Source organism: Flavonifractor sp. An92 (genome assembly GCF_002159175.1).
In the GTDB taxonomy this organism is placed as follows: domain Bacteria; phylum Bacillota; class Clostridia; order Oscillospirales; family Oscillospiraceae; genus Pseudoflavonifractor_A.
On the sequence record NZ_NFGZ01000025.1, the window covers coordinates 1 to 43,038 of the forward strand.

At 64.8% G+C, this 43,038-nt stretch carries 44 protein-coding genes; 13 read left to right on the forward strand and 31 right to left on the reverse strand.

Going from position 1 to position 43,038, the window contains the following annotated elements; translation table 11 throughout:
- Window positions 1-175: 175 nt before the first annotated feature.
- A complete protein-coding gene (locus B5G43_RS13480) occupies window positions 176-667 on the reverse strand; it encodes a deaminase (RefSeq protein WP_087262240.1) in 492 nt (163 codons plus the stop codon).
- A gap of 206 nt (window positions 668-873) precedes the next feature.
- Here B5G43_RS13480 and B5G43_RS13485 point away from each other — a divergent pair, with 206 nt between their 5' ends.
- Complete coding sequence (locus tag B5G43_RS13485; protein ID WP_087262242.1) at window positions 874-1,263, forward strand: hypothetical protein; 390 nt, start codon at window positions 874-876, stop codon at window positions 1,261-1,263.
- A gap of 38 nt (window positions 1,264-1,301) precedes the next feature.
- Here B5G43_RS13485 and B5G43_RS13490 read toward each other — a convergent pair whose 3' ends face one another.
- Window positions 1,302-2,123 carry a DUF4358 domain-containing protein gene (locus B5G43_RS13490; RefSeq protein WP_087262244.1) on the reverse strand — a complete coding sequence of 274 codons (822 nt, stop codon included), beginning with the start codon at window positions 2,121-2,123 and terminating at the stop codon, window positions 1,302-1,304.
- Window positions 2,124-2,300: 177 nt separating this feature from the next.
- On the opposite strand from B5G43_RS13490, the gene B5G43_RS13495 reads away from it, so the two are divergent.
- A complete protein-coding gene (locus tag B5G43_RS13495; protein ID WP_087262246.1) occupies window positions 2,301-3,284 on the forward strand; it encodes a hypothetical protein in 984 nt (327 codons plus the stop codon).
- A gap of 86 nt (window positions 3,285-3,370) precedes the next feature.
- On the opposite strand, the gene B5G43_RS13500 is transcribed toward B5G43_RS13495, so the two are convergent.
- The 18 genes from B5G43_RS13500 to B5G43_RS13585 all read right to left on the reverse strand — a co-directional run bounded on the left by B5G43_RS13500 (window position 3,371) and on the right by B5G43_RS13585 (window position 18,604).
- Window positions 3,371-3,646, reverse strand: a complete 276-nt coding sequence (locus B5G43_RS13500; protein WP_087262248.1) for a DUF6514 family protein — start codon at window positions 3,644-3,646, stop codon at window positions 3,371-3,373.
- A gap of 240 nt (window positions 3,647-3,886) precedes the next feature.
- Window positions 3,887-4,324, reverse strand: coding sequence for a hypothetical protein (locus B5G43_RS13505; protein ID WP_087262250.1), 438 nt, complete (start codon window positions 4,322-4,324; stop codon window positions 3,887-3,889).
- A 13-nt stretch (window positions 4,325-4,337) separates the two neighbouring features.
- On the reverse strand, window positions 4,338-5,405 hold the full coding sequence (locus B5G43_RS13510) for a PilT/PilU family type 4a pilus ATPase (RefSeq protein ID WP_087262252.1): 1,068 nt from the start codon (window positions 5,403-5,405) through the stop codon (window positions 4,338-4,340).
- 36 nt (window positions 5,406-5,441) lie between these two features.
- The gene (locus B5G43_RS13515) at window positions 5,442-5,849 is read right to left on the reverse strand and encodes a hypothetical protein (protein ID WP_087262254.1); all 408 of its coding nucleotides are present in this window, start codon (window positions 5,847-5,849) and stop codon (window positions 5,442-5,444) included.
- Window positions 5,846-6,199, reverse strand: coding sequence for a hypothetical protein (locus B5G43_RS13520; protein ID WP_087262256.1), 354 nt, complete (start codon window positions 6,197-6,199; stop codon window positions 5,846-5,848). Before B5G43_RS13520 ends, B5G43_RS13515 begins: the two co-directional genes overlap by 4 nt.
- Window positions 6,196-6,690, reverse strand: coding sequence for a DUF4860 domain-containing protein (locus tag B5G43_RS13525; protein ID WP_087262258.1), 495 nt, complete (start codon window positions 6,688-6,690; stop codon window positions 6,196-6,198). Before B5G43_RS13525 ends, B5G43_RS13520 begins: the two co-directional genes overlap by 4 nt.
- 21 nt (window positions 6,691-6,711) lie before the next feature.
- Window positions 6,712-7,038: a hypothetical protein gene (locus tag B5G43_RS13530; protein ID WP_087262261.1), complete on the reverse strand. Its 327-nt coding sequence runs from the start codon at window positions 7,036-7,038 to the stop codon at window positions 6,712-6,714.
- A 30-nt stretch (window positions 7,039-7,068) separates the two neighbouring features.
- Window positions 7,069-8,112, reverse strand: coding sequence for a type II secretion system F family protein (locus B5G43_RS13535; protein WP_158097436.1), 1,044 nt, complete (start codon window positions 8,110-8,112; stop codon window positions 7,069-7,071).
- Between the two features lie 20 nt (window positions 8,113-8,132).
- Complete coding sequence (locus B5G43_RS13540) at window positions 8,133-9,047, reverse strand: transglutaminase-like domain-containing protein (protein ID WP_087262264.1); 915 nt, start codon at window positions 9,045-9,047, stop codon at window positions 8,133-8,135.
- The gene (locus tag B5G43_RS13545; protein WP_087262266.1) at window positions 9,044-9,799 is read right to left on the reverse strand and encodes a class E sortase; all 756 of its coding nucleotides are present in this window, start codon (window positions 9,797-9,799) and stop codon (window positions 9,044-9,046) included. Before B5G43_RS13545 ends, B5G43_RS13540 begins: the two co-directional genes overlap by 4 nt.
- A 21-nt stretch (window positions 9,800-9,820) precedes the next feature.
- Complete coding sequence (locus B5G43_RS13550) at window positions 9,821-11,035, reverse strand: BTAD domain-containing putative transcriptional regulator (RefSeq protein ID WP_087262268.1); 1,215 nt, start codon at window positions 11,033-11,035, stop codon at window positions 9,821-9,823.
- 163 nt (window positions 11,036-11,198) lie between these two features.
- Entirely contained in the window at window positions 11,199-11,819 is a 621-nt protein-coding gene (locus tag B5G43_RS13555; protein WP_087262270.1) for a TatD family nuclease-associated radical SAM protein, read from the reverse strand.
- Window positions 11,820-11,834: 15 nt separating this feature from the next.
- Complete coding sequence (locus tag B5G43_RS13560; RefSeq protein WP_087262272.1) at window positions 11,835-12,599, reverse strand: TatD family hydrolase; 765 nt, start codon at window positions 12,597-12,599, stop codon at window positions 11,835-11,837.
- A gap of 92 nt (window positions 12,600-12,691) precedes the next feature.
- Window positions 12,692-13,636, reverse strand: a complete 945-nt coding sequence (locus B5G43_RS13565; RefSeq protein ID WP_087262274.1) for a 2-hydroxyacid dehydrogenase — start codon at window positions 13,634-13,636, stop codon at window positions 12,692-12,694.
- Window positions 13,637-13,869: 233 nt separating this feature from the next.
- A complete protein-coding gene (locus B5G43_RS13570; protein WP_087262276.1) occupies window positions 13,870-14,538 on the reverse strand; it encodes a peptidoglycan recognition family protein in 669 nt (222 codons plus the stop codon).
- A 142-nt stretch (window positions 14,539-14,680) separates the two neighbouring features.
- Window positions 14,681-16,072, reverse strand: coding sequence for a trypsin-like peptidase domain-containing protein (locus B5G43_RS13575; RefSeq protein WP_087262278.1), 1,392 nt, complete (start codon window positions 16,070-16,072; stop codon window positions 14,681-14,683).
- A gap of 80 nt (window positions 16,073-16,152) precedes the next feature.
- Entirely contained in the window at window positions 16,153-17,343 is a 1,191-nt protein-coding gene (ytvI, locus tag B5G43_RS13580; RefSeq protein WP_087262280.1) for a sporulation integral membrane protein YtvI, read from the reverse strand.
- Window positions 17,344-17,431: 88 nt separating this feature from the next.
- Entirely contained in the window at window positions 17,432-18,604 is a 1,173-nt protein-coding gene (locus B5G43_RS13585; protein WP_087262282.1) for a stage II sporulation protein P, read from the reverse strand.
- A 187-nt stretch (window positions 18,605-18,791) separates the two neighbouring features.
- Here B5G43_RS13585 and B5G43_RS13590 point away from each other — a divergent pair, with 187 nt between their 5' ends.
- Together B5G43_RS13590 and B5G43_RS13595 are read left to right on the forward strand one after the other, a co-directional pair.
- Entirely contained in the window at window positions 18,792-19,634 is an 843-nt protein-coding gene (locus B5G43_RS13590) for a DegV family protein (RefSeq protein ID WP_087262284.1), read from the forward strand.
- Between the two features lie 379 nt (window positions 19,635-20,013).
- Window positions 20,014-20,580, forward strand: a complete 567-nt coding sequence (locus tag B5G43_RS13595) for a manganese efflux pump MntP family protein (protein ID WP_087262286.1) — start codon at window positions 20,014-20,016, stop codon at window positions 20,578-20,580.
- Window positions 20,581-20,627: 47 nt separating this feature from the next.
- On the opposite strand, the gene B5G43_RS13600 is transcribed toward B5G43_RS13595, so the two are convergent.
- Window positions 20,628-21,374: an alpha/beta hydrolase-fold protein gene (locus B5G43_RS13600; RefSeq protein ID WP_087262288.1), complete on the reverse strand. Its 747-nt coding sequence runs from the start codon at window positions 21,372-21,374 to the stop codon at window positions 20,628-20,630.
- A gap of 195 nt (window positions 21,375-21,569) precedes the next feature.
- Between B5G43_RS13600 and B5G43_RS13605 the strand changes: the two genes are divergently transcribed.
- Window positions 21,570-22,769 carry a carbamoylphosphate synthase large subunit gene (locus B5G43_RS13605; protein WP_242960593.1) on the forward strand — a complete coding sequence of 400 codons (1,200 nt, stop codon included), beginning with the start codon at window positions 21,570-21,572 and terminating at the stop codon, window positions 22,767-22,769.
- Window positions 22,770-22,886: 117 nt separating this feature from the next.
- Here B5G43_RS13605 and B5G43_RS13610 read toward each other — a convergent pair whose 3' ends face one another.
- The 4 genes from B5G43_RS13610 to B5G43_RS13625 form a co-directional block, all read right to left on the reverse strand.
- Entirely contained in the window at window positions 22,887-23,546 is a 660-nt protein-coding gene (locus tag B5G43_RS13610) for a class I SAM-dependent methyltransferase (RefSeq protein ID WP_087262292.1), read from the reverse strand.
- Between the two features lie 25 nt (window positions 23,547-23,571).
- A complete protein-coding gene (locus B5G43_RS13615; protein WP_087262294.1) occupies window positions 23,572-26,019 on the reverse strand; it encodes a transglutaminase-like domain-containing protein in 2,448 nt (815 codons plus the stop codon).
- Between the two features lie 2 nt (window positions 26,020-26,021).
- On the reverse strand, window positions 26,022-27,383 hold the full coding sequence (locus B5G43_RS13620; RefSeq protein WP_158097437.1) for a leucyl aminopeptidase: 1,362 nt from the start codon (window positions 27,381-27,383) through the stop codon (window positions 26,022-26,024).
- Between the two features lie 621 nt (window positions 27,384-28,004).
- Window positions 28,005-29,096 (reverse strand): S-layer homology domain-containing protein, encoded by a 1,092-nt coding sequence (locus B5G43_RS13625; RefSeq protein WP_087262298.1) that lies wholly within the window; start codon window positions 29,094-29,096, stop codon window positions 28,005-28,007.
- Between the two features lie 167 nt (window positions 29,097-29,263).
- Between B5G43_RS13625 and B5G43_RS13630 the strand changes: the two genes are divergently transcribed.
- Window positions 29,264-29,557, forward strand: a complete 294-nt coding sequence (locus B5G43_RS13630) for a DUF1294 domain-containing protein (protein WP_087262300.1) — start codon at window positions 29,264-29,266, stop codon at window positions 29,555-29,557.
- An 87-nt stretch (window positions 29,558-29,644) separates the two neighbouring features.
- On the forward strand, window positions 29,645-30,754 hold the full coding sequence (gene ychF / locus B5G43_RS13635) for a redox-regulated ATPase YchF (protein ID WP_087262302.1): 1,110 nt from the start codon (window positions 29,645-29,647) through the stop codon (window positions 30,752-30,754).
- A gap of 51 nt (window positions 30,755-30,805) precedes the next feature.
- Here ychF and B5G43_RS13640 read toward each other — a convergent pair whose 3' ends face one another.
- Window positions 30,806-31,417 (reverse strand): hypothetical protein, encoded by a 612-nt coding sequence (locus B5G43_RS13640; RefSeq protein ID WP_087262304.1) that lies wholly within the window; start codon window positions 31,415-31,417, stop codon window positions 30,806-30,808.
- Between the two features lie 432 nt (window positions 31,418-31,849).
- Window positions 31,850-32,518, reverse strand: a complete 669-nt coding sequence (locus tag B5G43_RS13645) for a Crp/Fnr family transcriptional regulator (protein ID WP_087262306.1) — start codon at window positions 32,516-32,518, stop codon at window positions 31,850-31,852.
- A gap of 92 nt (window positions 32,519-32,610) precedes the next feature.
- Between B5G43_RS13645 and B5G43_RS13650 the strand changes: the two genes are divergently transcribed.
- From B5G43_RS13650 to B5G43_RS13660, 3 genes are all read left to right on the forward strand, one after another.
- A complete protein-coding gene (locus B5G43_RS13650) occupies window positions 32,611-33,297 on the forward strand; it encodes a 4Fe-4S binding protein (RefSeq protein ID WP_087262308.1) in 687 nt (228 codons plus the stop codon).
- 128 nt (window positions 33,298-33,425) lie between these two features.
- Window positions 33,426-34,349 (forward strand): 1-phosphofructokinase, encoded by a 924-nt coding sequence (gene pfkB, locus B5G43_RS13655; protein WP_087262310.1) that lies wholly within the window; start codon window positions 33,426-33,428, stop codon window positions 34,347-34,349.
- Between the two features lies 1 nt (window position 34,350).
- Window positions 34,351-34,908, forward strand: a complete 558-nt coding sequence (locus tag B5G43_RS13660) for a VanZ family protein (RefSeq protein WP_087262313.1) — start codon at window positions 34,351-34,353, stop codon at window positions 34,906-34,908.
- A 437-nt stretch (window positions 34,909-35,345) separates the two neighbouring features.
- Here the strand turns inward: B5G43_RS13660 and spoIID are convergent, their stop codons facing one another.
- On the reverse strand, window positions 35,346-36,341 hold the full coding sequence (spoIID, locus tag B5G43_RS13665) for a stage II sporulation protein D (RefSeq protein WP_087262315.1): 996 nt from the start codon (window positions 36,339-36,341) through the stop codon (window positions 35,346-35,348).
- 178 nt (window positions 36,342-36,519) lie between these two features.
- Here spoIID and B5G43_RS13670 point away from each other — a divergent pair, with 178 nt between their 5' ends.
- Window positions 36,520-37,884 (forward strand): citrate/2-methylcitrate synthase, encoded by a 1,365-nt coding sequence (locus B5G43_RS13670; protein ID WP_087262317.1) that lies wholly within the window; start codon window positions 36,520-36,522, stop codon window positions 37,882-37,884.
- Between the two features lie 59 nt (window positions 37,885-37,943).
- Here B5G43_RS13670 and B5G43_RS13675 read toward each other — a convergent pair whose 3' ends face one another.
- The gene (locus tag B5G43_RS13675; RefSeq protein WP_087262319.1) at window positions 37,944-39,728 is read right to left on the reverse strand and encodes an ABC-F family ATP-binding cassette domain-containing protein; all 1,785 of its coding nucleotides are present in this window, start codon (window positions 39,726-39,728) and stop codon (window positions 37,944-37,946) included.
- A 77-nt stretch (window positions 39,729-39,805) separates the two neighbouring features.
- Window positions 39,806-40,138, reverse strand: a complete 333-nt coding sequence (locus tag B5G43_RS13680; protein ID WP_087262321.1) for a helix-turn-helix domain-containing protein — start codon at window positions 40,136-40,138, stop codon at window positions 39,806-39,808.
- 129 nt (window positions 40,139-40,267) lie between these two features.
- Between B5G43_RS13680 and B5G43_RS13685 the strand changes: the two genes are divergently transcribed.
- Window positions 40,268-40,813 (forward strand): flavodoxin family protein, encoded by a 546-nt coding sequence (locus tag B5G43_RS13685; RefSeq protein ID WP_087262323.1) that lies wholly within the window; start codon window positions 40,268-40,270, stop codon window positions 40,811-40,813.
- 40 nt (window positions 40,814-40,853) lie between these two features.
- On the opposite strand, the gene B5G43_RS13690 is transcribed toward B5G43_RS13685, so the two are convergent.
- The gene (locus B5G43_RS13690; RefSeq protein WP_087262325.1) at window positions 40,854-41,717 is read right to left on the reverse strand and encodes a LysR family transcriptional regulator; all 864 of its coding nucleotides are present in this window, start codon (window positions 41,715-41,717) and stop codon (window positions 40,854-40,856) included.
- Between the two features lie 112 nt (window positions 41,718-41,829).
- Here B5G43_RS13690 and B5G43_RS13695 point away from each other — a divergent pair, with 112 nt between their 5' ends.
- A complete protein-coding gene (locus B5G43_RS13695; RefSeq protein WP_087262327.1) occupies window positions 41,830-42,861 on the forward strand; it encodes a YeiH family protein in 1,032 nt (343 codons plus the stop codon).
- The last annotated feature ends 177 nt before the right edge of the window (window positions 42,862-43,038 follow it).

A 43,038-nucleotide genomic window follows, 5' to 3' on the forward strand; every position in this document is an offset into this window, starting at 1 on the left:
TGGGGGAGTCCAGAGGGGGGTATCCCCCCTCTGGGCTTTCTTTCCCACCGCTTTCTTTGCAAAGAAAGCGGTGCTCCCGCCGAGCAGGCGGCCCGCGCGGCGAGCGCACAACCCCCGGGCTTCCCGGGCGAAAAAAACCCCTGCCGGGCAGGCAATCTGTCCGGCAGGGACATGTTCAGCAACAGCTGACGGTGGGCGGCAGGGAGTCATCCTCCCGGATCCAGTCCTCCACATGGACCACGCTGTACTCGGTCTTGGTACGCCGGATGACCACCCGGTCGATGCCGGCGTTGATGATGAGCCGGCGGCACATGGAGCAGGAGGTGGCGTCGGAGAGAAGCTCCCCGGTCTTGGCGTCCCGCCCAGCCAGGTAGAGGGTGGCGCCGATGGTGGCGCTGCGGGCGGCGGAAATGATGGCGTTGGCCTCGGCGTGGACGGAGCGGCACAGCTCGTACCGCTCCCCCGAGGGGATGTTCATGGCCTCCCGGGTGCAGTAGCCCAGGTCGGCGCAGTTCTTGCGGCCCCGGGGGGCGCCGTTGTAGCCGGTGGAGAGGATCTCGTCATTCTTGACGATGATGGCCCCATAGGTCCGCCGCAGGCAGGTGGAGCGCTCCAGCACGGTCTCCGCGATGTCCAAATAATAATTCTCCTTGTCGATGCGTCCCACAGGCCCGCCTCCTTGACACTTTTTCATCCAGTATAACCCCGTTTCCGGGGATGCGCAAGGACAATTCACATTTTGTTTACGTTTGCTTTCTTGACGTGTTCATTTGCAGGCGCTATATTATTTACTGTAAGAACAACAATGGGCCGCGGGGCCCATTTTGACCGCTTTCCGGCGTCAGCAATTTCTGAGTAAAGGAAGGGCATTCCATGAATTGGCTGAGAAGAATGATGTACGGGCGCTATGGCGGTGATCAGCTCTCCTGGTTCCTTTTGGCGGTCTATGTGCTGCTGTCCCTGCTGTCGGGTCTCCCCTACCTGGGGATCCTGTCCTGGGCGGCGCTGGCCGTTCTGGTGTGGTCCTTTTATCGCATGTTCTCCCGCCGGTATGACCGCCGGCGTGCGGAGAACGCCCGGTTTTTATCGCTGGCCGGTCCGGCCATCCGCTGGGTCAAGATGCGCCGCACCATCCTGCGGGACCGGGAACACCGCTATTTCCGCTGTCCCAACTGCGGACAGTACCTCCGGGTGCCCCGGGGGAAGGGCCGCATCACCATCAACTGCCGCAGCTGCGGCGTGAGCTTCGAGGAAAAAAGCTAAAAAAAGCGCCGCAGGCACATCCTGCGGCGCTTTTCTGCTTACTCAGCCAGAGCGGCCACGCCGGCCTCAAAGGCCTCCACGGCGGCGTCGGGGTCCTCGCCGATGACGAAGAGGAGGTAGTCGCCGGAGGTGACGGTCTTGGCGTTTTCCACCTTGGGCAGGTTCTGGGACAGGTACCAGGAGAAGGTGTCGTACTGCTGCTGACGGTAGGCTTCCAGCTGCTCGGTGACGGCGTCCAGCTTGCCGTCGGCCACCTTGCCGATGATGACGGTGTCAGGGCTGGTGATCATGGGGAAGAAGCCGGTGACGGTCTCAAAGTTGGAGCCGTCGATGCCGTACATGGACAGGGCCTCCTGGTCGGCCTTCATGCCGTAGGCCACGCCGGCGGCGTCCGCCACGGTGTAGACCAGCTGCACCAGGGGATCGTTGTTGGGGGTGGTGATGGTGAGGGAGCCCTCTGCCTCCTCCACGGTGATGCCCTCCAGGCCCTCCAGGACGGACACGGGCAGGAAGGTGATGCCGTCCACCACCTGGGCGGTAACGCCCTCCACCAGCTCGTCATTGACCTTCACAGAGCCGTCGGTGAAGGAGACCTGGATGCTCTGCTCGCTGAAGTAGAAGGAACCGGAGTTTTCCTCCTGGAACCAGGCGGCGGAGCCGTGGTCGGCCTCAGCCACCAGGCGCATGGGGATGCCCTCCGCGGCGGGCAGGGCGGCGGTATCCAGAGCGGTACCGTTGACGGTGATGGCAGTGGCGTAGGCGTTGGGGGCGGAGACCAGAGTGGGCTCCTCGGCCAGAGCGGTGCCGGTCAGGCTGCCGGCCAGGACCGTGGCCAGGGCGAGAGCGCCGATGCGTTTCATAAATTCATTCTCCTTTTACGCCGCCGTGGGCGGCTTTTGGTATTCCCTGGTTTAGACGGCGGGCGGGGGGAAAAGTTCCCCCTCTCCCGCAAAATTTTCCGCGCCGACCGACACGCCTTTCTTTTTCCGGGGCGCTGTGGTACAATGGCGAAACCGAAACGAACGGAGGAGCGTTGCATGGATCTCTATCTCATCTTATGGTACTTTTTTGTCTACGCCGTGCTGGGCTGGTGCGCCGAGGTGTGCTATGCGGCCCTGCGCACGGGGCATTTCGTCAACCGTGGCTTCCTCAACGGCCCCGTGTGCCCCATCTACGGCGTGGGCGTGGTGGTGGTCATCCTGCTGCTGACGCCGGTGCGGGAGAACGTGTTTCTCCTCTTCGTCTGCTCGGTGCTGCTGACCAGCGCCCTGGAGTGGCTCACCGGCTTTGTCTTGGAGAAGCTCTTTCACCAGAAGTGGTGGGACTACTCCGAGATGCCCTTTAATCTCAACGGGTACATCTGCCCCATGTTCTCGGTGCTGTGGGGCATCGCGTGCCTCCTGGTGATGGACGTGATCCACCCCATGGTGGCGGGTCTGGTGGATAACATCCCCCACATGGTGGGCGTGGTCCTGCTGAGCGTGTTCAGCGTGGTGCTGGTGGCCGACCTGGCGGCCACTGTGGCCACCATGGTGGGCCTGAACCGGCAGCTGCGGCAGCTGGAGGAGCTGGCGGGGAAGATCCGCGCCGCCTCCAACGAGCTGGGTGAGAACCTGTCGGCCGGCGTACTCACCATCTCTGAGAAGGGCGCCGAGGTACGGGAGGACCTGACCGAGCGGGGCGCGGAGCTCACCGAGCGCCTCACCGATCTGCGGGATGACCTGACCGAGCGGGGTGCCGAGCTCACGGAGCGTCTGACCGACCTGAGAGAGGATCTGAGCGACCGAAAGGCCGCCCGGGACCAGGAACAGGCCCAGCGCCGTCAGGCCCGTGAGGCGGCGCTCAAGCGCCGTGAGGCCGCTCTGGCCGAGCTGAAGGCCGCCAACGAGGAGCTGCTGTCCACCTACCGCTTCGGGCAGCGCCGCCTGCTGAAAGCCTTCCCCCACATGACCTCCACCCGCTACGCCGCCGCGCTGGAGGAGCTGCGCGGCCGGCTGGACCGCCGGGGCCGCCGCTCCTGAGAGAAGAAAACCGGGCGCCGTCCTTTCGCTCCCCCTCTGGGGAGGCAAGAGGTCGGCGCCCGGTTTTTGTTTTTGTGCGAGCAGATTCATAGCCAGTCCAAAACGACGTCTCGGGCGGTGGCGGGAGAGACCCCGTTGCGCAGCATCAGCTGGGCCAGCTCGTCGATGCGGCTGACGCTGATGGTGATGTTGGGGATGGCTTCCTCCTCCTGCGTATCAGGGGAGATCACTTTGATGCCGTAGCTCTCACAGAACAGGCCTTCCCGAAACTCCATCTGATCCACCAGGATGTAGTAGTCGAAGCGGTATGACGGTCCCTCCTCCCCCGCTTCTTCTGCACGCCCGATGTACAGTTCCCTCATGTTTGGTACTTCCCTCCTTACTTTTCTCGTCCATGGTCATTATATTGGATTTTGTGCACCGGGGGAAGAAAAATCGGTCGCAGAAAACGCCGCGCTTCGACATGCCCCAAAAGGATTCGACAGCGCGGCGGTACCATAATCAGGCCCTTTTGCCGAAGCAGGCCGACGGGGCGGGAAAAAAGTCGTACGAAAAGCAAACAAAAACGGCCGCCCGAAGGCGGCCGCGGAAGGCGGGTCAGATCAGGTGCGGGCGGAGAGGCGGTGGTCGATGAGGCGCAGCAGCTCCAGGGCGCTGGAGTAGTCGTCCCGGGTGCCGTCCAGCCAGTCCACAAAGCCCTGCCAGGTGGTGTTGCGCCGGGTGATGACGTACAGCAGGAAGGTAGCCGCCTGTCCCTGGGCGGCGTCCACGTCCTCCTTGGACAGCCCGCTGTTCAGGTCCTCCGCCACCGGCAGGCGTCCGGGCGCGGCGGGGGCGAAGCTGCGGGTGCGCTCAAAGGCCTGGGGGAAGCACTGGCGGTTGAGGATCTCCTCGATCTGGAGGACCAGGCTGCCCAGGTCGGTGAAGGGCACGGGGGCGGTGAGGCGGCGGCTGGTGAGGAAACCGCTCACCCGCCCGTCCGTCATCTGGTCCACACAGACCCGGATGGCGGCGTCATAGTGATTCATTTTGGCCGGCATGGCAGCTCCCCCCTTATCCGCGCAGTGTGCTCAGGCGCTTTTGCATCCACTCGCTGTTGAGGCTGTGGCGCAGGGCGATGTCCGGGGTGATGCGCCCGGACTGGACCAGCTTCAGCAGGCTCTGGTCCATGGAGATCATGCCCTCCTGCGCCGACTGGGCGATGACGTTGTCCAGCTGATGGGCCTTGGACTCCCGCACCAGGTTGCGGATGGCGCTGTTGACCCGCATGACCTCAAAGGCGGGGACCAGCCCGCCCTCCCGGGTGGGGACCAGCTGCTGGGAGACCACGCCCTCCAGCACCATGGCCAGCTGGGTGCGGATCTGCTGCTGCTGCTCCGGCGGGAAGGAGTCCAGGATACGGTCGATGGTGTTGGCCGCCCCCACAGTGTGGAGGGTGGAGATGACCAGATGACCGGTCTCGGCGGCGGTGACGGCGGCCTTGATGGTGGCCGCGTCCCGCATCTCGCCCAGCAGGATGATGTCGGGGGCCTCCCGCAGGGCGGCCCGGAGGGCCGCGTCATAGGAGTCGGTGTCGGTGGAGAGCTCCCGCTGGGTGACCACGCTCATCTTGTGGTGGTGGAGGTACTCGATGGGGTCCTCGATGGTGATGATGTGGCTGTTGCGGGTGGAATTCACCGCGTCCACCAGACAGGCCAGCGTGGTGGTCTTGCCGCTGCCGGCGGGGCCGGTGATGAGCACCATGCCCCGGGTGAACTCGGCGAAGGACATGACGTTGTCGGGGATGCCCAGGGCCTCCCGGTCGGGCAGGTGGAAGGACACCACCCGGATGACCAGACCCAGGGAGCCGCGCTGCTTCAGGGCGTTGACCCGGAAGCGGGACAGGCCCGACACGGCGAAGGAGAAGTCGTCGTCGCCGCAGGCCTGCAGGGTGTCCATGCTGCGATTCCCGGCCAGCTGGTAGATCTCCTCCACCAGCTTCTGGGTGTCGTCGGGCAGCAGGCGCTCGCCCTCACGCTGGAGGAGGCCGTGGATCTTATAGGCCGCCGGCATACCGGCGATGATGAGGATATCGGAGGCGGACTGCTGGACCGCCCGTTCCAGGATTTCCCGGATATTCATACGTTGTTTCCCTCTTTCCGGTGGCGGCGGGGGGCCTTATTCCCCCGTTTCGCCGTCCCACAGGTTCCACTGGTTCTGGATCTCGTCCTCGTCGGGCTCGGCGGTGACGACCTCCCAGTGGTCAATGGCCACGCTGCCGGCCTGCTCCCCGCTGGTGATGCGGCGCAGGCTCAGGTAAAGGGACTGGCTCTCGTCGATGGGGATGTACTGCTCCAGCTGGGCCTCGGTCCCGGCGGCAAAGTCCACATAGAGCTGGGCCGCCTGGGCGTCCGCCTCATAGTAGGCGCTCACCGTGTCGGCGTTGATCTGGGACAGGGCCAGGTCGGCCTTGGCGCTGGTGAGGGTCAGGGCGGCGAAAATGGACAGGGTCAGCACCAGGAGCACGGTGATGATGGTGATGATGCCCACGCCGAAGGGAGAGGGAGCGCTGTTTTCCTGCTTCAACGTGTGGTCACCTCCTCAAAGGAGCCGTCGTCCACCCAGGCCACGGACAGCGTGTACACGGACTGTCCCTCGTAGGCCACGGCGATCTCGCCGGAGACCAGCCCGCCGGAGGCGGACAGCGTGGGGACGATCTCATAGCCCTGGGGCACGTCGGGGCCGTGCTGGCCCAGGCGCATGGCCTCGGCGGTGGACTGGGCCAGATAGACGGCCTGGGTCAGGCGGGTGCTCTCCAGGCTCATACGCCGGGCGTGGACCAGCAGGCCCACGCACACTGCGGCGCACAGCGCAAAGATAAAGAGATTGAACAGCAGCTCGATCAGGAACAGATTGGCGCGTTTCGGCCCGTTCATCCTGTCACCTCCCCGCTGGAGACGGCGCCCACCCGGGGCGCCACGCTGGCGGAATAGGACTTCCCGTCCTCCGTCGTCACGGTGAGGGTGATGAGCCCGTTCTCCAGGGCCACCTGGAGGTCCTCCAGGGGCAGGATGGCGGTGCCGTCGGCGGGAGTCAGGCCGGAGTTCCGCTGGGTATAGAGCTCCCGCAGCTGCCCGTCATACACATAGAGCACGGTGTGGTAATCGGCCTCTTCGCCGGAGCCGCCCAGGTCCAGGGCGGGACAGAGCTCAAAGGAGCCCACGCCCACGCTGGGAGAGCGGCGGACCTGGTTGATCAGGTAGGACAGAGCGGTGCGCTGGGTGTAGTTACGGTCCGAGGCGGCCACGACCCCCCGGTACACGCTGCTGCCCAGCAGGGTGATCCCCATGGCCAGCACGAAAAACAGCGCGCAGAGCACCACCACCAGGGCGGTGCGCAGACTGCGGCCCGATTTGGATGGGTTCATAAGCGGTCCTCCTTCACTGGATCAGAATGTGGGCGATTCCCGCCCCTCCAGGGGGAGGACGGTGATGTCCGGCATCAGGTTGGACGCGATGTACTGGTAGTCCACAAAGTAGCGGCTCTCGTCCACGCTCACGCCGTAGACCTCCTTCAGGTGGTCCAGAGAGGTGGGATAGACCCCCTCCAGGGCGTAGCACTGCACGGCGGCCCGGCGGATGGACTGCTCGGCCAGCTCCAGCCCCTCGGCGTCGGCCTTGCCGCCCAGCTCCTGGGCGCTGAACCAGAGGATCAGGGGCAGCAGGATCAGCAGCAGGATGGGCAGAGCGCGGAGGATATTTCTGCGTTGGAACATAACGATCCCTCCCGGAGCAAATGAGGCGGGTTAACCGCCGATGGCGGAGAGCACGCCCAGCAGGGGCAGCATCACCGACAGGAGCACCAGGCCCACGGCGGTGCACAGCACGATGACCAGGGTGTACTCGAACCGGCCCAGCAGGACGGCCAGATGCTCATCGGCCTCGGCCTGGCAGCGACGGGAGAGCTCCTCCATGGCCTGCTCCGACGCGCCGGAGCGGAAACCGGCGGAGAGGAGGCTGGCCTGGAGCCCGGTAAAGATGCCGCACTCCTCCACAGCCTTGGAGAAGGGAGAGCCGGCGTCCATCTGCTCCTGGCAGCGCTGCAGGGCGGGAGACAGGGCGGTCCCCTCCAGCAGCTCCCGGGCGCGGGTGACCGACTCGTCCAGCGGCAGGCCGCTGGAGAGCATGAGGGCCATGGCGGAGGCGAAGCGGCTGCGGTCCACCGACTTGGCGGAGGCGGTGGAGGAGAGCAGGCGGCTCATAGCGGCCTGGCCCTTGGACGTGCGGAACAGCCACAGCAGGTACACCGCCGCCAGCACCAGCACCACGGCAAAGACGCCGGCCACATACTGGCTCACGGTGCCAAAGCGCATCAAGCCCTGGGCCACCGGGGACAGGCTCACGCCCAGCTGGCTGAACACCTGCTGGAACACGGGCAGCACCCGGGACACCAAGGCGAGAAAGACCACCGCGATGAGCACGGCCATGGCGGCGGGGTAGGCGATGGCCCGGCGGAGGCTCTGCCGCAGGGCAGCCTCCCGCCGGTAGAAGGTGGACAGGGCGGTCAGGACCTGATCCAGCCGTCCGGAGATCTGACCGATCTCCACCATGCGCAGCATGTAGGGGGGAAACACTCCGGTCTGCTCCAAGGCGCTGGAGAGGGACTGCCCCTCCACCAGGACGTCGTGGACCTGCCGCAGCAGGGCCTGCTGCCGGGGCGCGCGGGCGTCATCGGCCAGGATGCCGATGCTCTCTTCCGAACCGATGCCCGCCCGGACCATCAGAGAGAGCTGATAACAGAATACCGACAGCTCATCCATGCCCAGGGGGGTGTGTTTGCTTGCCTTCATGGCGTCATCTCCCATTCCCTTTAATAGGCGTATTTCGCGGAGTAATTGCTGGAGGTGGTAACGTATTTCATGATAGAGGAACTGCCCTTACCGGTGGAGACGAAGGTGGGGTCCATCAGGGTCCAGTTCTTGCCGTCGAAGTAAATGGCGTTCTTGACCCAGCCCACACCCTGGATGTACACGTCGATCCAGGCGTGGTAGATCTTGCCGGCGTAGCCGATGACCAGCTTGCAGGGGATACCCTGGGAGCGGAGCATGGCGGCCATGACGGCCGAGTAGTCAAAGCAGATGCCCTTCTTGCTGGCCAGCACCTTGTCCACATCAGGCAGGTAGCCTGTGGGCGGGTTGGCGGCCAGATCGTAGTCGTAGGTGAAGTTGCTGGTCACCCAGTTGAAGATGGCCTCCACCTTGGCCAGATCGGTGGTCTTGCCCTTGGTGATCTCCTTGCCCTTGGCCACGGTGGCGCTGGTGTCGGTGAAGTTCACGTACTGGTTGGAGTACAGGAAGGGCAGGAAGGGGTCCCGCAGCTTCATGGTGACACTGGTGCTGTAAGCGGTGGAGTACTTGGTACCGCTGGTGTTCTCGTAGACCTTGATGGAGTAGGTGCCGTCGCCCTCGGTGAGGGGGAAGGTCTCGTAAGTACCGGTGTTGTTCAGGTTGTAGGTGTAGGTGGTGCCGCCGCTCTTGGTGATCTGCACCTTGATGCGCACATTCTTGCCGCCGGTGTACTTCACCATGACAAAGCCCTCGGACAGGTTGGAGGCATCCACGACGGCCTTGTTGTTGGACAGGACCTTCACGCCGGTCTGGACCGTGGTCACGGTGGGGATGTTGGCAGCCTGGGCGTGGAGATAGGACGTGCCCACGGCGCTGGCGGCCAGCACGCCGGCCAGGGCCAGGACCACGACTCGCTTCTTCACAGAAATCAGTTTCAAGGTGTGACCTCCTCAGTGGGGATGGGGGACGGATCGGCCGTCCCGATGTTCAGATAATCGGGGTAATCGTAATCCTTCGTGTAGGGGAAGGAATCCACCTGCCGGGCGCGGACCACATAGCGGTGGTCGGCCACGCCGATGGGGGTGCAGGTGGTGAGGGTCAGGCAGGAAAAGCCCTGACAGTAGATGACGCTCCAGTCGTCGGGCTCCACGATGCTGGTCTTATCCCAGACATACTGGTAGATGACGTCCTCGTAGACCAGGTACAGGGTGTCGCCCGGCCCCAGCAGGTGCAGGTAGTAGAAGGGCACGTCATCGGTGATCTGTCCGTTGCGGATCCAGTTGCGGTGGCCGGCAATGGACACGTTTCCGCCCACTTCCTGGGGCATCTGGGCATAGTCATAGAGCCCCTCGCCCTGGAGCAGGGTGGACTCGCTGGTGCCGTCCAGAATGGGGATGTCGATCTCCAGCTTGGGGACGATCAGGCGCATGGTACCGCTGACATAGGCCTCCCGGGCCTCGGTAATGAAAACCTTGTCCTGGGGGAAGCCGCCGTCGTCGGCGCTGGGCCAGGGCGTGGGCTCCGGCGAGGGGGTGGCGGAGGGCTCCGCCGTCGGCGTGGGCGACGGGGTAAGGCGCGGTGTGGGCAGGACAGCGGCCTGCCGGCTCTGACCGTACAGCAGGATGGCGGCCGCCAGCGCGGCGGCGGCCACCAGGAAGCACAGCAGGCCCAAAAGCTTACGTTTGTTCATGGTGCGTATGTACCTCGAAAATCAGGCCAGCTCCAGTTCCCGCACCCGGCAGGAGAGCTTGAGGAAATTGCGCCGGTGCTGGCGGTAGAAGGAGGAGACGATCCGCTCCATGACCATGGTGGCGTCCTCGTAGTTGGCCGAGGGGAGCATCACCACATACTGGGCGCCGCTGTACCGGGCGACCACGTCGCCCCGGCGCAGACCGTTGATGAGGATCTCCAGCAGCTGGTCCATGGTGGTGTTGAGCACCCCCAGCTCGGGCATGCCGCCGCCGGGGAGGGACACGGTGATGAGCGCCAGATGGACGCAGGTGCCGTTGCGGGCGGCGCGCCTGGCCTCCAGCCGGTAGGCCTCCCGGAAAAAGCCGTACTCGCACACGAAAGCGCCGGGCCGGGTGGCGGTCTCCTTCAGGCTCTGCTGAATGACGGCCAGGTCGGTCTCCATGCTCTTTTCGGTGTCCATGATGGCGGCGTAGAGGGAGCGCAGCTCCTCCGACGGGCTGACGCCCAGACTCCGGTAGAGGATGTCGGTGGCCCGCTCATAGGCCTCCAGCGCGGCCTGCTCCTTGCCCTGGTGGATCAGGGAGCGCACCAGCAGGATGTGGACCTCCTCGTCCAGGGGGTCCAGCTCGGCGGTGCGGGTACACAGCTGGGTCATATCCTCAAAGCGGCCGTGCTGCTCCAGCAGGGCGGCGTATTTCTTCACATGCTCCAGGAAGGCGGCGTGGTAGTGGGCATTCAGCGGGACCACCCACAGATTTCCGCTCTGCTTGGGGAGAAAATCGCCCCGGTAGAGGCGGGTCATCTCCTGATAGCAGTCCATCAGCTCCTCATCCGACAGGCCGGGGGTCCGGGCCGTGGCCACCAGCGCGTCGAACCGGTCGGTGTCCAGCTGGCACTCAATGGCGGGGTTCCAGGAGTAGGAACCGCGCTTGGAGAGGATGGGCGACTGTTCCTGGGGGAACATGGGCTCCAGCATGGAGCGCACCCGATAGAGCAGCGTTTTCAGGGCGTTGATGGGATTGGAGCTGTTCTCACCGGGCCACAGGAGCTCCACCAGCTCCGACTGGGACACGTCCCGGTCCCGGTGTACGATCAGATAACAAAGCACGTTCCAAAGCTTCTGAGAGCGATTGATCTCATCGGTCAACACGTTTCCACCGACCTGCATGCTGAATCCGCCCAGCATGCTCACTGAAACGGTGACCGGCGCGGCGTTGGCCGTGTTCCGCTTCATGGCGCACTCCCCCTCTGAATATGACCTGAGCCCGCCGGAGCAGACCGGGGGCTGTCAAGACAATTATAACATTATTAGCAAGCATTTGCCAAGAAAAACGCAATTTATTACCAAACAATTTTACCCGGCTTTTTGGGCCGAAACGGGGTAAACTGCCCAAAGATCAGTCCGGGATGTAGGCGCGGACCCGCAGAACGGCCCCCAGGCTCTCCGCCAGGGCCCGGCAGCGCTGGATGTCCTCCGGGGACTTGTCCTTGTCCACCACGGTCATGACCACATGGGGGACCTGCGCGGCGGCCAGGCGGGTGAACTCCAGCATGGCGTCCCAACCCTTGGCCCCGTCCCGGGGCTGGGTGACGGCGCAGTACTCCTCGCAGGTGGAGCCGTTGAGGGAGATGGACACCGTGTCGAACCGGCCGTGGAGCTGAGGCGTCACGTCCCGGCCGTGGATCAGGTTGGCGTGGCCGTTGGTGTTGATGCGCACGGGGGGGAACTTCTCCCCCAGGCGCTCCTTGAGCTGGTCGATGAGCCAGCAGATGTCGTCAATGCGGTAGCTGGGCTCGCCAAAGCCGCAGAACACCAGCTCCTGGTAGGAGCCCAGATCCCGGGCCAGCAGATTGTCCAGGGCCTCCTGACGGCTGGGCTCGTGGTCCAGCCACAGGTCGTCGGCGTAGATGCTGCCCTTGTGGCCGTTGTGGCGCAGGCAGAACACACAGGCACAGTCACACTTGTTGGTGAGGTTGACGTACAGCGCACCCTCATATTCATAAGAGATGGTCATCATGATCCATGCTCCTCCTCAATCGATACAAAACAATTTTTTGCCGTTGGCGGTGGTGATCTCCGCCACCTCCTCGGGCGTGATGCCCTTGGCCTGGGCGATGGTCTCGGCCACCCGGTAGACATAACCGGAATCGTTGCGCCGCCCCCGGAAGGGCTCGGGCGTCAGGTAGGGGGAGTCGGTCTCCACCAGCATCCGCTCCAGCGGCACAGCGGCCAGAACCTCGGGGGCCTTGCGGGCATTTTTATAGGTGATGGGGCCGTCAAAGCCCAGATACCACCCCAGCTCCACCAGCTCCCGGGCCATTTCGGCGCTGCCGGAGTAGCAGTGGAACACGCCGGTCACGTCAGGGTACTCCTTCACCACGGCCAGGCAGTCCCCATGGGCCTCCCGGTCGTGGACGATCACCGGGAGCCGCAGCTCCCGGGCCAGCTCCAGCTGCTGACGGAACACGTTCTGCTGGAACTCCTTGGGGGGGTTCTCCTTCCAGTAGTAGTCCAGGCCGATCTCCCCGATGGCTTTTACCTTGGGGTGGGCGGCCAGGGCGCGCACCTGGGCCAGCATGGCCTCGTCCCACCCGGCGCAGTCGCTGGGGTGGACTCCCACGGCGGCGTAGACGTGGGGGAAGCGCTCGGCCAGCTCCACACAGGCGCGGGAGGAGGGCAGGTCGCAGCCGGGACAGAGCACCAGGCCCACGCCCCGCTGGGGCAGGGCGGCCAGGAGCTCATCCCGGTCGGAATCAAAACGCCCGTCGTAGTAGTGGGCGTGGGTATCAAACAGCATGGGGGCCTCCTGCGAAAAGTAACATAAATTCCTTCTTATCATACGCCCTTTTACCACTATTTGCAAGATGCTGCCTGCGCATGAAACCGAATTTATACCACGTGAATGGGGTGGCCGTCCAGCCAGGCCTTCAGGTTCTCACACACCAGCACCGCCCGCTTCTCCATGGACTGCGCGGTGGCGAAGGCGGCGTGGGGGGTAGCCAGCACGTTTTTGGCGGTGAGGAGGGGGTGGTTGGGGTCGATGGGGGGCTCGGTCTCAAAGACGTCGATGCCCGCCCCGGCGATGCGCCCGGCGTTGAGGGCGTCGGCCAGGGCCGCGCTGTCCACCACGCCGCCCCGGGCGGTGTTGATGAGGAGGGCGGTGGGCTTCATCTTGGCGATGCGCGCGGCGTCAATGAGGTGGTGGGTGTCGGCGGTGGCGGGGACGTGGAGAGAGACGATGTCGCTCTGATCCAGCAGAGTATCCAAATCCACCTGCTCCACCCCGGGCAGGTGCTTCTCCGAGCGGTTGTAGCCCAGCACCTTGCACCCGAAGGCGTTTGCCAGGGCGGCCACCCGGCTGCCGATGGCGCCCAGGCCCACCACACCGAAGGTCTTGCCCTCCAGCTCGAAGCCAACCAGCCCGTTCTTGGTGCCGGAGCGGCGGACGGCCGCGTCACACTGGGGGATGTTCCGGGCCAGGGACAGCACCAGGCCGAACACCAGGTCGGCCACCGCCACGGTGGAGTATCCGGCGCAGTTGGACACGGTGATGCCCTGCTCCCGGCAGCAGTCCAGGTCCACATGGTCCACGCCGGTAAAGGCCACGTCGATGTATTTCAGGTTGGGGCAGTGCTCCAGCACCTCCCGCCGGTAGGGGAAGTTGGACAGCACCACCGCGTCGGCCTCCCGGGAGCGGCGGATGAGTTCCTCCGGGTTCTCGCTGCGGGTATCCCAGGCGGTGACTTCCATCCGCCCGGCCACGGCCTCCTCCACCAGGGAGAGCAGTTTGTCCTGGGGGATGCCCAGGGGTTCCAGAATGACCAGCTTTTTCATCGTACGCTCCTTTTCCTCCGCAATGCGCCGGGGCTCAGGCCGCGTCCGAGAGCTCGGAGAGCGCCTCGCTCTCGCTGTCGGCGGAAAAACAGAACCGCCCGGCGTTGTCGTATACTTCAATATGTCCGCAGACCCATCTCAACTCGTAATTCATAAAAGACGCTCCCTTCTCTCGAGGTTGGGTCCAGTGTACCGCAAGAGAGGTCCCATAAACGGGACTTTAGGGCGCCCGGTCAGTCGGGTACGGGGGTGTTGCTCAGGTCGGTGAGGAACTGCTCCCAGGCCTCCGGGTTGCGCACATAGTAGAGGGGGCACTCCTTGCCGGTGACGTCGTAGTGGCGGATGACCTGGCTGTTGTCCAGGTGGAACTCCTCCTGGAGCCAGCGCACCAGGCGGAGGAGGGACTGATAGGTGGCGTCGGTGAACTTGCCCTCCTCATCGGGGTGGCAGCACTCGATGGCGATGGTGTCCACGTTGCGCTGGCTGCTGGCATAGGCGATCTCGTCCAGGGGGATGCACTGGATGATCTCCCCGTCCAGGCCGATGACAAAGTGGCTGCTGGCGTAGGTCTCACCGCTCTGGGCCAGCCCGGCGAAGTAGCTGCGGTTCTGCTCAGCGGTGGTGCCGGGGTTGCCCACATAGTGGACCACCACGCCGTTGACCTCCTCCAGGGGAGTGCCGGGGCGGGAGTAGGGGTTCACGTCCAGCAGCTCCTGCTGCACCCAGTCGGGCACTTCGGAGGGGGTATCGTGGGACATGAGGAAGAGCTGGATGCCCTTCACGCCCAGTAAAAGGACCACCACCGCCGCCAGGATGAGGGGCAGACGGAAGGGGTGGCGGGCAGGGGCAGACCGGGAGGGCTTGGCCACCCGCTTACCGCCCCGGGAACGAGTCTGTGTCATAGGGGTACCTCCTGACGGCCAGAGGGGCCGCGTGATTTTATCATTATATCATTTTTTCGCCACGCCGTCCCCCTTTTTCGGTGGAAAAACAAAAAAACCGGAGGGGCGGAAGTCCGCCCCTCCGGGGGAAATGGCGCTGGGATCAATAGCCGAAGCCAAAGGGCCAGTTGAAGTAGGAGCCGCCGCTGCTGCCGCTGCCGCTCTGCTGCTCCTGCACGGCCTGCTGGCGCTGCTGGTTGAGCTCATCCTGCAGGTCGCTCAGGGCGTCCTGCCGGTCCTGATTGTCCTCGTCCAGGGTAAGGGTCAGGTCCTGCTTGGACCCGTCCCGGTAGATGGTGAAGGTGACATTGTCACCGGCCTTGCACTCCTTCACGGCGGCCTTCAGCTCGTCAATGGAGGTGATCTCGGTGCCGTCCACGGCGCAGATGATGTCGCCCTGCTGCAGGCCGCCCTTCTGGGCGCAGGACCCGTCCAGGACCGCCTCCACATAGGCACCGGCGGGGACGCCGTACTGGGTGGCGGCGGAGGACACGTCGGTCATCAGGATGCCCACGTTGGGCTTGCCGGTGACGTAGCCGTGCTCGATGATGTCGGTGATCATGCCCTTCACGTCATTGATGGGGATGGCGAAGCCCAGGCCCTCGATGCTGGCCTCGGAGGAGGAGCCGCTGCTGGAGAGCTTGGCGGAGGTGATGCCCACCACCTCGCCGTAGGCGTTGAACAGGGGGCCGCCGGAGTTGCCGGAGTTGATGGCGGTGTTGGTCTGCAGCATGTTCATGGTCTCACCCTCGCTGGTGGTGACGGTGCGGTCCTTGGCGGACACCAGGCCGTCGGTAAGGGACCAGGTCAGCTCGCCCAGGGGGTTGCCGATGGTGTACACGGCCTCGCCCACCACCAGGGAGTCGGAGTCGCCCAGGGTGACGGCGTGGAGGCCGGTGGCGTCGATCTTCAGCACAGCCACGTCGTTGTCGGCCTCGCCGCCCACCAGGGTGGCGTCATAGCTGGTGCCGTCCACAAAGGCCACCTTGATGGAGGTCGCGCCCTTGATGACGTGGTAGTTGGTGACGATGTAGCCGTCGGAGGAGATGACGAAGCCGGAGCCGGCGGCGGCGCCCTGAACGGGGAAACCGTAGGTGTTGGTGTCCACCAGCTCGGTGGTGATGCCCACGCAGGCGTCCACATAGTTGGCGTAGATCTGGGAGGCGGTCATGGCCTCGCCGGACTTGACGCTGGTGGTGTCCACGTTCACCGGCTCGTGGGTGCCCTCATAAATGGTGGTGTTGCTGCCCAGGCGCTCGGTGACGAACCACACGCCGCCGCCGCCCACGATGCCGCCCACCAGGGCACAGCACAGGCTCAGGGCCACGATCCGGGCCGCGCCGGCCTTGCGCTTCTTCTTGGGGGGCTGGGGCACGCCGCCCTCAGAGACCTCCCAGGGATCGGTGTGAACGTGAAAATCCTGACTCTCTATGGGATTGCCGGAGAGGTTGTTCTGATCCTCGTTCCGGTTGGGATCATAATTGCCGTAATACATACAAGTCGCTCCTTTTTCCTGTGTTCCTCTTGATGTGCCTTAAGGATAACCGGAAAATGTGTCTAAAGCGTGAAGAAACTTTACACGTTTTTTGAATTTGTTTCGTCGGCCGGACGATTCCGGAAAAAGGCCCACAGGTCCCCCGCGGCCAGGCGCAGGTCGGCGGCGGTGTTGTGGAAGACCCCCAGGCGGATGATGTTGATGACCACCATGAACACCACGGGGCCCAGCACCATGCCCAGCACGCCCCCCAGGCGCATGCCCACATAGATGCTGATGAGGGAGAGAATGGGGGAAAGACCGGTCTGATCGCCCACCACCTTGGGCTCGCCCACCCGGCGGAAGAGGGCCACCACGCCCCAGATGACCATGAGCTCCACGGCGTGGCGCACATCCCGGGTCACCAGGTCCACCACCGCCCAGGGCACCATAACGGTGCCCGAGCCCAGGATGGGGATGAAGTCCAGCACCGCCAGCAGGAAGGCCAGCAGCAGGGCGTAGGGCTGCCCGATGAGGAGGAATCCGGCCAGCAGGATGAAGAACACCCCCACCGACAGGATGAATTCCGCCTTCACATACCCGCCGAAGGCGCTCACCGCGGCGGCGCGCACCTCCGAGAGGAGATTGCGCACCGGCCCGGGCAGCCGGTGGGTGGCGAGGTACCGCAGCCGGGGATAGTCCGCGGTGATGAAATAGGAGCCCATCAGGAACACCACCGCCGCCACGGCGAAGGAGGGCACCGAAGAGGCCAGCCCCGCCGCGCCGCCGGCCAGAGCGGTCACCAGATCGGGGAGGGTGTCCGAGGCCCAGGTCAGCAGATCCTCCCCCAGACCGTTGAGGGCCTCCTGGGCGGCCAGCCCCACCTGCTCGGGCAGGAGGGTGAACACGCCCTGGGAGAAGGTATTGATGGCGTCCAGGGTGGAGCTGAGCTCCCGCTCCAGGGAACTCCAGTCGGCGGCCAGGGCGGCGGTCTCCTGGGCGATGTTCCACACAAAGACCACGATCAGCCCGCCTGCCACCGCCAGGATCAGCAGGATCAGCAGGATCGAGGTCAGCTTCCGGGACACGCCCAGCCGCTGGTGGAGGGTGCGCACCAGCGGGTTGAGCAGCCACGCTGCGCACAGGGCCAGCACGAAGGGCATCAGCAGGGACAGCAGCGGCAGGCCCACCCGCATCAGCAGCAGCCACGCCAGCGCCACCAGGGCCAGCCGGATGCCCAGGCGTGCCCATAGTCTCCCACGTTCCCGCCAGGATAATTCCTGTGTTTCCATGCAGAGTTCCTCCTTATCATCGGTACAAAAGCCATGTGAGACCAGTATAGCACGGTCGGTGGAAAGAATCGGGAATTTTTTATGAATTTTATTTTAAATTTAGAAATACCTGCCCCGCGGCCCGGGCGAAGCACCGGGCGGCCCGCAGGGCCTCCTGGAGGGTGTTGCCGTGGGTGCCCACCTCCACCAGCAGGGACCCGGGGGACAGGTCCTGGTTGTACACCGACCCGCGCAGGGTGATGGGCCGGGCCAGGGTGGGATAGAGGGTGTCCAGGCTCTTCTGCACCCGAAGGGCCAGGGCCAGGTTCTCCTGCCAGTTGGGGTGGCCGGAGCCGCTGCCCAGCACCAGCATGACCTGGGCGGTCTTTTCCCCGTCCACGGTGGTCACCGCCTTGTACACCGTCCCGTCGCTCCCCACCAGGGCGTCCCGGTGGATGTCCAGCACCAGGCGGATGGAGGGGTACTCCTCCAGATAGGACTGGATGGCCGCCCCCGAGCGGGAATAGGCCCCGTTGTACTCCGGGTAGTCGTAGAGGGTGCGGTCGTGGAGGACGGTGAGGCCCATTTCGGTAAACACCTCGGCCATTTCGTCTCCGACCCGCACCACATTGTACTTCTCGTCCAGGGTGCGGGAGTTGCCGTCGCTGGGGACGTAGACGTCCTCCCCCTCGGGGGCGTAGGCCTCGGAGCCGTGGGTGTGGACCAGCAGGATCTGGGGCCCCGAGTCGTCCAGGGTGATGTCCACCCCGGCGTTCCAGGCGGCTTCCATGTCCACCGAGAGGTCGGTGCGGTTGTAGAGGTAGAGGCCCTCGGCCTCCTCATACCCCTCTCCCCCGCTGACCACCAGGGTGCGCTCCACCGCCTGGACGCTCTCCCCCGCCGGCGCGGGCGTGGGGCTCCCGGTGGGGGCGGGCTCCGGCGTGGCGGCGGCGCTGGCCTGGGGCAGCAGGTCCAGGTTGGTGCCCTCCTCGGGCTCCTCCTCCCCCGCCCCGGACAGACCCCGCCGCAGCAGGGCCGACTGGTCCACCACCAGGCGCTCCCACAGGTCCAGCTCGTCCATCACGCCGCCCTGCCCGGCGGCGGCCCCCAGCTCGGAGCGCAGCAGGGCGGCGGCAAACTCCGGCTCGCCCCCCAGCGCCAGGAGGGCCTGTCCCAGCCCGCCGCCCGCCCCGGCCAGCAGGGCCACCACCGCCAGCGTGCCCAGGAAAAACGCGGCGCACCGCCGCAGGAGTCGTTTCCACAAAATCGGTCTCCGTCCCATATCGGACCCTTCCTTTCTCTTGTACGTCTCAGCGCTATCCTATGCGCGCCGCCGCCGGAACAGAACCCATTCTGCCCGGGCTCGGGGGGTGCTTGACATTTCTGCGGATTCCGATATAATAGCGGCGAGTATAGCGTTTCGTTCGCCATGAACGGCCGTTTCGGCCAAGAAAGGATGAATTTCGCCTATGATCCGTATTGTGACTGACAGCACCAGCGATCTCTCGCCCCAGCGCGCCGCCGAGCTGGGGGTGGAGGTGGTGCCGCTGGCCGTCCACTTTGGGGAGGAGACCTTCCGGGACGGCGTGGACATCACCAAAGAGGAGTTCTATACCCGCCTGGCCCAGGTGGACACCCTGCCCACCACCTCCCAGGTGCCGCCGGAGACCTTTATCCAGGTCTTCCAACGCCTCACCGAGGGGGGCGACCAGGTGCTGGGCCTCTTCATCTCGGGGGCCATGTCGGGCACCAACCAGTCGGCCAACATCGCCCGCGGCATCGTGGATGAGGACAACATCGCCATCGTGGAGACCGGCACCGTCACCTTCGGCCTGGGTCTGCTGGTGGAGACGGCCTGCCGTCTGCGGGACCAGGGCCTCTCGCTCTCCGAGCTGGAGCAGAAGCTGACCGAGCTGGCCGGGCGGGTGCGCCTGCTGGCGGTGGTGGACACCCTGAAGTACCTGAAGATGGGCGGGCGTATCTCCGGCGCCACCGCCGTGGTGGGCGGCATTCTGGGCATCACCCCCATCATCACCATCCAGGACGGCCTGGTGGTGTCGGTGGGCAAGACCCGGGGCCGCAAGGCGGGCTTCCAGTTCATCGACAAGTGGCTCCAGGAGAAGGAGGCCCCGGACACCTCCCTCCCCGTCACCTTCGGCCACTCCAACGCGCCCCAGGTCATGGAGGAGTGCATGGCCTACTTCGGTCCCAAGCTGGCCAGGGCGGACCTGCTGCCCAGCGACATCGGCGCGGTGGTGGGTACTCACGTGGGCCCCGGCGCCGGGGGCCTTGCCTTCTTCGTGAAGGAGTAACGCAGACTGCTGAAATGGGCAAAGGCTGGGCGGCAAGAAAGCAGCTTCCGGTACAGGAATCGCCCTCGGCAGAGTTTTGCCGCCCGGAGGCGGCAAAATAAAATAGAAATCTGTTTTTCCCGGGGACATGCGCCTCGGGAAAAACACGTCTCAGCCCGCAAGCGTGCGCGTTCTGCGCGTGCGACGCAGCGGGCTGCGTCCCCTCGAAAACATGCTTGCATGTTTGAGAAGCGTGTCGAGGTGACTCGACACGCAAAAGACCCGCCGGGCCTGGCCCGGCGGGTCTTTCTGCCCGCTTCGCGTTGCATAGACAGGACGATGGGTGTATACTGAAAGCCTGCTGTGCCCGGAGGACCGGGCAAAGGAAGGGAGAACGTACATGAATCTCTGGGAACTGTTTGTCATCGCCGTGGGACTGAGTATGGACGCCTTCGCAGTCTCCATCTGCAAGGGACTGTCCGCCGGGCGGGTGCGCCCCGGCCACGCCCTCACCGCTGGGGTGTGGTTCGGCGGCTTCCAGGCCCTGATGCCCCTGCTGGGCTGGGCGCTGGGCAAGCGCTTCCAGGCCCTCATCACCAACGTGGATCACTGGATCGCCTTTGTGCTGCTCTTCCTCATCGGCGCCAGCATGGTCTGGGAGTCCCGCAAGGGCGAGGAAGAGGAAGTGGACGCCTCCTTTACCCCCCGCGCTATGCTCCCCCTGGCGGTGGCCACCAGCATCGACGCCCTGGCCGTGGGCGTCACCTTCGCCTTCCTGAAGGTGGACATCGTCCCCGCCGTCAGCTTCATCGGCGTGATCACGTTCGTGCTCTCGGCGGTGGGCGTGTACCTGGGCGGCGTGGTCGGCGAGCGCTTCCAGGCCCGGGCCAAGCTCTTCGGCGGCCTGGTGCTCATCCTCATGGGCTGCAAAATTCTGCTGGAGCATCTGGGCTTCCTGCCCGGATAACGAAACGCCGCCGCCCCAATTTGGGGCGGCGGCGTTTCGTTGTCTCTTCATGGATTGCCCACCACATGGGGCAGGAAATAGCGGATCTGGCGCTTCCACCAGGGCCAGTCGTGGTCGGAGTCGGTGCCCCAGTAGTCCACCCAGGCGTGGATGCCCTTCTGCCGCAGCACCCCCTCCAGCCGCCGGGTGCCCGCCAGGAGCTGGTCCTCCCAGGCCCCCTGACCCACGCAGAAAATGAGGATGCGCTGGTTGAACATGGAGATATACGGGTGGTCCGGGGACATGCCGGAGAGGCTGGCGCAGGGGTCGTTGGCATACACCACCTCATCCATATACCCGCCGTACATGTCCTGGGTGTCGTAGACGCCCGAGAGGGCGATGACGCTGTCGAAGAGGTCGGGGCGGCGGAAGAAGAAATTGGCCGCGTGGTAGGCGCCCATGGAGAAGCCGGTAGCCAGCAGGGGCTGGCCGCTGCGGTTGATCTCCCGGATGCGGGGGAGCAGCTCCTCGATGACATAGTTGTACCAAGCCTCATGCCGGCGGACCCGGTAATAGGGGTTGCCCCACTGGTCAGAGACGCTCTCGGCGTCGATGGTGTCCACGGTGAAGAGCTGGATTTTGCCGTTTTCCAGATAGTCCCCCAGAGTCTCCAGCATGCCGAAATTCTCCCAGTCGAAGAAGCGGCCGTTCTGGCAGGGCACCGCCAGCACGGGCTTTCCCCCGTGGCCGTAGACCTTGAATTCCATATCCCGGCCCAGGTGGAGGCTGTATTCCTTGTGGTACTCGATGTACATAGGCTTCCCCTCCCCGGTAACATGGCCCTTAGGGGCCTTTTTCGCTATCCTACCATAAATTTTACCCCTCATCAAGGGCGCGACTGGATGTTTTTGGCACTATTTACTCTTGCAGGCGGGGGGGCGCTCGACTATAATGTGCGGATAGGAAGCGCTGAACAGCCGGTGCCGGGCCGTGAGGGCGCAGAAGAGAGGATGAGTGTGTTGAATTTTGTCTTTGTATCGCCCAACTTCCCCGAGGCCTACCGTTGGTTCTGCATCCGTCTGAAGGAGAACGGCGTCAACGTCCTGGGCGTGGGGGATGCCCGGTATGAGGAGCTCCACCCCGACCTGCAGGAGGCCCTCACCGAGTACTACCGGGTGGACAGCCTGGAGGACTATGACGAGATGGTCCGGGCCCTGGGCCACTTCACCGGCCGGTACGGCAAGATCGACTGGGTGGAGAGCAACAACGAGTACTGGTTGGAGCTGGACGCCGCCCTGCGCACCGACTTCAACATCACCACCGGCCTGAAGGCCGATGAGATCGTGAAATATAAGAGCAAGCAGCTCATGAAGGAGTATTTCCGGGCCGCCGGGGTGCCCAGCGCCCGCTGCACCGCCGTGACCTCCCTGGAGGCCGCCCTGGGCTTCACCGCGGAGGTGGGTTACCCGGTGGTGGTCAAGCCGGACAACGGCGTGGGCGCCACCGCCACCTACAAGCTCAAAAGCGACGACGATGTGCGGTATTTCTTTGACCACCTGCCGGAGGAGCCCTATCTCATGGAGGAGTTCGTCCCCGGTGTGGTGACCACCTACGACGGCGTGTGCAACTCCAAGGGAGAGGTCCTCTTTGCCGCCAGCCACATCTCCCCCGACTCCATCATGGACATGGTCAACGAGGGGGTCCCCTGCTGCTACTATGTGGACAAGGAGGTCCCGCCTGAGGTGGAGCAGGCCGGCCGCGCCGTGCTGAAGGCCTTCGGCGCCACCCGCCGCTTTTTCCACCTGGAGTTCTTCCGCCTCACCGCCGACAAGGAGGGCCTGGGCAAGACCGGGGACATCGTGGCCCTGGAGGTCAACATGCGCCCCGCCGGCGGCTTCACCCCCGATATGCTCAATTTCTCCCAGAGCGTGGACGTGTACCAGATCTGGGCCGACATGGTGGCCTTTGACGAGCGCCGCCACACCTACGAGGGCGGCCACAGCTACTGCGTCTACACCGGCCGCCGGGATAGGGTCCACTATGCCCTGTCCACCGACGCCCTGCTGGAGTGCTACGGGGCGCACATCCGCCTCTTCACCCGCATGCCCGACGCCCTCTCCGGGGCCATGGGCAACCAGGTGGCCATCGCCTGCTTCGACACCGAGGCCGAGGTCAAGGACTTCGTTCAGACCACTTTCGCCCAGGCATAAAGAAAAAAGTGCGTGAGAGCCGCAGAATTGGCGGATCTCACGCACTTTTTCGATTTAAAAAATGTTCTATTTGGACCGGAAACCGGCATATTGCAGCAAGCCCGTCCCTGCGCCCGGTTAATCCCGGCGCATGGTGACCCGATAGAGGATTCGGGGGAGGATATCCTCTTCAAATTCCTCACACTCCACCAGCGAAAAGCCCTGATCGGCCAGCAGCTGCACCAGCTGAGGGGAGAAGTAGTGGATCACCACGGCCCCCTTCTGGTACAGGCCGTCCCCCAGATGGCGCCCCTTGCCGAAGTGGGGGTCCCGCTGATTCCGGGCGGTGTAGACGCAGTGGCCGCCGGGGCGCAGCACCCGGCGAATTTCCCGGCACAGGGCGGTCAGCTCGTCGGTGGTCAGCGCCATACAGAACAGCATGTGGGAGTAGCACAGGTCAAAGGAGCCGTCGGCAAAGGGAAGGGGCTGGCGCAGATCCAGCTCCAGCAGGTCGGCCTGCCAGCCTGCCTGGTCCAGCTTGGCCTTCAGGTCGGCCAGGGCGGCGGAGGAGTAGTCCACGGCCGTGACCGCACACCCCTGCTGCAGGAAAAACAGGGTGTCCCGCCCCTGCCCGCTGCCCAGCTCCAGCACGCGCTGGCCGGGGGCCAGGCCGGGCTGCTCCAGCGTGCGGCGGGCGGGCAGGCTGGCCTCGGCGCCAAACAGGTCCTTGCGGTCGGAAAAGCAGTTGTTCCAGATCTGCTGCTGGCGGTTCAACAGCATGGCGGTCCTGTCATCCATAAAGATGCATCCTCCTGATTCCGGCTCAGGCCTCACCGGCCAGATGGGCGGCGATGCGGGTCAGGAGCTCCACCGAGCCCACATGGTAGCCGCTGACGCCGTAGACGGCCTGGCCCTTCCGGTTGCAGGCCACCGCCAGCGGGGGCCGGTCGGGGTCGCAGGTCAGGTGCCGGGCCACGGTCTCCAGGTCGAAGGCCCAGTCGTCCTCCAGCACCCGGATGCCAGGCCACTTGGCCAGCACCCCGGCCAGAGTGCGCTGCTTCAGGCTCTCCTCGCCCCGCAGGAGGAACACCACGTTCACCGGCAGAGCCTCAATGGCCTCCTGTCCGGCGGCCAGCTCGTTGAGCACGTGCTCGGTGGGCTCGTTGCCCTCCTCCAGCCAGAACAGGAGGGTGGGCCGCCCGTCCTCGGGGATCACGGAGACGGTCTCCGGGGAGTCGGTGCACAGGGTGCGGCCGGTCATGTGGGGCAGGTCCTGGCAGCCCAGCAGGTCCTCCAGGGCGAAGGGCCGCAGCCGCAGGTCGGAGGAAGCTTCCTCCCCGGCACAGATCAGCAGCTCCCGCCCGGCGGCAAACTGGTTGCCGTTGGGGAGGCGCACCGAGGTCATCAGCCGGTACTGCCCGGCGGGGAGGGACAGGGTGCGGCGGCCGTCGCTCCAATCCTCGTCGGAGAGGGTCAGCAGCACCCAGCCGGTGGGCACCCGGCGGGAGAGGGACCAGTTCTGCCGGTAGAGGGGCGCGGGTCCCTCGGTGTGGGTGAGGACCAGGGTGCCCATCCCGGCCTCCTCCACGGGGTGGAAGGAGCCGTCCTGCCAGAACTCGGGCATGCCGTCCAGCTCCCGCAGCCGGGCGGGCACCCCCAGGGTGCGCAGCAGGGCCACATAGAGGATGCGCAGGCTCCGCTCGTCACAGCGCAGGGCCTTCCAGGCCTCCACGGGGGTCCACACCAGGCCGGTGATGGCCCCGGCGTAGACGTGCTCCGGGGTGGTGTCCATCCGGGCCTGGAGGTCGGTCCACAGGGCGGCGGGGTGGGCGCGGTAGGTGTTCTGCTCCCCCTCGGAGAGGGCGGCGTTCAGCACGCTCCGCCAGGGGGTCAGCAGCTCGATCTGCACCCGGGGGCAGAGGACGTAAGAGATATACAGGTCCTCGGGGAGGTCTCCCTGGGGGACCGCATGCTGGAGGTGGTCCTCCAGCACGTCGTCGGTGACATCCCGCAGGTCCTTGGCGGTGAGGGAGCGGAGCAGGGCCTCCCGCCGGGGGTCCTCATCCCGCTGGAGGAAGGTCAGCAGCACCCGGGCGTTGCCCCGGGCGGCTTTGAGCAGGTCCTCCCACTCCGGCTTGCCCTGACCGGGCTGATAGTGGGAGGCGATGCGCTCCTCCCGCAGCTCGGCGCCCCGCACCAGCTCGGCGGCACGGTCCTTCTTCTGCTCGTCGGTGAGGAGGGCGGGGTTCACCGGCTCATCCTTGGGGGCGTGGACGTCGAATTCGGTCCAGGCGGTATCCCCCACGCCTACGTGCTTCAGCTCCAGGGAAATGGCGCCGTCGGCGCAGTCCCCCTCGGCCCGCAGGCCGTCCAGGGTGCACAGCACATGCAGGTCGCCCAGACCCAGCTCCGCCGTGGCCTCGCCCTTCTCATCGGCGATGAGGGTGGCGATGGTGTGGTAGCTGGCCTCGTTGAGGACCTGGAGCTGGAAGGCGGCCCCGGCGGCGGGAGCGCCGTCCTTGGTGGCCCGGAAGGTATAGGTGCGGGTGCGGGCGTAGCGGGCGGTCTGGTTGTACCAGGTCACCGCCCCGTCGGTGCCCAGCGGGGTCCCGTGGAGGGGGGAAGTGCCCTTCCCGAACAGCCGGGAGTGGACCAGAATGGCCCGGGAGGCGGCGGTGTTGAACCAGCCCCGGTCCAGGATGGGCTCCGGCTCGCAGGCGCCCAGGAAGTGCCAGGTGTCGCCGCACAGGGCCTCCACCCAGGCGTGGTTGTCGTCGCAGTGGGCCCAGCGGGGGGAGTAGACCTGCCGGGCGGCGATGCCCACGCTGCGCAGGGCGGAGACCAGGAAGGCCGACTCCTCGCCGCAGCGGCCGCTGCCGCTCTGGAACACGGTGAGGGGGGAGGCGGTGCGGTCGTCCTGGAACTGGTAGGAGGCGTTCTCATGGCACCAGCGGTTGACCTCCAGCACCTTCTCCTCCACGGTGGGCAGGTCCTTCACCCGCGGCCACAGGGAGCGGTGGAAGAGGGCCCGGTGGAAGGACAGGTCCTCGTCGTTCACCCGGGGGAAGAGGACATAGTGATAGAAGATCTCCTCGTCCAGAGCGGCGCACCAGGGGGCCATCTCCCGCAGCATCATGGCGTGGCCGGCAAACTCCAGAAAGAGATCAAAGGGGTAGCAGTCCAGGTCGCTCTCGGGCAGGTGGTCCCGGAGAAACTCCAGGGCGGGGCGGTGCTCCGGGGCGACGGTGCGCAGTTCATTGGTCCAATTCATGTTTAGTCCTCCACGGCGTAGTGCTTGCACAGCTCATACAGGGTGGTGACGCCGGCGCCGGTGGCGCCCACAGTCTGGTAGTCCCGGCGGGGAGAGTCCACCCAGGCGGTACCGGCAATGTCCAGGTGGATCCAGGGCCGCTCCTCCACGAAGGAGCCGATGAACAGGCCCGCGGTGATGGTGCCGCAGCCGTCGCTGGATACGTTGGACACGTCGGCGATGGGGCTCTCGATCATCTTTCGGTACTCGGGGAAGGCGGGCAGACGCCAATACTGCTCGCCGCTGCGGTCGTAGGCGACCTGGAAGGCGGCGCAGAAGTCCTCGTCGTTGCACAGGAACCCGGCGGTGGTGAAGCCGAACATGCTCACGACCGCGCCGGTGAGGGTGGCGATGTCCACCACCTTGGCGGCGTGCTCCTTCTGGATGGCGTAGGTCACCGCGTCGGCCAGAATGAGGCGGCCCTCGGCGTCGGTGTTGCCGATCTCAATGGTCTTGCCGGACATGGAGGAGATGACGTCGCCGGGGATGTAGCTGTCGGGGGCGATGCGGTTCTCCACCGAGGGGATGACCACGGTGGCATTGACCTTCACATGGTTGGCGGCCAGAGCCAGCAGAGCGCCGCACACCGCCGCCGCGCCGGCCATGTCGCCCTTGATGCCCTTCATGGAGGAGGCAGGCTTCAGGCAGTATCCGCCGGTGTCGCAGGTGACGCCCTTGCCCACCAGAGCGATGGGGGCGTCACCCTCCTTGCCGCCCTTGTAGCGCAGGACGATGAGGCGGGCGGGGTGGTTGGCACTGCTGCCCACGGTGAGGAAGGCGTCCATACCCAGAGCACGGGCCTGGTCCTCGTCCAGCACCTCGGTCTCGATGCCCAGGGCCTGGGCCTCCTTGACCATCCGGGCGGCCATGTCGCTGGGGGTCAGCTTGTTAGCCGGGCAGTTTACCAGGTCCCGGGCCAAGCAGATGGCGCGGGTGAGGGCGTCGGCCTCCTTCAGGGCGTCCTCACACTCCGCGGGGGCGTCCAGGTAAAAGACCGGGTCGGTGTTCTCGGTGTCCTTCCAGGACTCGGTGCGGTACAGGGCCAGTTCCACGCCCTGGGCGATGGCCGCCGCGCCCTGGGGGCCCAGGGCCTCCACCACGGCCGCCGCGTCCAGCACCACGGCCGCCGCGCCCAGGTCCCGGAGGGTCTTGGCCGCCTTGGCCGCCGCCACCCGGACTTGCTCGGCGGTCAGCTTCTCAACCTCGCCCAGCTCCACGGCCAGGATGCAGCCCTCGCCGCCGGGCTGGACCTTCTGGCCCTCCTTACCGCCGGTGGTGAAGCCGACGGTCCACTGTACCTTCTGACCCTGATACCGTTCCATCATAAGGGATCCCTCCTGAACAATCATACTGCCCCCGGTGCGGGGGAAATTTCTAACATCAGCTTAAGAAATAGCGCGGAAATGGCCCGCTCCTTCTCCCCTATCATACCAACTGCCCCGGGGAATTGCAAGAAGCAACCGGGGCGGGGGCGGGATGTTTTTGGAGGAAAAAACGGACCTTACAGGGCTGATATTAAGTTGATGAAAAAAACGTCCCAATCGGGGCGTGGGGATCGTGTCCCCGCCGGGCGGGCGTCCTGCGCGGACAGCGCCCGATTTCTTTTCGCAGAAAAGAAACCGGGGAAAGAAAAGGCGGAGAGGGGAACTTCTCGTTCCCCTCTCCACTCCCCTCCAAAAGGGCGGCCTTTTTAGGGGGCCGCCCATATTGCCAGGGTACAACGCTCTCCGGATAGGCGGAAAGCCCGGAATTGGCCACGCCATACTAAGGAAATACCGCCGCAGCGGAATGAAAGCCGGGGAGCGCTTTGGGGGAGTCCAGAGGGGGGTATCCCCCCTCTGGGCTTTCTTTCCCGCCGCTTTCTTTGCAAAGAAAGCGGTGCCCTGTCCGCGCAGGACGCCCGCGCGGCGAGGGCAAAACATCCCCGCCCGCCCCGGGCGAACTTGTTACAGCGCCAGATCCAGAGTATAGGCAGTGGCCAGAAGCTGCTGATAGGCGGTGTCAGCGCTGGCTCCGGAGGCATGGGAGAGGGTCAGCTCCACATAGGAGCCGCTGTTCTCCACGCAGAACACGGTATAGACCGTGTTAACCACCTGATACCGCCAGGACACGGCGGGAAGGCCCCGGAACAACACCACGCCGGGCTGCTGGAGCAGCTCCACACCGCCCAGCTCATCCCGCAGAGCGGTGAGGCGGCCTACGGAGAAGGTCTCCAGGTCCTTGGCGCCGCCGTCCGCCTTGGCAAAGGACAGGGCCTGAATGGTGCCGCTCTGGTCAGTGAAGGTGAGGCCGGAAGCCCCGTCCTCGGTGATTTCCTTCCAGTCCCCCGCGCCGAAGGTCAGGCGGAAGGCCTTGTCCGGGCTCTCCACAGTGGTGCCGCTGGCGGGGGTGTCCATGTTCAGCTCCACCCGGCTCTCGGGCAGGGCGATGCGGTTGAGAATGGCGGCGGCGCTGGCGCGGTCGATGGTGGTGTCGGGGGCAAAGCTGCCGTTGCCGGTGCCGGCCAGCACGCCCGCATTATAGAGGAGGTAGATGGCCTCAGCGTAATCGGTGGAGGAGGTCACATCGGGCACATTGGCCACCCGGTTGATACGCTCCAGCTCACTGGTGGGCAGTGCGTAGGCAAAAATGCCCGCCATGTCGGCCCGTGTGGCGGGGGCGGTGTAATCGTTGTACTCCCCCTGGAGCACCAGACCGTTCTCCAGGGCGTAGTCCACGGCGTTCTGGTACCAGGTGGAGCCGCCGGGGGTGAAGCTCTCGCCGGTGTAGGTGGCGTGGACCTGGACGGCCATGGTGATGGCCTCGGCCAGGGACAGGGTGCCCTGGGGGTCAAAGCGGCCGTCGCCCTTGCCCTTCATGAGGCCCAGCTCCACCGCCTTTTCCACATCGGCGGCGTACCAGGCGTTGGCGTCCACGTCGGAGAAGGGGGTGTATTCCACCTTGGGGACAAAGGAACTCATGCCCGCGGCGGCGACGGGCAGAGTGAGGGCAAGCGCCAGACCCAGAGGGGCCAGAGCGCGGGGCAGCGTATGTTTCATGGAATCTGCTCCTCTCAGTGAAATGGATATAGGGTTAGACGCAGGGCCGTGGAAAGAGTTCCCTCCCCGGCTGGTTTTCCACAGTATAGCACAAATTTGTGGAGAAATCAGCTTTGACCGCCGGGGAAAAACCTGTTATACTGGCCCGCAGGAAAGGAGGGATGGACATGCGCGACCTCATCTTGCAGTTCTGGCCGGTGGTTCTGGGCTGGCTGGCGGCAGTGAATGTGCTGGACTTCATCCTCATGGGCGTGGACAAACGCCGGGCCAAGCGGGACGCCTGGCGCATCCCGGAGCGGACCTTTTTCCTGGTGGCGCTTTTGGGAGGCACCCTGGGGGCCATCCTGGGCATGCGGCACTTCCGCCACAAGACAAAACACTGGTATTTTTGGTACGGCCTGCCCGCCCTGCTGGCGGTGCAGGTGATTCTGGTGGTTTTCCTCTGGATTCGCCTCCCGTAAGGGGGCGGGGACTTGTGTTCCGGGGGGTTGTCCGTTATAATGTAAGGAAGCTAACCTGTATTTTCACACCGAAAGGACGTCTTTGATATGAAGCTCGGTATCGTGGGCCTGCCCAACGTGGGCAAATCCACCCTCTTCAACGCCATCACCAACGCCGGTGCGGAGAGCGCCAACTATCCCTTCTGCACCATCGACCCCAACGTGGGCGTGGTGGCCGTGCCCGACAGCCGCCTGGACTGGCTGAGCGACTTCTACAAGCCCAAAAAGACCACCCCCGCCGTGGTGGAGTTCGTGGACATCGCCGGTCTGGTCAAGGGCGCCAGCCAGGGCAACGGCCTGGGCAACAAGTTCCTGGCCAACATCCGCGAGTGCGACGCCATTGTGCATGTGGTGCGCTGCTTTGACGACGAGAACATCATGCACGTGGTGGCCGACACCAGCACCAACGTGCCCGTGGACCCCGCCGGAGACATCGCCGTCATCGACATCGAGCTCATTATGGCCGACGTGGAGATGGTGACCCGCCGCATCGACAAGGCCCAGAAGGCCGCCAAGGGCGACAAGAAGTACCTCCACGAGGTGGAGGTGTTCTCCGAGCTGCGGGACTGGCTGAACGACGGCAACTCTGCCCGCTCCTTCGAGTGCGACAAGGACGACGCCGCCCTCATCGCCACCAGCGAGCTGCTGAGCCTCAAGCCCATCATCTACGCCGCCAACCTGGACGAGGAGGGCTTCGCCAACAGCGCCGCCAACCCCTACTACCAGCAGGTCACCGAGCTGGCCGCCAAGGAGGGCGCCCAGGTCATCCCCGTGTGCGCCAAGCTGGAGGCTGAGATCGCCGAGCTGGAGGGCGAGGAGAAGGCCATGTTCCTGGAGGACCTGGGCATTCAGGAGTCCGGCCTGGACCGGCTCATCAAGGCCAGCTATGCCCTCCTGGGCCTCATCTCCTTCCTCACCGCCGGTGAGGACGAGTGCCGGGCCTGGACCATCGTCAAGGGCACCAAGGCCCCCCAGGCCGCCGGCAAGATCCACACCGACTTCGAGCGGGGCTTCATCCGCGCCGAGGTGGTGTCCTTCGATGACCTGAAGGCCAACGGCACCATGGCCGCCGCCAAGGAAAAGGGCCTGGTGCGGTCTGAGGGCAAGGAGTATGTGATGAAGGACGGCGACATCGTCCTCTTCCGCTTCAACGTGTAAGAAAAACGAAACAGCTGGGGCGTGGAAGGTATCTTCCGCGCCCCGGCCTTTTTATAGCCGGAGGTCTGCCAGAGCGGCCAGCGGGCCGTCCAGCTTCCAGTTCCCGTCGCAGGAGATCAGCTCTTCCGGAATGGAGGCATAGCCCCATCGCTCCGGGTCGGCCCCGTGTGCCTCACACCAGAGGGAGAAGGCGTCCCACAGGGCTGCTTCCCCGCCGCCGGAGTCGAAGGAGAGAAGTTCCCCGTCCGCAACGGTAATGGTCCCCTGCTCCCAGTCCACGGGAAAGACTGGGCCGTCCCGTACCGTATCAAAGGCCCGGCAGGTCTCCACTCCGGCGGGGCCGTGGAGGAAATGGCCCATGTATGGGGTCTCCTGCCGGGACTCCACATAGAGCAGTTCCACGTCGGGGAACTGCCGGTGGAGCTCTTCGGCCTCCTCGCTGGCGAGAAGAAGGTTACAGGGCCGCTCCTGGACCACGGCGATGTGGAATAAGGCCTCCGGCGGGGCGTCAAAAAAGGTCTCCGGGACCAGGAGGGCGGGGTCACAGGCCCGCAGTACGTCCGCGTCGCCCCAGGTCAGGTCGCAGCCCACGTCCATCGCGTCCAGAAGCTGTGCCAGCGCCGCCTTTGGTCCCAGGAGATAGAGCGTATAGGTGCCTTGCATGGGATGCCCTCCTTAGATCGTGTGATATGTCCCGGACATTCCGGGAGAATTTTGCCCTCGCCGGGCGGACGTCCTACCCGGACAGGGCACCGCTTTCTTTGCAAAGAAAGCGGTGGGAAAGAAAGCCCAGAGGGGGGATACCCCCCTCTGGACTCCCCCAAGGCGCATCCCGGCTTTCATTCCGCTGCGGCGGTATTTCCAAAGCATGGCGTGGCCAATTCCGGGCTTTCCGCCTATCCGGAAAGCGTTGTACCCTGCTGCTTGGGGCGGCCCCCTAAAAGGCCGCCCTTTTGGAGGGGAGTGGAGAGGGGAACGAGAAGTTCCCCTCTCCTTCTTTTCTTTCCCCGGTTTCTTTTCGAGAAAAGAAACCGGGCCCCCGCTGGGTAAGCGGCCCGCCCGGCGAGGGCAATCACCCCCTCCCGGGGTGGCCCCCTACGGACGTCCCTCCAGCAGATGAAACCGGTTCTTGTGAAATTCCAATAGCCCATCCTTCCGCATTTTGCTCAGCTCCAGAGACAGGGCGCTCCGGTCTACCGCCAGATAGTCGGCCATGCCCTGCCGGTCAAAGGGGATGGTAAAGGTGTCGCTCCCCTGCTTGGCCGCCTCGGCGGACAGATAGGACAGCACCTTGGCCCGGGTGGAGCGCTGGGACAGGTGGTCGATCTTAGAGCTGAGCATCCGGTTTTTGCGAGCCAGGATGGCCACCAGATTCCCAATGAGCTGATTGTGAAAGGCGCACACCGACGTACAGGGGCTCAGGATGCGGGAGACATCCAGCAGCCACACCTGGCTGTCCTCCACCGCCTCCACACTCACCCCCAGAGGTTCCCCGCCCCAGGCATAGGCCTCCCCGAAGAGGTCCCCCGGCTCGGCCAGGCTCAGAATGGTCCGGTTGCCCCAGAAATCGTCCCGCAGGATGCGCAGGGCGCCCTGTGCCACGATCCCCAGGCTCCCCGTGCGCTCCCCCTCCTGCCAGAGGAGCTGTCCCTTCCGGCAGGGCACTGCCCTGGGCTCCAGGCACCCCACCAGAGCGGCGCGGTCCTCCATGGAGATGCCCGCAAAGAGAGGGCAGGGCAATTGGATCAGATTTGTCTCGTTCATAGGCCCTCCGTTGGAAATACAACCGATTTCTTCATGCTCAACATAGTATAATCACCCCACAAAGTCAAGAGAAAATCAGGAGGAATTGTCCTATGATCCGGAAAATCATCCACATCGACCAGGAGAAGTGCAACGGCTGCGGGGCCTGCGCCGCCGCCTGCCACGAGGGGGCCATCGGCATGATCGGCGGCAAGGCCCACCTGCTGCGGGACGACTACTGCGACGGGCTGGGAGACTGCCTGCCCGCCTGTCCCACCGGGGCCATCACTTTTGTGGAGCGGGAGGCGAAACCCTATGACGCCGCCGCCGTGGAGCAGAAAAAGGCGGAGAAGGCCCAGGCGGCCTCCTGTCGCTGCCCGGGCAGCGCCGCCCGTACCCTCCGCACGCCCAAGGCTCCCGCTGCCGGAGGCCCTGAGGAGAGCCAGCTCATGCAGTGGCCGGTGCAGATCAAGCTGGTGCCCGTCCAGGCCCCCTGGTTCGAGGGCGCCCATGTACTGGTGGCCGCCGACTGTGCCGCCTACGCCTACGCCTCCTTCCACCGGGACTTCATGGCCGGGCGGATCACCCTGGTGGGCTGCCCCAAGCTGGACGGGGTGGATTATGCCGAAAAGCTGGGGGAGATCTTCCGCCGCAACGCCGTGGCGGACATTACCCTGGTGCGGATGGAGGTGCCCTGCTGCGGCGGTATGGAGCGGGCCGTGCGCCAGGCAGTGGAGCAGTCCGGCCAAGACATTCCCCTGCGGGTGGTCACCCTCTCCACCAGCGGCGAGATTTTATAAAACTGGGCAGTTTTCCTAGAAAACGAAAACTTTATTTGCAGAAAGCGCCGGAGCGAGCTATGATATAGACAAGCGTGTACATCCGGAAGCCCCCCGGTTTGGGGCCTGTCCGGAGAGAGGAGAATACCATGATCTATACCGTGACTTTCAATCCGGCCATCGACTATGTGGTCCATATCCCCGATTTCAAGCCCGGCAGCATCCGCCGCTCCACCCAGGAGTCCCTCCAGTTCGGCGGCAAGGGAGTGAACGTGTCCATCGTCCTGGGCCGCCTGGGGGTGGAGAACGCCGCGCTGGGCTTTGTGGCGGGCTTCACCGGCCGGGCCCTGGAGGAGGGCCTCACCGCCGAGGGCGTGCGCACCGACTTCATCCGCCTCCACGAGGGGTTCACCCGCATCAATGTGAAGATCAAGACCGGCACCGAGAGCGAGATCAACGGCCAGGGGCCGGTCATCGACCCGGACGACCTGGAGATGCTGCTGTTCCAGTTGGGCCGCCTGAAGAAGGGGGACGTGCTGGTGCTGGCCGGCTCGGTGCCCGCCGGGGTGCCCAAGGACGTGTACCGCCGCATCCTCTCCCAGCTGGAGGGGAAGGGCGTGGACGCGGTGGTGGACGCCGAGCGGGACCTGCTGCTGGAGGCCCTCGCCTACCGCCCCTTCCTCATCAAGCCCAACCACCGGGAGCTGGGCGACATGGTGGGTCAGATCCTCCGTACCGAGGGGGAGCTGATGGACGCCGCCTGGGAGCTCCAGGGCAAGGGCGCCCGGAACGTGCTGGTTTCCATGGCGGGCGAGGGCGCTCTCCTGCTGGACGAGACCGGCCGGTTCCACCGCTCCGCCGCCCCCAAGGGGCAGGTCCGCAACTCGGTGGGCGCCGGGGATGCCATGGTGGCCGGATTCCTGGCCGGGTGGCAGCGTACCGGGAAATATGACGAGGCTCTCCGCCTGGCCGTGGCCACCGGAAGCGCCACTGCCTTCTCAGAGGAGCTGGCCCGCCGGGGCGAGGCTGAGGCCCTGCTGCCCCAGGTAAAGGTGGCCGACATGGAGGCCTGAGATGGCCTATCTCACCGTGATGGTCCGCCAGAGCCGCCCCGATCTGGTGTTGGGGCTGGTTTTGCTGGTCCTGAGTACGCCCGTTCGCCGGGCCTCCCTGCGACGCCGGGGTGGGAGCACCACCTGGGCCCACGAAGTCTGGCTAGCGGTGTTCGTCCTGTGGCTGGCGGGGGTACTGTCCCTGACCCTGGAGCTGTCCACCTACTGGTGGTTTCCCCTGCGCTATGGGCTGACGCGGACGGTCTGGTGGTTTGGAGGCGGGGTCAATCTGTCTCCCTTTGTCCTCCCCACAGGGGTCTGGGAGTGGACCATGCTGGTGGGGAATGTCCTGCTGTTCCTGCCCCTGGGGCTGCTGATGCCCGTGCTGTGGCGGCGGGAGCGGCTGCGGGATGCCCTGCTAGCGGGCCTGGCCCTGTCGCTGGGAATCGAGGTGGTCCAGCTGGTGCTGGGACGCTTTCTGGATGTGCAGGACCTGCTTCTGAATGTGCTGGGAGCAGGACTGGGCTGGGGTCTGTGGGCGGCGGTAGGCCGGCCCAAGGCCCGGGTGAGAATCTCATAAATGAAAAAGAGAGCCGTTGCGGAGGGAGTTCCTTCTGCAACGGCTCTGTCGCTTTCCGGGGAGCCGGGAGGATTTGCCCTCGCCGGGCGGGCCGCCTGCTCGGCGGGAGCCCCACTTCTTTTCGCGAAAAGAAATGGGGGAAAGAAAAGGCGGAGAGGGGAACTTCTCGTTCCCCTCTCCACTCCCCTCCAAAAGGGCGGCCTTTTCGGGGGCCGCCCCAGATTGGCAGGGTACAACGCTTTCCGGATAGGCGGAAAGCCCGGAATTGGCCACGCCATGCTTTGGAAATACCGCCGCAGCGGAATGAAAGCCGGGATGCGCCTTGGGGAAGTCCAGAGGGGGGTATCCCCCCCTCTGGGCTTTCTTTCCCACCGCTTTCTTTGCAAAGAAAGCGGTGCCCCCGCTGGGTAAGCGGCCTGCGCGGCGAGCGCATCCAATCAGGAATCGGAAATGGTATCCAGCGTGATCTCGGTGTAGTACCACTGCAAAATCTCCTGATACGTCTTGCCCTCCTTGGCCATGGCGTTGGCGCCGTACTGGCTCATGCCCACGCCGTGGCCGTAGCCGGTGACCGAGAAGGTGATCTCATCCCCGGAGACCGCTACGGTGAAATTCACCGAGCGCAGGGAGAAGAGGGCGCGCATCTCAGTCCCCTTCACCGTGACGCCCCCTACGGGGATGGTGCTGACGCCACCGGCGGAGTTGTACTCGGGCGTGCCGAACCAGCCGGACGCTTCGCCGCTCAGGTCGGCCTCCAGGTGGGCGGCCAGGAAGGTGTCTTTGAACTCCTGGGCAGTGATGGTGACGGTGGAGTGCCAGTTGGGCACCTCCTCCCCCTCGGGGGAGTCCACGCCGGTGAGGTAGGGCACGGAGTTGCCCCACACCTCCACCGCGTCCACCGTCCGCCCGGCGGCGGAGGAGAAAAACACCGCGTCGATATACGCGCCGTTGTAGAGGGCCACCACGCCGTCGGTACCGGAGACGGCGTTCTTGATTTTTGCTGTATAGTATTCTGCCTTGTCACCCCAGTTGGAGGCGGCAGATTCCGGCGTGATGTAGGCCTGACAGCAGGTGTGGTCGGTACAGACCGCCGCGTCGGGGTGAGCGGCGGGGGGATTGGCCATGCGGCGCATGGCGTAGGTCCGGGCGGCCACGGTCTGGGCCTTCAGGGCCTCCTCCTCAAAGGAGGCGGGCATCTCGGCGGCCACCACCCGCCACAGATAGTCCCCCAGGGCCATGGTCTCCACCGTGCCGTCGGGCTGGGAGACGGTGATGGTGGTTTCGGTGTCCAGCGGCCCCGAGGGCGCGGGGGTGAGGACCGGGATCTCCTCTTCTTCCTCGCCTCCGAGCAGGGAGCCGCCCCGGAAAAACAGCAGGGGGATGAGGAAGAGAAGCAGGAGCAGGATGAGGGCGGTTGCCGCCACTTGTTTCATAAGTACCTCCGTTTTGCAAGCTGATGAGTGGAAACATGCAATTTATAATTCAGAAACGACAGTGCATACAAATACAGGAGAGTGCATATAGCGCGGTTTTGTATGCAATTGCGGTTGATGTCACAAACTTTTGTGTGTTAAAATGGAAAAACAAATCTGGAAGAAGGAGCGCGACACCATGCAGACTACCCCCAACGACAACGCAGGCTTCTTTGAGAGTCTATGCGAGGAGTACCAGAAGCATAACCACATCGACCCGGAGTACTATGCCCGCTGGGGGGTCAAGCGGGGCCTGCGCAACGCCGACGGCACCGGCGTGCTGGCGGGGGTGACCCAGATCGGCAACGTCCTGGGCTACTATGTGCAGGACGGTGAGCGCTACCCCATGGACGGCAAGCTCATCTACCGCGGCATCGACGTGGAGGAGCTCATCAACGGCTTCGTGGGCGAGGGCCGCTTTGGCTTTGAGGAGACGGCCTATCTGCTCCTCTTCGGCGTGCTGCCCACCCGGGAGCAGCTGGAGAACTTCAACCACATCCTGTCGGAGAACCACACCCTGCCCAAGATGTTCACCGAGGATATGATCATCAAGGCCCCCAGCCCCGACGTGATGAACAAGCTGGCCCGTTCGGTGCTGGCCCTCTACTCCTACGACGACAACCCTGACGACCTGTCCCTGGCCAACCAGCTGCGCCAGGCGGTGCAGCTCATCGCCCGGGTGCCGGTGATCGTGGCCCACGCCTTCGCGGTGAAGCGCCACTACTACGATGACGAGTCCCTCTACCTCCACCGGCCTCAGCCGGGGCTGAGCGTGGCCCAGAACTTCCTCTACTCGGTGCGCCACGACAACCAGTTCACCGAGCAGGAGGCCCGGCTGCTGGATCTGTGCCTGGTGCTCCACGCGGAGCACGGCGGCGGTAACAACTCCGCCTTCGCCTGCCGGGTGCTCTCCTCCTCCAACACCGACATCTACTCCTCCATCGCCGCGGCCGTGGGCTCCCTGAAGGGTCCCCGTCACGGCGGCGCCAACAAGAAGGTGATGGAGATGTTTCACCACATCGAGGACGAGGTGAAGGACTGGAAGGACGACGACGAGGTCCGCGCGTACCTGGGCAAGCTCCTGCGCAAGGAGGCGGGCGACCGCTCCGGCCTCATCTACGGCATGGGCCACGCCATCTACACCCTGTCTGACCCCCGCGCGGTGCTCCTCAAGCGCTTTGCCCGCCAGCTGGCCGAGACCAAGGGCATTGTGGACCAGTTCGAGCTGCTGGAGTCGGTGGAGCGCCTGACCCCCGGCGTGCTGGTGGACGTAAAGGGCGAGAAGAAGGTGGTCTGCGCCAACATCGACCTGTACTCCGGCTTTGTCTATCAGATGATGGGCATCCCCGAGGAGCTGTACACCCCCCTCTTCGCCGTGGCCCGTATGGTGGGCTGGTGCGCCCACCGCATCGAGGAGGTCACTTCCCCCGCCAACCGCATCATCCGTCCCGCCTACAAGGCGGTGGCCCCTATGCGCACCTTTGTGCCTCTGGACCAGCGCTAACGCGCCAATACACGTGTATATTGCCGCCCCGGACCCATGGGTCCGGGGCGGCGTTCGTCTTACTGGGCGGCGATGCGCTCGGCCAGGTCGCTGAGATACTCCCAGCGCTCCATCTTCTCGTCCAGGGCGGCCTCCAGCTGCCCCTGTTCCTCCTGGAGCTTCTGGAGGGCCAGGTAGTCGCTGCCGCAGGCGGCCTGCTGGGCCTGATTGTCGGAGAGCTTCCCCTCCAGGGCGGCGATGTCGTCCTCGATGGTCTCGTACTCCCGCTGTTCCTTGTAGCTGAATTTCAGCTTCTGACTTCCCGAGGAGCGGGGCGCCTCCTTTTTCTCCGCCGGGCGCTGGGCCTTCTTCTCCTCTTTGCGCCGCTGGGCCAGGGTCTCCAGGTAGTCGGTGTAGCCCCCCACATAGGGGGTGACCTGCCCGTTCCCCTCCACCAGGAAGATGCGGGAGGCCACTTTGTCGAGAAAATACCGGTCGTGGGACACCGCCACCACCGCCCCCTGGAAGGTCTCCAGATAGTCCTCCAGGATGGTGAGGGTCTCGATGTCCAAATCGTTGGTGGGCTCGTCCAGCAGCAGCACGTTGGGGGCGGCGGCCAGGATGGACAGGAGGAAGAGCCGCCGCTTCTCGCCGCCGGAGAGCTTGCCGATGGGGCTCCACTGCACGTCGCCGGGGAAGAGGAACTGTTCCAGCAGCTGGCTGGCGGTGAGCACCCCTTCGGGGGTCTCGATGCGCTCGCCGATCTCCTTCACGTAGTCGATGACCCGCATGTCGGGGTCCATGGGCGGGTTTTCCTGGGAAAAGTACCCGATCTTTACCGTCTCGCCGACCACCACCTGGCCGGAGTCGGGAGAGAGACGCCCGGCGATCAGATTCAGGAGGGTGGACTTGCCCGAGCCGTTCACGCCCACGATGCCGATGCGGTCGTCCCGCAGCAGCATGCAGCTGAAATCCTTCACTACGGTGCGGCCTTCAAAGGATTTGGAGACATTTTGTAGCTCGATGGTCTTTTTCCCCAGACGGCTGGAGATGGAACTGAGCTCCAGAGAGGCACGCTGGGCGGGGCCGGTCTGGTTTTTCAGGGCCTCGTACCGCTCCAGCCGCTCCCGGCTCTTGGTGCCCCGGGCCTTGGGCCCCTGCATGACCCACTGGTACTCTCGGCGGAGGATGGACTGCCGCTTGCGCTCGCTGGCCTTGGCGGACTCCTCCCGCTCGGCCTTGCGGCGGAGGAAGTCCTCATAGCTCCCCTCGTAGAAGTAGAGCTGGCCCCGGTCCACTTCCACCATGCGATTGGTGACCCGCTCCAGGAAGTAGCGGTCGTGGGTGATCATGATGAGCCCGCCGGCGAAGCGCTGGAGCCACTCCTCCAGCCAGGCGATCATTTCGCTGTCCAGGTGGTTGGTGGGCTCGTCCAGGATGAGCACGTCGCAGGGCCGGGCTAGGGCGGCGGCCAGGGCCACCCGCTTGCGCTGTCCGCCGGAGAGCTCGTCCACCTTCTGGTCGAAGCGGTCCACCCCCAGGCGGGTGAGGATGGTCTTGGCCTCATACTCGGCCAGGGCCCGGGCGTCGGAGGAGAGGCCCAGCAGCACCTGCTCCAGCACGGTGATGCCGGGGGCAAAGTCGGGATTCTGGGGCAGGTATTCCAGGCGCACGTTGGGGAAGCGGGTGACCTCGCCGGTCTCGGGCTCCTCCACGCCCGCCAGCATCCGCAGCAGGGTGGACTTGCCCGCGCCGTTCACGCCCACCACGCCCACGCGCTCCCCCGCCTCCAGGAAGAGGGACACGTGGTCCAGCAGGACCCGGGTGCCGTAAGTTTTCGTAATGGATTGCGCCGATAACAGCATATAGATGCTCCTTTTTGTGGTGACTTCCCCCAGTATACACGAAGGGGCGAAAAAAGGCAATCGGGGCGCCCGGCGGCCTAGGGCCGGTGCTCCTCGCCCCAGATGCACAGCTGGTCCAGCACCACCATCAGGGACCGGCCCCGCTCGGTGAGGCTGTACTCCACCTTCGGCGGGATCTGGGGGTACTCCTTGCGGCAGACCAGCCCGTCGGCCTCCAGTTCCTTCAGATTGGCGCTCAGCGTCCGGTCCGATACGGTTTTCAGATACCGCTTCATCTGGTTGAAGCGCACCGGCCCGAACTCCATCAGACAGTACAGGATCACCATTTTGTGCTTCCCGCTGATGAGGGAGAGGGTGTAGCTGAAGCCGGTATCCTCGAAATTGGCCTGCTCGATGTACTTCTTGATCATGGCATACACTTTCCTTTGGGTTAGTATCTAACTTTAATGTCAGTACTTGTATTCTTTTCGGTGGCTGATACAATGACACTATACCACACCGTGGGCATAACACAACGGTATTTTTAGGAGGAATGCGGTATGGGAAAGCGGATCGTCATCCTCAACGGGAGTCCCCGTGCGGCGGGGAATACGGCGGCCCTGATCCGGGCCTTTACCCGGGGCGCGGAGGAGGCCGGCCATGAGGTACAGTGCTTTGACCTGCAAAAGCTGAACATCCACCCCTGTCTGGGCTGCTGCGGCGGGGGTAAGGACCCGGAGAGCCCCTGCGTGCAGAAGGACGACATGGAGCGCATCTATCCGGCCTACAAAGCGGCGGACATGGTGTGTCTGGCCTCGCCGCTGTACTACTGGACCATCAGCGGACAGCTGAAATGCGCCTTTGACCGCCTGTTCGCCGTGGCCGAGTGCAATGCGGACTACGCCAACCCCCGCAAGGAGTGCGCGCTGCTCATGGCGGCGGAGGGCTACGGCTTCGAGGAGAGCGTCTACTGGTACGACCGCCTGATGGAGCACCTGAGCTGGACCGACCGGGGCAAGGTGCTGGCGGGCGGCGTGCTGGAGGCGGGGGCCATTCAGGGCAGTCCTGCGCTGGAGGAGGCCTATCAGCTGGGCAAACAGATCTGAGCGACTTGGAGCGGGGCGGCCATCCGGCCGCCCTGCCATTTTACGGCGCCAGCCACCCGGCCCACTCCCGGGCGAAGAGGTTGTCCTTGAGGCAGACGAAGTGGAACGCGCCGCTGAGGGCTTCCCCCTCCAGGTCGAAGCGGGCCAGGGTCCCGTCCTTCAGCTCCCGCACCACCACCGGGGCGTAGAGGAAGGACACCCCCAGCCCATGGGCGGCCAGGGTCTTGATGGTGGCAAAGTCGCTGAGTTCCGTCACCCGGGCGAAGCTGTCCAGGCTGCGGTGGCGGCGCAGCAGGGCGGCCTCCAGGATGGCGCGGGTGCCCGAGCCCTTCTCCCGCAGCAGCAGCCGCTCCCCCATCAGCTCCTCCAGGGGGACCTGCCGCCCGGCCATGGGGTGGTCCGGGGCGCAGACCCCGAAAAATTCCTCCCGCCGGAGGAGGGTGGACTGGTACTTCTCCCGGTCAAAGAAGCCCTCCACCAGGGCGAAGTCCAGCGCGCCCTCCTCCAGCGCGCCCAGCAGGTGCTGGGTGTTCTCCACCGTCAGGGAGAGGGCGCCGTCGGGATTTTCCCGCAAAAAGCGCTCCACCAGCGGGGCGACCACAAATTCCCCGATGGTTTTCGTGGCTCCCACCCGCAGGGACACGGGGGCAGAGGCGGACAGGGCCTCCTCGATTTTCCGGCTGTTGTAGGCCAGGGAACGGGCCAGGTCCCGCAGCTGCTCCCCCTTGGGGGTGAGGGAGAGGGTCTTGCCCCGGTAGGAGAACAGACGGCAGCCGTAGTGCTCCTCCAGGGCGCGGATCTGGTGGGTGACGGCGGGCTGGGTGATGCACAGCCGCTCAGCGGCCCGGGTGTAGTTCATGGTCTGACATAACGTGAGAAAGGTCTCAAGACGGGGGTCCAGCATGGCACTCACCTATCAATTAAAATAATGGATAAATAAAAATTTATCATTTTATTTTATCGTACTTGGCGGGTATAATACAAGGTGAAATTTGGAATGAGAGAGGGATCTCAACATGCACTCGGTCAAAGCAAAGCTCCCCGGCCTGCTCCTGTGTCTGGTCATCGCCCTGCCCTGCTGGTTCCTGGGCAAGCTCGTCCCCGTGGTGGGCGGCCCGGTGTTCGCCATTCTGGCGGGCATGGTCATCACCCTGGTCCTCACCGACAAGACCCGCTTCCAGGCGGGCATCGCTTACACCTCCAAAAAGATCCTCCAGTACGCCGTCATCCTCCTGGGCTTCGGCCTGAACCTGTCGGAGATCGCCAAGGTGGGCGCCCAGTCCCTGCCCATCATCTGCTCCACCATCGCCACTTCCCTGATCATCTCCTTCGTGCTCTATAAGCTGATGAAGATGCCCGCCAACATCTCCACCCTGGTGGGTGTGGGCTCCTCCATCTGCGGCGGCTCGGCCATCGCCGCCACTGCCCCGGTCATCGGGGCCGACGACGAGGAGATCGCCCAGGCCATCTCGGTCATCTTTCTCTTCAACGTCCTGGCCGCTCTCATCTTCCCCACCTTCGGCGGGGCCATCGGCCTGACCAATGAGGGCTTCGGCCTCTTCGCCGGCACTGCCGTCAACGACACCTCCTCCGTCACCGCCGCCGCCTCCACCTGGGACACCCTCCACGGCACCAACGGCGCGGTGCTGGAGTACGCCACCATCGTCAAGCTCACCCGCACCCTGGCCATCATCCCCATCACCCTGGTGCTGGCCTTCTGGCGTACCTGGCAGGTGAAGCGGGGCGGCAACACCTCCAACGGGTCCTTCTCCCTGAAAAAGGTGTTCCCCACCTTCATCCTCTTCTTCGTGCTGGCCTCCATCATCACCACTGTGGCCACATCCGCCGGGGTGAGCGCCGCCGTGTTCTCCCCCCTGAAGGAGCTGTCCAAGTTCTTCATCGTCCTGGCCATGGCGGCCATCGGCCTGAACACCAACATTGTCAAGCTGGTCAAGACCGGCGGCAAGCCCATCTTCATGGGCTTCTGCTGCTGGGTGGGCATCACCTGCGTGAGCCTGGGGATGCAGCACCTGCTGGGCCTGCTGTAAAAGCTGATTCTGCCCTCGCCGCACAGGCGTCCTGCCCGGACGGGGCACCGCTTTCTTTGCAAAGAAAGCGGTGGGAAAGAAAGCCCAGAGGGGGGATACCCCCCTCTGGACTCCCCCAAAACGCATCCCGGCTTTCATTCTTCTGCGGCGGTATTTCCAAAGCATGGCGTGGCCAAT

Coding starts and splice junctions, on each gene's coding strand:
- B5G43_RS13610 (WP_087262292.1), bottom strand. CDS start 23,546: ATGGATGACAGGACCGCCATGCTGTTGAACCGCCAGCAGCAGATCTGG.
- spoIID (WP_087262315.1), bottom strand. CDS start 36,341: ATGAAACAAGTGGCGGCAACCGCCCTCATCCTGCTCCTGCTTCTCTTC.
- B5G43_RS13520 (WP_087262256.1), bottom strand. CDS start 6,199: ATGAACGGGCCGAAACGCGCCAATCTGTTCCTGATCGAGCTGCTGTTC.
- B5G43_RS13495 (WP_087262246.1), top strand. CDS start 2,301: ATGGATCTCTATCTCATCTTATGGTACTTTTTTGTCTACGCCGTGCTG.
- B5G43_RS13485 (WP_087262242.1), top strand. CDS start 874: ATGAATTGGCTGAGAAGAATGATGTACGGGCGCTATGGCGGTGATCAG.
- B5G43_RS13570 (WP_087262276.1), bottom strand. CDS start 14,538: ATGACACAGACTCGTTCCCGGGGCGGTAAGCGGGTGGCCAAGCCCTCC.
- B5G43_RS13575 (WP_087262278.1), bottom strand. CDS start 16,072: ATGTATTACGGCAATTATGATCCCAACCGGAACGAGGATCAGAACAAC.
- B5G43_RS13685 (WP_087262323.1), top strand. CDS start 40,268: ATGGGAAAGCGGATCGTCATCCTCAACGGGAGTCCCCGTGCGGCGGGG.
- B5G43_RS13525 (WP_087262258.1), bottom strand. CDS start 6,690: ATGAACCCATCCAAATCGGGCCGCAGTCTGCGCACCGCCCTGGTGGTG.
- B5G43_RS13625 (WP_087262298.1), bottom strand. CDS start 29,096: ATGAAACATACGCTGCCCCGCGCTCTGGCCCCTCTGGGTCTGGCGCTT.
- B5G43_RS13595 (WP_087262286.1), top strand. CDS start 20,014: ATGAATCTCTGGGAACTGTTTGTCATCGCCGTGGGACTGAGTATGGAC.
- B5G43_RS13545 (WP_087262266.1), bottom strand. CDS start 9,799: ATGAACAAACGTAAGCTTTTGGGCCTGCTGTGCTTCCTGGTGGCCGCC.
- B5G43_RS13620 (WP_158097437.1), bottom strand. CDS start 27,383: ATGATGGAACGGTATCAGGGTCAGAAGGTACAGTGGACCGTCGGCTTC.
- B5G43_RS13615 (WP_087262294.1), bottom strand. CDS start 26,019: ATGAATTGGACCAATGAACTGCGCACCGTCGCCCCGGAGCACCGCCCC.
- B5G43_RS13500 (WP_087262248.1), bottom strand. CDS start 3,646: ATGAGGGAACTGTACATCGGGCGTGCAGAAGAAGCGGGGGAGGAGGGA.
- B5G43_RS13535 (WP_158097436.1), bottom strand. CDS start 8,112: ATGAAGGCAAGCAAACACACCCCCCTGGGCATGGATGAGCTGTCGGTA.
- B5G43_RS13640 (WP_087262304.1), bottom strand. CDS start 31,417: ATGCAAGGCACCTATACGCTCTATCTCCTGGGACCAAAGGCGGCGCTG.
- ychF (WP_087262302.1), top strand. CDS start 29,645: ATGAAGCTCGGTATCGTGGGCCTGCCCAACGTGGGCAAATCCACCCTC.
- B5G43_RS13630 (WP_087262300.1), top strand. CDS start 29,264: ATGCGCGACCTCATCTTGCAGTTCTGGCCGGTGGTTCTGGGCTGGCTG.
- B5G43_RS13585 (WP_087262282.1), bottom strand. CDS start 18,604: ATGGGACGGAGACCGATTTTGTGGAAACGACTCCTGCGGCGGTGCGCC.
- B5G43_RS13555 (WP_087262270.1), bottom strand. CDS start 11,819: ATGATGACCATCTCTTATGAATATGAGGGTGCGCTGTACGTCAACCTC.
- B5G43_RS13590 (WP_087262284.1), top strand. CDS start 18,792: ATGATCCGTATTGTGACTGACAGCACCAGCGATCTCTCGCCCCAGCGC.
- B5G43_RS13645 (WP_087262306.1), bottom strand. CDS start 32,518: ATGAACGAGACAAATCTGATCCAATTGCCCTGCCCTCTCTTTGCGGGC.
- B5G43_RS13605 (WP_242960593.1), top strand. CDS start 21,570: ATGAGTGTGTTGAATTTTGTCTTTGTATCGCCCAACTTCCCCGAGGCC.
- B5G43_RS13510 (WP_087262252.1), bottom strand. CDS start 5,405: ATGAATATCCGGGAAATCCTGGAACGGGCGGTCCAGCAGTCCGCCTCC.
- B5G43_RS13650 (WP_087262308.1), top strand. CDS start 32,611: ATGATCCGGAAAATCATCCACATCGACCAGGAGAAGTGCAACGGCTGC.
- B5G43_RS13490 (WP_087262244.1), bottom strand. CDS start 2,123: ATGAAACGCATCGGCGCTCTCGCCCTGGCCACGGTCCTGGCCGGCAGC.
- B5G43_RS13550 (WP_087262268.1), bottom strand. CDS start 11,035: ATGAAGCGGAACACGGCCAACGCCGCGCCGGTCACCGTTTCAGTGAGC.
- B5G43_RS13695 (WP_087262327.1), top strand. CDS start 41,830: ATGCACTCGGTCAAAGCAAAGCTCCCCGGCCTGCTCCTGTGTCTGGTC.
- ytvI (WP_087262280.1), bottom strand. CDS start 17,343: ATGGAAACACAGGAATTATCCTGGCGGGAACGTGGGAGACTATGGGCA.
- B5G43_RS13670 (WP_087262317.1), top strand. CDS start 36,520: ATGCAGACTACCCCCAACGACAACGCAGGCTTCTTTGAGAGTCTATGC.
- B5G43_RS13600 (WP_087262288.1), bottom strand. CDS start 21,374: ATGTACATCGAGTACCACAAGGAATACAGCCTCCACCTGGGCCGGGAT.
- B5G43_RS13505 (WP_087262250.1), bottom strand. CDS start 4,324: ATGCCGGCCAAAATGAATCACTATGACGCCGCCATCCGGGTCTGTGTG.
- pfkB (WP_087262310.1), top strand. CDS start 33,426: ATGATCTATACCGTGACTTTCAATCCGGCCATCGACTATGTGGTCCAT.
- B5G43_RS13560 (WP_087262272.1), bottom strand. CDS start 12,599: ATGCTGTTTGATACCCACGCCCACTACTACGACGGGCGTTTTGATTCC.
- B5G43_RS13680 (WP_087262321.1), bottom strand. CDS start 40,138: ATGATCAAGAAGTACATCGAGCAGGCCAATTTCGAGGATACCGGCTTC.
- B5G43_RS13660 (WP_087262313.1), top strand. CDS start 34,351: ATGGCCTATCTCACCGTGATGGTCCGCCAGAGCCGCCCCGATCTGGTG.
- B5G43_RS13690 (WP_087262325.1), bottom strand. CDS start 41,717: ATGCTGGACCCCCGTCTTGAGACCTTTCTCACGTTATGTCAGACCATG.
- B5G43_RS13675 (WP_087262319.1), bottom strand. CDS start 39,728: ATGCTGTTATCGGCGCAATCCATTACGAAAACTTACGGCACCCGGGTC.
- B5G43_RS13565 (WP_087262274.1), bottom strand. CDS start 13,636: ATGAAAAAGCTGGTCATTCTGGAACCCCTGGGCATCCCCCAGGACAAA.
- B5G43_RS13530 (WP_087262261.1), bottom strand. CDS start 7,038: ATGTTCCAACGCAGAAATATCCTCCGCGCTCTGCCCATCCTGCTGCTG.